This is a genomic window from Trichocoleus sp. DQ-U1 (genome assembly GCF_039961925.1).
Classification (GTDB): Bacteria; Cyanobacteriota; Cyanobacteriia; order Cyanobacteriales; family FACHB-T130; genus FACHB-T130.
In genome coordinates this window covers 57,672-113,222 of record NZ_JAMPKB010000013.1, presented here as the reverse complement: position 1 = coordinate 113,222, position 55,551 = coordinate 57,672, and the positions used below count along the sequence as shown (strand labels likewise).

Genomic DNA, 55,551 nt, shown 5'->3' with positions numbered 1-55,551 from the left:
CCAGATTTACACTCCTATAGCTTCGAGTTTCGCAATGGCAAAGTCTATTTTCGCGTGAATCTCGATTGGGTTCCTGGCTATACCAAGATTGTTTCTAAAACCGTGGCATCTGGGCGTCCTTTCGTGCATTGGCAAGCCAGCGAATAAACTCCTGCAAAATCGCTCAAAATTGCTTTATCTATCAGCTTTTGAAATATCGATCGTTTTAGTGAAGTCGAGTAGTAAGTGCCAGTAGCGTGCCTTTGTCACTGGAGATTAAAAAGAAAGCGATCGCTTTCCATTCAAAAGCGATCGCTTTATTCCAGAACTTATTTATAAGAATTAGCTGCTCGTTGCTTAGCATAAGCTAAGTTACTTTGATACTCGACTGCTTTTTTCTGAGCTACCTGATAATTCGCACTTTCAAGCGGTACAGCTTTCATTAACGCGATCGCTTCTTGCCACTGACTCACAATCGCATCCCAGTCAGCTTTAAACTGAGCTGTTTGGGTGAGTTTGGCGGCCTTCATTGCTTTGTTAACTGCCTGCTGGAAAGGTTCTATCTGAGTTTCTGGAGTTTCAGCCGTAGTAACACTTGGTATAGCTTCTATTGGTTCAGATAGCACTGGCGATGGAGCTGTAGAGACAGCAGCAAGAGGTATATTTTCTCTTGATTCTGACCACTTCCCCAACCAAAAGCTTCCAGCTGCTACTAGGGGAATTAAAGAAATTATTAATAAATTTTTTAATGTTTTTTGGTGTTTTTGCCAGCCTTTTGAGCTACTTTGATTTTTGGGTTTGACCGTTCCTCTCATTTTGGTGATGCCTATATCTCCTCGAGAACGATCGACTTCTATTTCCGAGTTTAGATCAAGATTTGAGCTAACGCTACCAGCTTTATTATTAAAAGAATAAATAGAAATCAAGCGCTGTTTCATTAAAAAATCAATTTGGTATATAAATGCGGCACTAGAAATCCAAAAAACAGCTATTATTGCCTGTATTGTTTCAGACCAACGATTATTATTAACATATAGAGTATTGTAACTGAGGTTGAATAAAGGCAGAAAAAATATAAATAGAATTAGGGTTATTAAGGTAGCCAAAACAATCGCTAACCAACCATATAATCCTTCCCACCAACTGAGCAGTCCTGGTCTTAATCCTTGAATTTTGCCTACTTCTGGTGCCTGAATTGATGGGAAAAATTGATTGATAAACAAATGTAAGAAGTGATGAGCAAACGCAATCGCAGCAATTGGAGATAGCAGTGCCAGTATTCCAAAAACACTAAACAGCGATGGGCTATCTACAATTCTCGCTGTAACGTAGCCGACAGTGTTAGTCATCCTGACAATTGCGGTAAGTCCGCTCATTAACAGAATTAAAACAAAAGCTTTCAGCCAAGAACTGGGGTAAGGAAACCAAGCATACCAGCGAAGATTTGGAAGCTTTTTCTTGGTAAGTTTCAGAAGATTTGGTTGAGTCATAAGTAATGGGGGAGTAGAGGTGGGATGTAACCCTTGACTCAAAGGATATCCCCCTCTCAGCAAACAATGGCTCAGTGTTTTCACCTATGTTGCAAGCGATCGCGCAACTATTGTCAGTAAAAATAATCGCTTGGAAGCGTGAGCGCGTCAAAAAAAACCCGCTTTCTTCAAGAAAACGGGTTTTTAAAAATACCAACTTCTATCCTAATAACCAGTAGCTGCCAAATCCAACTCATGCGCGTAAGCAACCCGTTCCACCCTAGTTTCAATCCTGCCATCTGGATACAGATTAAATAAACGAAATCCTGGCGCTTCCTCATCTAAGGAAAACTGGTGGCTATGCGGTTCAAACTGAATTGACGTAGAGGGACTACCCAAGTAATGAACCTCACCGCGCCGCCGATAAAATTCTTGATGAATATGACCAAAAACAACCAACCGCACCTGAGAATGGCGATCGATGACAGCAAATAGTTCCTCTGAATTTTGTAATGAACTGCCATCCAGCCAATCGGAATCGACGACAAAAGGGGGATGGTGTAAAGCAATTAGGGTAGGACGTTTATCTGCACGCTGTAGCTGCTGGTCTAGCCAAACTAAGCTTTCTGAAGATAGTTTGCCATAGACGCAACCTGGTACGTGAGAATTGAGCAATAAAAACTGCCACCCTCCCGCTTCAAACGACTTCTCCGGACAAATCGGAGCCTCATTTAATACCTCTTGCATAACCAATGGTTGGTCATGGTTGCCCGGTAGCCAGTAAGTAGGAATTCCCAGAGGACTCAGCAGTTCTGCCAACCGCGTGTAAGATTGCGGCTTACCATCTTGGGACAAATCTCCTGTTAGCAATAGCAAATCCGGCTGAGGGCACATTCGGTGCAATTGCTCTAAAACTACATCAAAAGACTTGGCAGTAGGAAGCCCTAGCAATTCCTTTTTGGTATCTGCGAACAAGTGAATGTCTGTAATTTGAGCAATCAGAAGCGGGTTGGCTTGAGTCATAGTTTCTGTAATGAAAAGGTATTCTGGTCGCTGCTCAAAAAAATACTTAGCAAGTCAGTACACCCAGATGGCTGTTTTTGGTCAAACCAAGGCGATTCTCCGCTTAGAGATAACCAAAGCTGACGAACTTCCCCAGCAGTAGGCGAACGTCAACCATTCCGTAAATCCACTTACATTTGGAGATTCGTATTAGATTAGCGTTTCAGATCATCAAAGACTTGCGATCTAGGAACCCCGTTCCTGTGATCGTCATCACATCAGATAACCTGCATCAGCTTTGAATATAGCGACTAGTCTTCCAATTCGTACAGAGTCAATGCGTCCGGAAAAAATTTTGGTATACTAAGAATCTGCAATTGCGGCGGCATAGCCAAGTGGTAAGGCAGAGGTCTGCAAAACCTTTATCCCCCGGTTCAAATCCGGGTGCCGCCTTTTTAATCTGGGATTCCAATCAGACCCCCGCTACCAGCGATCGCTTTGCCGATGGCATAGGCGGGGATATTTTGGGATTCAAACCAGCTGATGGTTTGGTCGGCTTGGTTTGGGGGCACAAGGACTACAAAACCGATGCCCATATTGAAAGTATTAAACATATCGGCGGGTTTGACTTCACCAGCGTCAGCAAGCCAGTTAAAAATAGGTGGAATCTCCCACGATTGAAGATCGATCTGGATGGATAGATCGGCACCAATACAGCGAGGTAAGTTTTCTGGCAAGCCGCCACCCGTGATGTGAGCCATGCCATGAATGTCAAGCCCAGCCTTCCGTGCTGCTAAAACGGGTTTGACGTAAATCCGGGTGGGAGTTAATAAAACTTCCCCAAAATTCTTACCGTCTAAAAGCGCAAAGCCTTCCCCCCTGACATCGGTTGGGGAGGCGTGCAAGTCAACGCCGCTACGTTCAACAATCTTCCGCACTAGACTAAAGCCATTGCTGTGGATACCTTGGCTCGCAAGCGCGATCGCGACATCTCCCTCTTTCACCAGAGAACCATCCAATATCTGGCTCTTTTCTACAATCCCCACACAAAAACCCGCCAAGTCATACTCGCCCAGTTGGTAAAAACCCGGCATTTCTGCGGTTTCTCCTCCCAGGAGGGCACACCCCGACTCGCGACATCCCGCAGCGATGCCATCAACCACCTGAGTCAGCTGCTCTGGGTTTAGTTGCCCTGTGGCTAAATAATCCAGAAAAAATAACGGTTCTGCGCCACACGTCAACACATCGTTGACGCACATTGCTACAAGGTCAATTCCCACGGTGTGGTGAAAGTTGAGCTGATGGGCGAGTTTTAGCTTGGTGCCTACGCCATCCGTCCCTGAAACCAAAACCGGCTCTTTGTATCCAGTTGGCAACTGAAACCAACCACTAAAGCCGCCTAAACCACCCAATACTTCTGAGCGGTGCGTACTTTTCACCAAACTGCGGATTTTCTCTACAAAACTCCGCCCCGCCTCAACATCTACACCAGCGTCTCGATAATCCATGAATTCAAACCTGTTCAGCAGCGATCAAGAGACGTATTTTACTTGGCTAAGGCGACAGATAGGACAGCGATCGCAATTTTGTACCGTTGGGCAGCACTATGCCCCGATTGCTTCACCAATTATTCACAAACTGGCTTCCTCGTTTGTGAAGTTCTGATAAAGTTCCGGAAACCTGATTTTTGTCTCAAACCATATTGACTTCAACATCATAACCGCATTTTTTCGGAAATTACTGTGTGAAGGTTTCATAAAGTTGTTGCTTCCTAGAGGAAATCCCCGATCCCCTTTTCAAAAACTTCATGGTAGTCTGTTGCAGTTCCACAGACCAGGGTGAACACAGAACGAGTACGAGTTATCGATTGGGCAAATGAGCCGTCTGGCGCTACCACTGGCATTTGGCTCTAAGCTCGACCTCCCAGTACTTTTCACAAGGACTCTATGAACCAAAGATTTTGTTTCGGAATGTTTGCAACCCTTTTAACGACTGCCCTCCTGGGTACGACTACATCTAGTTATGCGGAGTCAATCAAGGGGGTTAACCAAGCTTCCGAATCCCGTGTTTCTCAGGCGCAACAGACAAGCAAATCGAGAGTAACTAAAAACGACCTTCGGCAAGCAGTCTCTTCGCCCTTACTCTCAACACCGTCAAACCTTCAGCCGACCAACGGTGTCAAATTGGGAGAATACCAGTCTCAATCCGCACTCCGTTGCTTAGTAAAACCTTGTCCAAGTGCAATGGATCGGGCGGTTGTTGCTAAAATTCTTCCCCATGAGTTAAACGGGTATCAGGCAGCAACACTCTATGTCCGCAGTATTCCAGTTTTAACCTTTCTCGGCTCCCGTCAAGCTCCCGCAGAAAGCACGAAAGTAGGGGAAGCCCTGAGAACTTCAGACGGGTCGCGTCAAGCGGATGCCAACACTTCTCAAGACAATCCGGTTTGGCGAGCCACTACTGTTGCTGCGAAGCTGAATCAGTTGAGCCGAGAGCAAGTGGATGCGAAAGCGATCGCAGTCGTTTGGAATGGTGACAAGAGCAACTACAGCATTAAAGTGAATGGCGAGGAACTGGTGGAAGTGAACGGGAAAACAAGATTGCCCGACACCACTCGTAACGTTGCCACCGATGCCTTACAAGCAACCAATCGGCTGAGACGCCTGATGGGGAACGCGCCGCCGCTACGGGCAATTGCAGGTATACCCGTATCTAAGCCCAAGCCGCGCCAGATTGCCAAGCGCCCTAGCTCTTCCAGAGTCGCGAACGAGCGATCGCGCGTCGTGCAACAACCATCGAACGCCATTGCCTACAGACCAGTCATCTCCGAGCTTAAGGGCATGGCATCCTGGTATGGTTACGCTGGCAATGGCACTCAAAGTGCCAGCGGTGAAAGATTCAATGAGAATGCAATGACCGCGGCTCACCGTACCTTACCTTTCGGAACCCAAGTGCGCGTGACTAACACAAACAACGGGCGTTCTGTCATTGTGCGAATCAACGATCGGGGGCCTTTTATCCGGGGTCGGATCATTGACGTGTCAGCCGGGGCTGCTAGAGTTCTAGGCATGATCAGCAGTGGTGTGGCACCCGTGCGTGTAGAAATTCTGGGCAAACCGCAGAAGGTAGCAGTTGATGACAACTAAACTTTTAGCCACAAAGGTGTTAAGCCCAGACTCTTGACATTGAACCTCCTGTTCACCTAAAACGCCCAATCCTCTTTTCTGGAGATAGACTACTGGGCAGAGAGTAGTGTTAGTGGTTAGTAGTTAGTTGCTCGAAAACCAATTACTAACCACTAACAACCAAAAAAGGGGGGTTTGGTGCGCCTGTTTACGACAACTGCTGGATTGCACTGCTACTTGGATTTATACCGGCATCCCTTGAAAATCGGTTTTGTACCGACAATGGGAGCATTGCACGCAGGGCATCTTAGCTTAATCCAACACGCTCGACGCGACAACGATCGGGTCATCGTCAGCATCTTCGTAAATCCGTTACAGTTTGGCCCGACAGAGGATTTTCAACAATATCCTCGTCGGCTAGAGCAGGATTGGCAATTGTGCGAACAAGCGGGGGTAGATGCGATTTTTGCCCCCGCTCCTGAAGAAATGTACGGAATGAGGAATGTGGGAAGGACGCTTGCGCCTGTTCCCGATTCCCAATTACCCATTCCCAATGACTTAACTCAGGTAGTTCCACCGGAGAGCATGACCTCATTGTTGTGCGGTCGCTCTCGTCCCGGACACTTTCAGGGAGTGGCGACAGTGGTGGCGAAGCTATTGAACCTGGTACAACCGACTCATGCTTATTTTGGCGAGAAAGATGCCCAGCAACTGGCGATTATCCGGCGTCTGGTGGCGGATCTCAATTTGCCGGTAGAGATTGTTGGGTGTCCAATCGTCAGGGAGGCGTCGGGACTGGCACTCTCATCCCGCAATCAGTATCTAAGTGCTGAACAGAAAGAGCAGGCGTCTGTCTTGTATCGCGGCTTACAGCAAGCGCAGAAGAAATTTAAATCGGGCGATCGCGATCGCATTGTTCTCATTGAGGCAGCTCAAAAGGAATTTGCACTCGTCCCAGAGGTACAGATCGAGTATATTGAACTGGTTCACCCAACAACTCTCATGCGATTGGAAAAAGTTGACGAGGCGGGACTGTTAAGCATCGCGGCGCGGCTAGGAACAACCCGTTTGATTGATAATGTAACTTTGCGCGATCGCCAGCCGATTCTGGCGATTGATGGCCCTGCCGGAGCAGGAAAATCGACCGTAGCCCGCACGGTTGCCCAGTCTTTAGGACTACTTTATTTAGACACGGGGGCGATGTACCGCGCCCTGACTTGGCTGGTTCTGGAATCAGGAACCAGCGTCAAAGATGAACCCGCGATCGCCGAATTAGCGAGTGGTTCTCAGATTCAGCTAAGCACCAGTGACGACCTCCAGACGCCAGTGCGGGTTTGGATTCACGATCGGGAAGTCACCCAGGCGATTCGCTCGCGAGAAGTCACAGCTCAAGTATCAGCGATCGCTGCTCAACCCTACGTCCGCCGAGAACTCGTAAAACAACAGCAGCGCTGGGGAGTAAAAGGAGGCGTCGTCGCCGAAGGACGCGACATCGGCACCCACGTTTTCCCGGATGCGGAACTCAAAATCTTCTTAACCGCCTCCGCTCAAGCACGGGCGCAACGCCGTCAGCAAGACCTGAAAAACCAAGCTCAGCCAGAAGTCAGTTTAGAGCAGTTAGAGCGGGACATTCAAGAACGCGATACCCGCGATAGTACCCGCGCCTTGGCACCCCTGCGAAAGGCAGCCGATGCCATCGAGATCCAAACCGACGGTCTGAGCATAGCCGAAGTCACTGCACAAATTGTCAGCCTTTATCATCAAAGGCTGTCTGTGCCTGTCTAGCGGCTGCTTTCTGAATGTACGGTTTAACAAAAATACAAGGTCAGTAAAAACTAACTTTAACCCGGATTAACTTCTGGTTGGTGAGTATTCTGCTGTAGCCTGCAACAGGGCAGACTTCACTGCCCTGTACAAAAAATAAGCAATTTAACGATAAATGATATAGTTTCTAGCTTTTAGCGCTCTAGACAGGGATTCTAGAGACGAACAAAGGACAGTAGACGCACGTCCTCTAGCTAGCAGTCTTGCTCGCGCAAGTTGCGCCGCTAGTTGTGAAAAAATTTTTGAGAAGCATGGTGTCTGGAAGTGGCGGCAGATGAATTGCCGCCCGGATGAAAGGAGGAGTGGAGGGGACTTAACGTGGCAAAGTATGACAGATTTCTCTGGCGGGAAAAAACAACATTAATTGCTCTGGCTGCGGCTGCTAGTAGTTTTATTGCTGGTCTCATGTTGCCAGTAAACCCACAAGGTAGCGATCCAGAAATTCTTCTATCCCCTACTGAAAAAATGGGGCATCACACCCCCGAAAAAAGTGGCATTGATATCCAAGCTTTAAAGGCACAGCGAGATGAGGCATTTGTAAAGGTATTCTCTCGATTGGAACAGGAGGCACAAGACAGACGCCTGATGGTTTCTGTACCTACGCAATTTCAGGGCAAAACCTTTCAGGAAGTAACACTCAGCAGCAAAGAGAAAGTTATCGCCCTGACATTTGATGACGGACCTTGGCCTAAAAGCACGTTGGAAGTGCTGGAAATCCTCAAGAAAAATAACATCAAGGCAACGTTCTTTATGGTGGGGAAGAACGTGAAAAATTTTCCCCATTTGGCGCGTCAAGTTTCCCTGGATGGTCACGCGATCGGCAATCACACTTGGAGCCACCTTTACCATCGCTTCAACGAAACTGGAGCTTCCAGTGAAATTGACCGTACATCCGACATGATTTATCAAACTACAGGCATCAAGACAACTCTATTTCGTCCACCCGGTGGTCATCTTAAAAACGGATTAGCCGCCTACGCCCATAAGAAGAACTACGCGGTTGTGATGTGGTCTTCTGATTCAAGAGACTATAGCCGTCCTTCGGTGCCATTATTCATCAAGCACGCGCTAACTGGAATCACACCAGGCGGAATTGTCCTGATGCACGATGGAGGTGGCAATCGAGACCACACGGTGCGGGCTTTACCCCAATTAATCACCGAATACAAAAAGCGTGGCTACAGGTTTGTCACGGTGCCAGAACTGATGGAGATGCAAGACAAAGAAGTTAAGTTGGCAGCCGCTGCTAAACGAGTTCCTCCGAAAGTTCAATCGGCTGTTCCAAAACCTGAATAAGGGAAGAGAATATTCCCTCTTTTCAGGCACGATACAGAGGTGGCTGGTGATTGGGAAAAAGTTTTGAGTTTTGAGTGGTGAGCCTTGAATTAAAGAAATTTATTTTCACTCATCAATCATCACTTTCATTACTGCTGACCTGTACGATGTAGCGGCATTTATAGAATTTATAGAGAAAATTTCTTCTCTATGATGCTGGTAAGGGGAACCCGATAGTTCCCCTTGACTTTTTAGTGCTTACTGCACCGAGCTAAGCACCTTTTCTGGTGTTGCTTCAGGATTGGCTTCTGGAGAATCAGCCTCGGAAGGAGGCACAACTTGCCAGAATTTGGCTAGAGACTCAGCCCAGTTGGCTAAAATATCTTTCGCTTTCTGGCTACCTGTACGTTCGGCGTGCAGCTCAATCAGCTCTTTGAGTTGTTGCTCACCGGCAGGTGTCCTGACTCGTTGCAGCTTGACAATTTCTGGGTTTACCTTCGATGTAAAGCTGCCATCCTCATCGAGGAAGTAAGCTAAACCCCCGGTCATCCCCGCGCCCACATTGCGTCCGACTCTGCCCAAGACGACAATCGCGCCGCCAGTCATGTATTCGCAACAGTGGTCGCCTGCACCTTCGATCACCGCCATGCCCTTGGAATTGCGAACGGCAAAGCGCTCACCAGCTTGACCATTGGCAAGCATGATGCCGCCCGTGGCACCGTAGAGACAGGTGTTGCCGACAATCACGTTTTGGGCTGGATCGTAGGTGGCTGACTGGGGCGGCTTGATGACAATTTCGCCACCATGCATCCCCTTGCCTACGTAGTCATTTGCCTCACCTTCCAGGTTGAGAGTGATGCCAGGGAGGTTGAAGGCACCAAAACTTTGACCCACACTGCCTTGGAAGTTGAGGGTAAGACTGCCACTCCAGCCGGTGTTTCCATATTGAGATGCGATCGCTCCGGCAATCCTTGCCCCAACTGTCCGGTCTGTATTTACCACGGTTACAGCTTTGGTCACGCTCGACTGATTTGCGATCGCATCCTTAACTTCCGGGTCGTTGAGCAGTTGATCGTCCAAAACCGAGCCATTGCTATGAACTGCCTCGTGAACCAGCCAGGAACGGTCTTCGCGGGTATCGGGAAGACGGGTCAGGCAATCTAGATTCAGCGCCTGTGTCTTGGTGAGTTTCGTTGGGCGCACCTTCAAGAGGTCGGCTCGACCAATGATGTCGTTGAGCGACCGATATCCCAACCGTGCCAAGAGACTCCGCACTTCTTCTGCCGCAAAGTAGAAGAAGTTGACGACGTGTTCTGGCATTCCGGGGAAGCGCTTCCGCAAGTTTTCTTGCTGAGAAGCTACGCCTACTGGGCAGTTATTGGTATGACAAATCCGCGCCATAATGCAGCCTTCGGCAATCATAGCAATTGAGCCGAAACCGTATTCTTCTCCGCCCATTAAAGCGGCAATAACGACATCCCAGCCACTCTTAAAGCCACCGTCTACTCGCAGAATCACGCGATCGCGCAAGCTGTTTTCCATGAGGACGCGATGCACTTCGGTTAACCCCAGTTCCCAAGGGCTTCCGGCGTGTTTAATCGACGACAGCGGAGAAGCGCCCGTACCCCCATCGTGACCGGATATCTGGATAATATCGGCATTTGCTTTGGCGACCCCAGCCGCGATGGTACCGATGCCAACTTCTGCTACCAGCTTCACCGATACTCCCGCTTTCGGGTTAATTTGGTGCAAGTCAAAAATTAACTGCGCCAAATCTTCAATGGAATAGATATCGTGGTGCGGCGGCGGCGAAATCAACGTCACCCCAGGCTTGGAACGGCGCAGCATGGCGATGTAAGGGCTAACTTTTGTCCCCGGTAGCTGACCGCCTTCTCCCGGCTTGGCACCTTGAGCGATTTTGATTTCAATTTGCTTGGCGCTCATCAGGTACTCAGGGGTGACGCCAAAGCGACCGCTAGCAACCTGCTTAATCGAAGAAGAAGCCGTATCCCCATTCCTTAATCCTTTCAGATGCGGTAAGACCTGGGAATGACCCATTTCATCGACATCATCGAGGACTTTGTAACGAACTGGGTCTTCGCCGCCTTCACCAGAGTTGGATTTACCGCCGATGCGGTTCATGGCGATCGCGAGGGTTTCGTGCGCTTCCCGCGACAATGCCCCTAGAGACATCCCACCTGTAGCGAAACGCTTGAAAATTTCCTCGACTGGCTCTACTTCTGCCAGTGGAATAGGGGCGCGATCGCTTTCTAGATCCAGCAAATCTCTGAGCGCCGTTACGGGTCGCCCTTGCAAGTGCTTTTGATAAACTTCGTAGTGGTCGTACTGCGGATTCTTCACCGCCTGATGCAGCGACTTGGCAACTTCCGGGCTGTTCATGTGGTACTCGCCCCCCGGACGGTACTGCACAAAGCCACAGTTTTCCAGCTTTTTGCGCGGCACTTCTGGGAACGCCGCCGAATGGAAGGACATCACTTCTTGGGCAAGTTCTGCTACGCTCAAGCCACCGAGGCGCGACGCCGTCCCCGCGAAGCCGAGCTTCAGCAAATCTCCTCCAATCCCAATAGCCTCAAAAATTTGTGCCCCTTGATAGCTAGACAGTAGAGAAATCCCCATTTTTGAGAGAATTTTCAACAATCCAGCTTCTACCGCTTTGCAGTAATTTTTTTGAGCCTGCTCTAAGCTAATACTCTTGATTCTGCCCCGCTGCATCATATTTTGCGTCTTGCTGTCGCTCCACCAATGACGCACGGTTTCCAGAGACAGATAAGGACAAACCGCAGAAGCACCGTAGCCAATTAGACAACCAAAGTGGTGCGTACTCCAACACTGAGCGGTATCGACAATTAGGGATGCCCTCGTCCGCAGACCCTGCTGGATCAAGTGATGGTGTACTGCCCCTACAGCTAGGAGCGGTGGAATATAGCTGGATTCGGCACTAATACCATTCGCTATGCGATCGCTTAGAATGATTATTTCTTTCCCAGCACGGACGGCTTGAGCCGCTGCTTCGCATAAGCTTCTAACCGCTGCCTCTAGCCCTTCTGGCCCTTTCTCAATTTCAAACAGCGTTGAGAACTGCTCTGTCTCGAAAGAAGAAGCGCAGATTTGCTCTAGTTGTGCTTCATTCAGAACCGGAGACTCTAACTTCAGCAACCGGGCATACTCTGGTTTCACTTCCAAGAGATTTCCCCGCTTACCCAGAGAAACCGATAGCGACATCACCATGCCTTCGCGCAGGGGGTCAATTGGCGGATTTGTCACCTGGGCGAAGCGCTGCTTGAAATAGTCATAAAGCAAATGCGGCTTTTCTGACAGCACTGCGAGGGGAATGTCATCTCCCATGCAAAATGTCGGTTCTTTTCCAGAAGACGCCATTTCCTCAATGATCATTTCCACATCTTCAGTGGTGTAGCCAAAGGCAATTTGCTGGCGCAGCAAGGTTTGATTATCCAGCTTTGGTTCTGGTGCAAAAGGCTCCGCTGCTAGATTTTGTCGGTGAGACGCTAGCCACTCTCCATAAGGATGGGTAGCCGCAATCCGTTCCTTAATCTCCCAATTTTTTTGAACTTCGTGGGTTTCCAGGTCAACGGCGATCATTTGACCTGGCCCCAAGCGACCTTTTTCCAGAATCTCTGCTTCGGGCAAATCGACTACACCGGCTTCGGAAGCGACGACGACGTAGCCATCCCGCGTGATGCTGTATCGAGCCGGTCGCAGACCGTTGCGGTCGAGGGTCGCCCCTACTTTTTTCCCGTCGCTGAATACTAGCAGTGCTGGGCCATCCCAAGGTTCCTGAAGCCCGTTGTAATATTCATAAAAATTAACAATTTCTGGACGCTCCAACAATTCCGGCTGATTTTGGTACGCCTCTGGCACCATAATCGTCAAGGCTTCTAGAGGACTCCGACCCGTGCGTACCAGTAACTCTAGTACGTTATCAAGAGTTGCCGAGTCGCTATTATCGAGATGAACGAGTGGCTTGAGGTCGTTGATGCGTTCTCCCCAAAGCGGATGCTTCAGCTCTGCCTCTCGTGCCATCATCCAGTTAATATTTCCCAACAGCGTATTAATTTCGCCGTTATGCCCCAAAAGCCGCATTGGTTGGGCTAGAGGCCATTTGGGCAGGGTGTTGGTGCTGAAGCGTCGGTGATAGACCGCAAAGGCGCTCTTATAAACTGGATTTTTTAAATCTGTATAAAATTCTCCCAGCACGGCGGAGCGCACCATGCCCTTATAAACGATGGTGCGGCTAGAGAACGAACAGACGTAAAAATCTTCCGACCATTCTAGATCGAGGTCGCTATTGGCCTTGAGTGCCTTGCTGATACGGCAGCGAGCCAAATACAACTTTCGTTCCAGTTCATCGCCCTGTAAATGGGTCGAGGTACAGATCAGCTGCTCGATTCGTGGCTGGTTCTCTTTTGCCTGTATCCCCAGCACCTGGGGCTGTACTGGCACCTCTCGCCATCCCAAGACAGTTAATTCTTCCTGTTCGAGAGTTTTCCGAACAATGTCCTTGGCTCTGCTGGCAGCTTCGGTATCTTGGGGTAAAAATACCATTGCCACCCCTGTCTGCTGAGTCGGGGGCATTTCTATGCTTTGAGTTGCCAACCATTCACCCAACAGTTCCCACGGAATGGCGGTCATCAAACCGGCTCCATCCCCAGAATCCTGGTCAGCACTACAACCGCCCCGGTGTTCCAGACAAGCCAGGGCAGATAAAGACTTCTCGACTAATTCATGCTCTGGCGTTCCCTGCGGATTGGCGATGAAGCCGACGCCGCAGGCATCGCGTTCCTCTACCAACCATCGCGGGCCAGGAGAGGTTTCTGCCCCCTTTAGCGTTCCCTGTAATTGATGATTATCATTCACACTCCTGTTCTCCATGAGCTGATCCACGTTTTTCCTTTACTTACTGATACAAATTTCCCGTTCTCAGGTTGCTAACCCTGTGGCAAGACTTTACTAAACAACAGGATTAAAAATTGTCAAACGATGACAAAACTCGTCGTCAATGTATTTAAACACTCATTTCAGTCTTCTCTCGCCGAGACTAGGTGATGCCTCCAAAGCCTGACTTATCTAGATACAGATGCCATTTGACCATGAAGGCTGCAACTGAATGACATTACTACTTTTTCTGCTTTTTTTGCGCTAGAGCCAAGGGTGACAAAACTGGTTGTCAGAGCGATCGCTTCCCGCAAGGTGCTGTTAAGAACCTCGTTCTAACCCGATTCCTATCCCGGCAGCCTGCAAGAGTGACGGATTAGACATCTTATCATTTTTTAATGACGCCTAATATAAATCCCCGACGCTGGTCAAGGGACTGGTAAGCGACCCCAAGACATAGAGCCAGAACAAACAAATTGTAGGGGCTATCGTCAACCCCCAGTCTAGACTGGGCTATGTTTTTAGCCGCTACTTTGAGAGCGAATGCTTCGCCCTATTGAGTTGTTAAATAAAGCGTCTTGCCGAACCCTGCGGTTATGCTTTTTATTATGAAGCTAAAAAAGCAGGCTTGAGAAGATAAAGTCATTGTTTTTTGATAGTTGTGCTGCTGACGCGCTGAGTTATTTTAGAAGTCGTGACTCTGTAGACACGCATCCAGCGCTATCCAGGTGTATGGCAAATACGCCCCTACAGAAGAGCCGCCCTATTTTTATTGATGTTGTCGAATGATCAGGAGAACGACGTCACAGAGTGAGACGTTCGATGGTGTGGCGGGCATAATTGCCCCCGGTCGCCTAATCGCTTTCTCGCTCCCGTCCATTATTGCCCTCTCAGTTTACATGGCGACTTCTTCCCCGGTCGGAAGCACTAAAGAGCCAGTGTTAAAGGCACGGGAGAGCGAAGAAAAGAGCCAGATAGCACCACCGACTGCCAAGCAGATACCTGTAGCCTCCCACAAGCTTCCCCCCAAAGGATTACAGTTTTATGCCGCTCTCAGCAAGCCCAACAAGTTGCCCAGTCAAGCGTTGCCTGTTGCAGCTCCCACTGGGAAGCTTCAAAAATTACCGGCACCGGAATTGCCCCTAACCACACAGGCGTTGGTGCCTTCAGCATCGCCTCAGATTTCTCGGTTGGGTTATCAAGTTTCTATCAACGGTCGCACCTTGCCAGCCACTTGGAGTCAGTGGCGGGTGGGAGAGTCTGTCCGTACCGGAATTAGCGACGCCGGAATGAGTCAAACATTGGGGGTAGAGCTTTTAAATACTGGAGATGTCACCAGACAGCCGGTACAGTGGTTTTCCCAACCGGCAACGGAGCCGCTAATGTTAGCGACGCAGGCAGTGGGGTCGTATCGCTATCTAGATATTACCGATTTCGCCCAGAGAGCCGGTTGGAAGATGGAGGTAAAGGGCACCAAGCTCTTGATTTCCTCTAAGCCAGCGCAAGTGGCAGATATTCAACCAGCACTGCAACCGAGGGGTTCGCGCATGACGATCGAGATCGATCGTCCGACGCCGTGGCAAGTGAGAAAAGAGGGTGAAGAATTAGTCGTCACAATGGATGCAGTGGCTACTCCCTCTCTCCTCCAGCGTTTTTCTTCCGCTCTACGAGTACCACTGCTACAGGCTCCGAAGCAAGGGAAGGTCGCAGAGAAGGACAGGGAAACAGAAGGAGAGATTCCCTTGATGGTTCCACTTCCCCATCGCTCGAAATTACCGACTCCAGTGGTGGAATCAATTCAGAACCAAACTCAAATCCGTATCAACATTCCAGCCGGTCTGTCTCCTCGCTTTTCCTCCCTACCCAACCCGAATCGATTGGTTATCAATTTTCTACCAGAGGCGATGGTAGAGCGAGATATTCTTTGGGCGAAAGGAATCCGCTGGCGACAGCAGTATGTGAGTTTGGGTTCTTCCCGATTTCCGGTAGTTGGGCTGATATTGAATCCCCGTATTCAGGGGGATGTCAACTTGCCCTTTTTTAAGATGAAACCGATCTGGAGCCATCCTTCCAAGATGGTGGGAGTCGCTCCCCTGAGCGAGACAGCCCAGATGTGGCACGCCTCGGCGGCAGTCAACGGGGGCTTTTTTAATCGCAAGAACCAGCTGCCTTTAGGCGCAATTCGGCGGGATGGGCGCTGGTTATCCGGGCCGATTCTGAATCGAGGCGCGATCGCCTGGAATGATACGGGAGCAGTAAAAATTGGGCGTCTGGCGCTCCAAGAAACTTTAATGACCGCAACGGGTGCGCGGTTGCCAATTCTTTTCCTCAACAGTGGCTACGTCAAGGCAGGCATTTCCCGCTATACCCCGGAGTGGGGAGCAACCTACACGCCGCTCATTGATGATGAAATCATTGTCGTTGTCCAGAACAACCAAGTCACGAGCCTGCTACCCGGAGGGATTGCGGGTAAAACTGCCTTTCCCATTCCCCGCAATGGTTTCTTACTCACCCTCCGCGCCAACCGAGGGCCAGCCGCTTCTCTCCCGCTTGGTACGAAAGTATGGGTAGAGGGTGCTACTGTCCCTGGTGACTTTAACCGCTACCCGCACATTGTTGGTGCTGGTCCCCTTTTGTTGCAAAATCGGCAAATTGTGCTGAATGCCAAAGGCGAGCAATTTAGCGACGCTTTTGATAAGCAAGCCGCAATTCGCAGTGCAATTGGAACGACCGCAGACGGCAACCTAATGATTGTTGCCGTTCACAATCGCGTTGGTGGAACTGGGCCTACCTTGAGAGAAATGGCTGCCCTGATGCAAAAAATGGGCGTGATTGACGCCCTCAACCTCGACGGTGGCAGCTCTACCAGCCTCTACTTAGGGGGGCAGCTCCTAGATCGCCCTCCCTCCAGTGCCGCCCGCGTTCACAACGGTCTTGGTATCTTCTTCCAGCCCACCCGGTAGTCGCTGATTTAGGATTTTTTTACGATTTAGCCAATTTGTCAACCGTTAAAACTTCTATGAAGACTTGATGTAGATTGCGAGGATTCAGTAGTTTACGGTTACAACAGCCTGGTTTGATTTGCTATGTTTGGCAAAGATTCCCTCAATGTGTCAGCGATCGCTCACTACAATTGTCCATTCTCAAAATGTATTCACCATGCTGACAAAGCAACGGTTTTAAGGAGAAACATCAATGGCTCAGGCGCAAGAAATTTCTCAAACTTCTGCCTTCCCTTTACCCAGTTCGATAGCCACCAACGGAATTGCTGCAACGGAATTGCGCCCTTGGGGTTCTTTCACGATTCTGGAAGAAGGGCGAGGCTACAAAATCAAGCGCATTGAAGTAAAGCCTGGTCACCGGCTCAGCCTGCAAATGCACTACCACCGTAGCGAACACTGGATCGTGGTTTCAGGCACAGCGAAGGTTGTTTGTGGCGAGCAAGAACTGACCCTTAGCAGCAATCAATCGACCTATGTTCCTCAATGCCATACTCATCGCCTAGAGAATCCTGGTGTCATTCCTTTGGTATTAATCGAGGTTCAGAATGGGGAATATTTAGGAGAAGATGACATTGTTCGTTTTCAAGATGACTACTCCCGCAGTCAGCAAAAAAAGTAGGCTAGGGTTCAAAGTTGGGTAGCTCGACGAGCGACTACCCGATTTCAGTATTTTTTTGAAATCAAATTTTCTAGGGCGTTCTTCCATAATCAGGTGGGAGTCGCCCTAAATTGTTTCCAAAGGGTATGCGATCGCGCCGTAGTCCAATTCTATCTTTCATTCATCTATTGCATTCCCACGGCTCTTGTCATTCCCGGACGAGCCAGGAGTCATCTAAAGCGAGACGAGTGTTTCTACTGAGTGAGACCTGTGAAACTGGACAAGTTTCCTGATTTCTCTTGCAGGGGTAGCGGTTGGGCGTTAAAACATCTAAGGCTGGCAAGCAAAACCAGAGCCTTGGGGACTAATCTAGAATAACTGCCAGAACACTGCATCTACCTCATGCTGGGAAAAACGCTCAGTGGTCGCTACCAAATCATCAAACACTTGGGAGGCGGGGGGTTTGGTCAAACTTACCTTGCCGAAGATCAGCAGCTACCGGGCAATCCACAATGTGTCGTTAAGCAACTCAAACCCAAGGCTAACGATTCATTAACGTTGGAGGTAGCTAGACGTTTATTCGATCGGGAAGTTCAAGTCCTCTATCGCTTAGGTAATCACCATCAAATTCCTCAACTTTTAGCTCATTTTGAGGAGGAGCAAGAGTTTTATTTAGTACAAGAATTCATCGAAGGGCACGAACTCAAGCAAGAATTACCTGTTGGGAAGCAACTTAGAGAGGACTTCGTCATTGTTCTTTTACAAGACCTCTTAGAAGTCTTAGCGTTTGTCCATCAGCAAGATGTCATCCACCGGGATATTAAACCGTCAAACTTAATTAGGCGCAAGCAGGATGGCAAATTAGTCTTGATTGATTTTGGAGCCGTTAAAGAAGTTGGCACTGAGACAGTCAGTTCTTCAGGAGAGACAACTTTAACAGTGGTGATTGGTTCGCCTGGTTATATGGCAAACGAACAACTCAGCGGTAAACCCCGATTCAGCAGCGATATTTATGCTGTAGGGATGCTGGGAATTCAAGCCCTTACCGGATTACCGCCATCTCAACTGCCAGAAGACTCCAAAAACAGTGAAATTTTATGGCGCGATCGCCTGCCAGTAGGGACGCGGTATTCTGTGCCCCTACTAGATGTTTTAGACAAGATGGTGCGCTATGACTACCGCCAACGCTACCAAACAGCAATAGAAGCGTTGCAGGCGCTCCAGCAGCTCAATACTGACTTAGTAACACAGTCGATGACACCCCCTCCTTATAACGTCAAGTCATCACCTACGGCTTCTTTGCTACCCGTCACGCAGACTCTGTCGATTCAAATCTCATCTGCAAGGCAACCGACAAGCCAAAATTCTTCTGTGGCGACATCGGTTATTCAGGAAGCACCACCAAAGTCTGAAGAAGAAGGGATTTCTACTATCCAAAACAAGGCTCCTGTACTCATCAGAATTGGTGCAGGTATTGCTACGGCTCTATTTCTGACAGTCGGAATTTTCTATTTTCAAAGACCTCATACCATTGGAGAAAAACCACAAGAAATTGCTTTAGTCAACACCCTCCCCGGTCATGCAGGCGGCGTTACATCGATTGCAATTAGCCCGGATGGTCAGTTCCTTGTCAGTAGCAGTCTCGACCAGACGATTAAGATTAGAAACGTCCGCAGCAAAGAAATCATTCACACGCTGACCGGGCATTCAGGATATGTTTATTCTGTTGCCATCAGTTCGGATGGTCAGACCCTCGTGAGCGGGAGTGCCGATAAAACAATTAAGGTGTGGAACCTGCAAACAGGGGAACTGCTTCGCACCCTAAGGGGGCATTTAGGAAATGTGTATTCCGTTGCGATTAGCCGAGATGGACGAACCCTTGTTAGCGGGAGTCAGGACAAGACCATCAAGGTGTGGAACTTGCAAACAGGTGAATTGGTGCGATCGCTGATCGGGATCAAAGAAGGGCTAGATGAGGGCGTTCGGAATGTTGCCATTAGTCCAGATGGACAAACGCTGGTCAGTAGTAACGTTTATGACATCAATGTGTGGAATTTGGAAACGGGCGAACTGCGCCGCACCTTTGGGGGACATATCGAGGCAGTGAGGGCGATCGCGATTAGCTCGAATGGTGAAACCCTAGCCAGTGGCAGTCCAGATGGAACTACAAAATTATGGAATTTACAAACAGGCAAACTGCTGAATACGTTTCCTCATGGATCTCGATTGCCAAATGGCTCTTTTTCTGGAGGAGTGTATGCGGTTGCCCTCAGTCCAGATGGTCAGATGCTCTTTAGTGGCAGTGGTACTAAGGAAAACAGCCTAAAATTGTGGAATCGGCGGACTGGAGAATTGATTCGCACCCTGACGGGACATTCCAACACGATTTTCGCAATTGCGATTAGTCCGGATGGGCAGACGATTTATAGTAGTAGCCTGGATGGAACCATTAAGGTTTGGAGCGTGCCTTAAAGCTAGAAGCTTGGGGAAATAAGGGTAGAGAATCAAGGCTGAGGAAACAAGAGGGCGAAAAGCGATCGCGCTCATGCGAAGCGAGGGGTTAGCCTAGCGCTGACTTGTCAGTTCGCGCACTCTGTGGATTTCCCGATTCCCAAGGCTAAACTATCAGACAACTACACGGTACAAATGTCATGCTGGGAAAAACGCTCAGTGGTCGCTATTACATCGTCAAACACTTGGGAGGCGGGGGTTTTGGGCAAACTTACCTGGCTGAAGATCGGCAGCTACCCGGCAATCCACTGTGTGTTGTTAAGCAACTTAAACCCCAAGCTACCGACCCCTTAACTTTACAAGTATCACAGCGTTTATTCGATCGAGAAGCCCAAGTCCTTTACAAGCTGGGAAAACACGATCAAATTCCTCAACTTTTGGCTCATTTTGAACAAGAGCAAGAGTTCTATTTAGTACAAGAATTTATCGAAGGGCATGAACTCAAGCAAGAGTTACCTATTGGCAAGCAGCTGAGTGAAAATCAGGTAATGGCCCTCTGTAGAGACATTTTAAAAATATTAGAATTTGTTCATCAGCAAGAGGTCATTCACCGCGATATCAAACCTTCAAATTTAATTAGGCGCAAACCAGATGGAAAGATAGTTTTAATTGACTTTGGGGCAGTTAAACAAGTTAGCGCTCAAAAAACTAACTCTGAAAGGAATACTACTTTAACGGTTGCGATTGGTTCGCCCGGTTACATGGCGAACGAACAACTCGGTGGCAAACCGCGATTTTGCAGCGATATCTATGCAGTGGGAATGATTGGTATCCAAGCAATTACAGGAATACCACCCAGCCAGTTACCAGAAGATCCGACAACCAGCGAGATGATTTGGCGGGATAAGGTACAAGTCAGCCAGCCGTTCGCCGATGTTTTAGACAAAATGGTGCGCTATGACCACCGTCAACGCTACCAAACAGCAACAGAAGCTTTGCAAGCACTTCAATGGGTTAATTCCCAAATGTCAACCGGGGCTTATCATGTGCCGCCCACACAAACCCTAACGCCTCCAGCCGCCACGACTCAACCAATTGTCACTTCTACACTATTACCTCAAACCGACCCATCTCAGCCACAAACAATCCAGGATGCTGTTGCTGAGTTATCAACATCCTCGGTCGATACACCCATTAGCAATGCTGGTGTTGCGACTCCTCGAAATAAACCTCATTGGCTGATCGGAATTGGAGTTGGTCTTGCCACTGCTTTCGCGCTAACAGCGGGAATTTACTACTTTCCGAAACAAAATAATTCATCACCCTTATTACAAATTGCAAATAGTCCATCACAGTCGTTGCAAAAACTTAATAATTCTTGGGATCGGGTAGAAAATATTGCTTTAGCCAATACTTTTATTGGAAATTCAAAAAATGTTTATTCGGTTGCGATTAGCCCGGATGGTCAAACCCTCGCAAGCGGTGGTGATGACAACACTATCAAGCTGTGGAATTTAGGGACGAGACAACAACTGCAAACCCTCAAAGGTCATTCAGACTGGGTTTATTCCATTGCCTTCAGCCCTGATGGGCAGAAGATAGCAAGTAGTAGTGGTGACGGAACCATTAAAGTGTGGAATTTGCACTCTGGGCAACTACTGCAAACCCTCAAATCAGGGCCTGAAGACCGGGTTTTTTCGATTGCGATTAGCCCAGATGGACAAACTCTCGCCAGTGGGAGTAAGGACAAGACAATCAAGCTGTGGAATCTGGGCACGGGGCAACTGAAAAATACTCTCAAGGGGCATTCAGGCTTTATTTTATCGGTTGCGATCGCTCAAAATGGACAAACCCTTGTCAGTGGCAGCGATGATAAAACAATCAAACTGTGGAATCTGTCCACAGGTACCCTAATTAGCACTATCTCTGAGCCTTCAGACAATGGTGTTCCTGCTGTCGCCATTAGCCCAGATGGTCGGATTCTCGCCACTAGCAACATTTCCGACAAAATTTATCTATGGAATCTACAAGAGCTTTTGAAGGGTTGTAAAGGCGCACAGCCATGTAGCCCTACACGCACTATCTTTGCCCATAAAGACTATGTTAATTCGGTTGCTTTTAGTCCCGATGGGCAGACTCTCGCGAGTGGAAGTCGGGACAAGACAATCAAGCTGTGGAATCCACAAACAGGAGAGCTAAAAAGCCCGATTTCTAACCATTCAGGCGCTGTTAATTCTGTTACTTTTAGTCCTGATGGGAAAACCCTGGTCAGCAATGGTGAGGAGGGGAAAATCGAGGTTTGGCAATCGTCGCCCTAAAATATTGAGGATATTGGGGTAATCTTTCTTTAAGGCGATCTCGCCTTACCTGAAAGTATGCCACCATAACCTCAACCTCAAATAGGTATTTTTTGTGCGCTAACGTTAGGCTATTAAAAGTTAATTGCCTGTACCACACGAATGAGCCTCTGCATCAATCCTCACTGTCAAAACCCCCAAAATCCTGACAGTCTCATGCGCTGCCAAAGTTGTGACTCTTACTTGTTGCTAGAAGGGCAATATCGAGTAACCAATCTGCTAAGTGATAAAGGCGGCTTTGGCGACACTTATGAGGTCAGCGATCCCAGCGGAACCCCCAAACTTCTCAAAGTCCTTAAAAAAAATCAACCTAAGGCTGTAGAGCAATTCCAGCGAGAAGCCCAAGTCTTAAGTCGGCTGAATCATCCAGGCATTCCGCAAGGAGAGCAATACTTTACCTTTTACCCTCACAATACCCAACAGCCAGTGCATTGTCTAGTCATGGAGAAAATTGAGGGAGAAAATTTGCAGGAATGGCTAGAAAAACGGAGTAATCGCCCAATTAATGAAAATTTAGCAATCGATTGGCTAACTCAGCTGACAAACACACTGCACACATTGCATCAACAGCAGCCGCCGCTTATTCACCGAGATATTAAGCCCTCGAACATCATGCTAAAGCCAGATGGGAAGCTGGTGTTGATCGACTTTGGCATAGCACGAGAAATGACTGGAACATACGAACAACAAAAGGCGGCAGGACAGGTCACAAAAGTCGTTTCTGATGGCTACTCTCCATTAGAGCAAGTTAATGGGTGTGCTGTTTTGCCGTCAGATTTCTTTGCTTTGGGTCGTACCTTTGTCCATCTTCTTACAGGAATGCACCCTACTGATATTGCTGATTCATTTAACCATGATCTCTACACCGATGAGTTAAAAAGTTGGCGTGACAAAGCCCCTCAAATTTCTCCTCTAGTAGGAGATTTTATCGACAAACTCATGGCGCGTTCAATTCAAAATCGCCCCCCCCGTACTGAAACAATATTAGAACAGCTAGCAGCGATTGACCAAGCTTTGCATCCAACCAGACAACTGAAGCCCAAGCCCTTTAATTCAGAAGCTTCAATAAATTGGCAAAAGCTAACACTAGAGCGTACTGTCGGCGATTTGTCTTCTTGGCATTCAGCCCCAGTTACCTCTGTAGCAATTAGCCCAGATGGAGAAATTTTGGTTAGTGGTAGCGTAGACACAACAATCAAAGTGTGGAACCTGAACAATGGGGAAGAAATTTACACTACTGGTCATTCAGCCCCTGTTACCTGCCTAGCCATTAGTCCAGATGGAGAAACTCTAGTTAGTGGTAGCCAGGATAGGACAGTCAGAATTTGGAACTTAAAAACTGGCCAAGCAACTCATTCTCTGCAAGGGCATTCAAACCATGTCATGTCGGTTGCAGTTCACCCAAATGGACAGAGTGTTTTCAGTGGCAGTGGGGACAAAACAATCAAAATCTGGAACCTCAAAACTGGTAAAGCCACTCACACACATAATAGGCATTTAAGTACTGTTAGCTGCATAGCGGTTAGTCCTAATGGACAGACCCTAGTTAGTGGTAGTTTTGACAAGACAATCATAGTGTGGACAGATCACATTCTTTCTGGGCATTCAGATATTATTCGGTGTGTAGCAATTAGCCCAGATGGACAGACTCTGGTTAGTGGTAGTGAAGATAAGGAAATTAATATATGGAACTTGATTAGCGGGGAACGACTCGGCACCCTTACTGGTCATTCAGCTCCTGTCTTGTCCTTAGCTATTAGCCCAGATGGACAGTTCCTAGTCAGTGGTAGTGTAGACAAAACAATCAAAGTGTGGAACCTCAGTACTAGACAAGAAATTCACGAGCTAAGCAGGCATTTAGACAGTGTTAATTCCGTAGCAATCAGCCCCGATGGACAAACCCTGGTCAGTGGTAGCAGTGACTGTACGATCAAGGTGTGGCGAATACAGTAGAACGCCCATTGCTCAACAGGAAATCTCTGGAGGCAAAATTTGACTCACTGCCCCATCTATCTCGATTGCCACGCGACGACACCTCTTGATGAGCGGGTGTTAGCGGCAATGCTGCCTTACTTTACCGAGCATTTTGGCAACCCTGCCAGTATTACCCATGTCTACGGCTGGGAAGCGGAAGCTGCTGTCAAACAAGCTAGAGCAATTTTGGCAGACGCGATCAATGCCACACCGGAAGAAATTGTCTTTACTAGCGGTGCGACGGAGGCGAATAATTTAGCGATTAAAGGTGTCGCGGAAGCTTATTTTCAAAAAGGACGCCACATTATTACTGTAGAGACGGAACATAATGCGGTTCTCGATCCTTGTGATTATTTGCGATCGCTTGGTTTTGAGGTGATTTTCCTCCCCGTCCAAAGCGATGGACTTATTGATTTAACCCAGTTAGAGAAAGCGATTCGTCCGGACACGATTTTAGTTTCGGTGATGGCGGCGAATAACGAAATTGGGACTATACAGCCGTTGGCAGAAATTGGAGCAATTTGTCGCCAGCATCAGGTACTTTTCCATACGGATGCAGCCCAAGCAATTGCCAAAATTCCCCTAGATGTAGCGGCGATGAACATCGATCTGATGTCAATGACTGCCCATAAAGTCTATGGTCCTAAAGGAATTGGCGCTCTTTACGTCCGACGCCGCAACCCTAGAGTCCAAATGGCACCCCAAATGCATGGAGGCGGACATGAGCGGGGGATGCGCTCTGGTACTCTTTATACACCACAAATTGTTGGGTTTGCCAAGGCCGTAGAACTCGGACTCACGGAAATGGAATCGCACACGCAACGCCTCGTCCAGCTACGGGAACGCCTATGGCAGCAACTGAGTGCTTTGACAGGGATTCATTTAAATGGACATCCTACCCAGCGACTACCAGGAAACCTTAATATCAGTGTCGAGGGTGTAGATGGAGCGGCGCTATTGCTGGGATTGCAACCAGTGGTGGCAGTATCTTCTGGATCGGCTTGTACCTCTGTCAAAGTGTCTCCCTCTCATGTCCTGACAGCGCTAGGACGCTCGGAGCTGCTGGCTTATGCGTCGGTGCGGTTTGGGATTGGAAGGCAGAATACAGCGGAGGAGATCGATCGAGTCGCACAGCACGCGATCGCGACGATTTCCAGTCTGCGTAGGCAAGCTTCGATTGTCGGTTAAGCAACCAAATCTGCAAACTTAGGTTGAGAAAGTTCTGGCTAACGCCACTGCCAATCTAAGTTACGTCCGATCGGCGTAACAGCGCGATATAATACATCACAATAGAAGCAATTGCGGATCGAGGCTCCATCGGGTTGCCCCTCGTGTGAACCTGTCATGGTGGCGCTCGCGCAGCTAGCTTTTCTTTGAGACTTTCTGTTCATTCTTGGCAAAGTCCAGCGTTCAACCTTTTTGAAAAAGGATGGCACTGGCAACTTAAATTCATCGGGGAAGAGTTGACCCAGCTTGTCGGTTACTGATTCCAGTGACTATGGGCGATCGCACCTTTATTCTCTCTAGGTAGGGGCGGGTTTAGAATCTATCCCTGCTGTCATTGAACCAGAAGGTAAAACAAAACCGGCCCGTACAGAGTTGTTTCAGGCTGACACTGTTATTTTTTTTGAGCAAAAGTGAGAGTCACCTCGAAAGGATGAAGGATGTGGGGCGTAGACCGAAGGTCTTCTCGAAGAGCCGCTCTTCGTTGTACCTCGAAGGGTACGGAAGGATAAATGAATACATTCCATTCCGCCTTCTGCCAGTGAGCAACTTCCGCCTGTCTGTTGTGCTATCAGCTTGCTGCAAATTTTGAGGAAATTGAATGCCAAAGCAAATTATCATCGCAGAGCAGCATCGAATCGCTGCCGTATTTTGGGAAGATCAAATTCAAGAACTCGTCGTTGCGACTGGCAACCATCAAGTTGGAGACATTTATCTGGGCGTTGTCGAAAATGTCTTACCTGGGATAGATGCTGCCTTTGTAAACATTGGAGATACAGAGCGAAATGGCTTTATTCATGTTACTGACTTGGGTCCGTTGCGGCTAAAACGCTCTGCGGGTGCGATAACAGAACTGCTGACACCCCAGCAGAAAGTATTGGTACAAGTGATGAAAGAGCCGACGGGCAACAAAGGCCCCCGGCTTACCGGAAACGTCAGCTTACCCGGACGCTATGTAGTGTTGATGCCCTTCGGACGGGGTGTAAGTCTGTCTCGGCAAATCAAGAGTGAGAGCGAACGCAACCGCCTAAGAGCGTTAGCGGTTCTGATTAAACCCGCAGGTATGGGGCTGATCGTGCGGACAGAAGCAGAAGGACGCTCGGAAGAAGCCATCATTGAAGATTTAGAGTCTCTGCAAAAACAGTGGGAGGCAATTCAGCAAGAGGTAAACTCCACCAGGGCACCAGCGCTGTTGAATCGAGACGATGATTTCATTCAGCGCGTCCTGCGAGATATGTACAGTGCGGAAGTCAATCGCATTGTGGTAGATTCCCACACGGGAGTCAAACGAGTTAAGCAATACTTACTTAGCTGGAGCGGAGGGCGATCGCCTGAAGGGGTTTTGATCGACCATCACCGCGAGCGTCTCCCGATTTTAGAATACTTCCGCGTCAATGCTGCCATTCGAGAAGCCCTCAAGCCTAGAGTTGATCTTCCTTCCGGTGGCTACATTATCATTCAGCCGACGGAAGCATTGACGGTCATAGATGTCAACTCCGGTTCCTTTACCCGCTCCGCAACAGCCCGCGAAACCGTCCTCTGGACTAACAGCGAGGCAGCAACGGAAATTGCCCGCCAACTGCGGCTTCGGAATATCGCCGGTGTGATTATTGTTGACTTTATTGACATGGATCAGCGGCGAGACCAGCTGCAAGTACTGGAACATTTTAACAAAGCACTGAAAGTAGATAAAGCAAGACCGCAGATTGCTCAACTCTCAGAACTCGGCTTAGTAGAACTGACCCGGAAGCGTCAAGGTCAAAATATTTACGAATTGTTTAGTCAGGCGTGCCCGACCTGCGGCGGCTTGGGGCATCAAGTTCGCCTTCCGGGTGAGCCTGCCCGAAATGGCGGGGAAATTGCCGAGCATTCTATGCCAGTGCCTGTAAGGGAAGTCCGGACGGCACCTTATCGAAACGAACGAAACGAACTTGGCGTCCGGGAAATGCCCCTCCCAGACATCCGTGAAAGTCGCAGCGAAGCCTTAGATTTAGCTGTTGATGATGATGATGATGATGACGCAATGGATTTGATGCATCATCCCAGTTATCAGGAACGGGGAGGAGTCAATAACAATAATCGCCGTCGTCGTCGCCGCCGTATTGGCGAACCTCCTGCAAGAGAGGAAATCACTAAAAATCCCGTTCGAGTCTCGACTTCTCCGCCACTGGTGAATCATTTCAGACAGAGTCCGGTGGCAGAACCAGAAGTATCCAGAGATACCGAGGTATTTACAGCAGCGCCATTGCCCGTTTTACCCGCTGTGGAAGAAGGTCGTCGGGCGTCAAGACCGGAGCGTCCTAAGCCTTCCAGGCAGGAAGTTGAACCGCCGGAGATTGTTTCGATTGAAATGACCCCAGAGCAACAAGATATCTATGCTTTAATGGGAATTTCTCCGTTGGTACTCCTGAATCGGCAGGTCAAAAATCCTAAATCAGCGATTGTTTCTGTCACCTTACCCGGAGAGTCTGCCCAAACTGCACCTGCACCGTCTGTAGAACCAAACAGAGAAGCTGTCAGCGTCATAGATAACATCATAGATAGGGATATTCCTGGCGTAGAGTCCGCGCTTGACGAGAAATTCTCTTATATATCCTCCGCCTACGAGGAAGATGAGATGAGAGATGGGGGAGATGAGACAACGGACGAGGAACCACCAACTCAGTTGGTGATGCCTGTGGTAATGCCCGAACCCGAAGCTCCTAGGGAAGAAGACACTGTGGAGAGTGCTTCTTCTGCATCCTCTAATGAAGCCGAAAGTAGCCCCGTGATAAACCGGCGGCGTCGTCGTCGGTCTTCTGCAACGGAGGCTTCTGAAGGCTGAAGGATGTTAGCGAAGCGGCGCTAATGCGCCGGATGAAGGATGAAACGAGAAAGACTGTAGGTATTTACCTAAAAATTCAGTTCCATACTGTTATGATTCATCCTTCATTCGTCAGAAGCTAAATTCTCAAGGAGTCAAAGATCGTGTCGCCGGAAGTGCAAAATGCCCCCGCCGTCGTAAAGCGAATCCGTAAACCGAATTTCAACCTAGCAGATCTGCCAGAGTTAGCTGGCGATTGGGAACTGGTTGCCGGTGTGGATGAAGTGGGGCGCGGAGCCTTATTTGGGCCGGTGGTAGCGGCGGCTGTAATTCTACCCAAGTCTGCTTTTGAGGAACTTGCAGCCGCTGGGGTTAGAGACAGCAAACAGCTGTCTAGCTATCGGCGCAGCAAACTGGCAGAACACATTCAAGCGATCGCGCTTGACTGGAAAATCGGCTATGCCAACAATCAGGAAATTGACCAGATCAACATCTTGCAGGCGTCGTTATTGGCGATGAAGCGGGCTGTCACTAAGCTAAAGGTGCAGCCGCAGATGTGTCTGGTTGATGGGAAGTGGTCGCTGCCAGACTTGGCGGTACCGCAACAGAATCTTGTGAAGGGTGATGAGCGATCGCTGGTCATTGCTGCGGCCAGCATTGTTGCCAAAGTGTGGCGCGACGACTTAATCATGCGTTTCGCCACCCAGTATCCTGCCTATCATTTAGCAGCGAATAAAGGTTACGGTACTGCTCCGCATCTCTTAGCTCTGCAACAATACGGTCCTTCGCGCTTGCATCGAATGTCTTTTAGTCCCTGTCGGGTGGGTAATCAATAAAAACAATTTACTGATGCCCTACTCCTGAGCAATTGAGTACAAGCGGGTTTATCCAAACATATTGCTGAGACAACAGATAAAACGAGCAAAACCGCTCTAATAATTTCAAAACTCAAAACTTTCGGAAGGCTGATTGCTAATTGCAGAGGACTGAGAATTAGTAGCGTTTGCCCACAGACGATAGTCTAAAAGTAACTGATGCATCAATCGTTGTTTGATAGTTAACAGTACACTTTTGAGTAGAGCATTTCCAGTCGCTTCTAAAAACGGCTTAGGGGTAAACAAAAAAGGCGGCGGCAGCTCTACTTTGACCTCTAAATCTGCTTTTCCTTTGAGATGAGTTGTTCCATTCAATTCGCACGGAGAAAGCTTACCAATTAAATTGAGAGCAAAGCGTTGGTTGATATATTCAACACCACGCAGTTCGCAATTTGTAGATGTTAAATGAACTGTTCCATCCGACTCTGCCCATACTCTTAAATCCACAATTGGTTGAATGCTCAGGGTCATAAAGCTTAAGGGACGCATTTTCAAACGAAAAAGCTCGTCACTGAGTTGTTCAATTCGAGTCGGATCGACTAGAGCCTGCACAAGACGTTGGGGCTGGCGCAAATAATGCTGAATGGGAACAGGTTGTTCCGGAACAGCAATTTGAACAGATTGGGAGGCAACAAATTGAGTTTGCATGAGAGGATGGTAACAGAATGTAATTCTGTACGCTAAATTAAATTAATTTTACTTTACAGTTCTTAAAAAAGCGGACAGAATTTTTTCTGGAGCTAAAATCCGTCCTAGTAAAGAAGGCATCAACTAAAGCATTCTGTAATTATAAAAATTTATGAAGCAGGTCTCCTCTTTCGGAGGCATAAGAAATAGACACTGGGATAGGGCGTAAAGTACCTCCACTCTATCCCTTGCGAGGGACAGCCTCGTTAGCACCGACTTTCTGAGAAAGGTAAAAAAGGTGTCAGAATGACTATCACGGAAAAATAAAGGGCTAGCTTTAATGGTCGTATCCGTTGCACACTTAGGACCTCCTGGCACTTACGCAGAAGCCGCTGCTTTGGCTTATGTTAGCTGGCTAACCCAGATGGGAAAGGAAGCGTTGTTATGTCCCTATCCCAGCATTGCTCAGACACTCCGAGCCGCAGCGCAGGGACAAGTGGATCTAGCTGTGGTGCCGGTAGAAAATTCGGTTGAGGGCAGTGTTACGACAACGTTGGATACCCTGTGGCAGTTAGATACGCTGCAAATTCAACAAGCTTTGGTACTGCCAATTTCTCATGCTCTGATGTCACGAGCGCCGAATTTAGAGGCAATTCAGACCGTTTATTCTCACCCACAGGCTTTGGCTCAGTGCCAGGGGTGGCTGGAGCGGTTTCTGCCGCAGGTGCAGCTGGTACCGACAAATGCGACGACGGAAGCTCTCAAGTATCTGGATGAGGACAAAACAGCGGGGGCGATCGCTTCCTCTAGAGCTGCTCAACTCTACAATCTACCGATTCTGGTTTGCCCGATTAATGATTATGTTGACAACTACACGCGGTTCTGGGTGCTGAGTTTACAACCCGCTACTGGAGGCAATTGTACTTCTTTGGCGTTCAGCGTTCCTGCCAATGTACCTGGGGCACTCGCCAAACTGCTTCAAGTGTTTGCCAGTCGTGACATTAACTTGAGTCGAATTGAATCTCGCCCGACGAAGCGGAGTCTTGGCGACTATCTGTTCTTTATTGACTTGGAAGCGAACACTACAGAGGCATCGGTTCAATCCGCGTTAGAAGAATTATCCACTTATACCGAAACGCTCAAAATCTTTGGTAGCTATTCAATTCTGCCGGTAGGGAAACTCTAGTCTTGGGACTGTAGTCTTTAAAACTCAAACCAGACGCTATATCGAGCGTCTCTACAAAATCCCAAACTTTTATGTTTCAATCTGCTCAAGGCATTCCCGGATTGCCCGATTTAACGCATCCGGCTGAGCTAATGAAATTTGGGGGGCAGGTACTGAGTACCTTCCTCATCATTGTGTTTCTAGTTGGTGCGTTGGGAATTGCGATCGCGCTGCTAAATTTCTCTCTCCGTCGAGATCAACCAGAACAAGCGATTTTCATGGGTGAGTGGGTTGTTCGCTACTCCCGATTACTGCGAAGTCTACCCCACGCTGCCTTGGTTTTAATTCTCATGGTAGGAGGATTTTTTCTTAGCTCAACTTTAGGCAATCGGTACCACCACTGGGAACAAGCACGGGTCGCTCAGGTAGCTGCCAGTGTTGCCGGTGACAGGCTAGAGCAACCTGCACCCCAAGTGCGCTATGTCCTCAAAGAGCCTTACACTTATACCACTCAAGTTGAGGGTAAAATCGTCAAAGTCAACGATACGCGAGAAGTTAGCCGTTTGCTAACTCTGAGCGAATCGCAAGTTCAGGTAAAAATTGACCAAAGCACAGATGCCCAAGATCGTCGCGCAATTTATCGCGTTGACTACAGTGCCGATTATAAAGTTACCAACCCGCTGACCGATGTTAGCAATTTTTTCTTTGAAGTCCCGCCGCCTGCCGGTTACTCACTGCTGCAAAGCTATAAGGTAGAGCGGGACGGGACTCGCCTCCAGCAAGCAAATCCCGGTGACTATGGTTTTCCATTCCGTCTCGAACCTGGACAAGTAGCTAGTTTTAAAGTCAGCTATAAAGCTCAAGGCGGGCCGCGCTGGGTTTATAGTGCCACCGGGCAATTACTCTCCAATTTCCGCCTCACCGCGCTGGCGAACTTCCCTGGAGCGGATTTTGCTAGTGGGATTATCCCCACAGAAAGTAAGGTTGAGGGACAAGGCACTCGATTCACCTGGGTATTTGACGACAACGTTTCAGTCCAAAATCCATTTGGTGTCTTTACTTCGACTGGCCCAATTCGCAACACAGGTATCCTTCCCCGGTTGCTGTTACTCGCACCAGCCGTATTCTTGTGGTGGATATTATTGCTTTATATGTCGCTACCCATGAGCCTCAGAAATGTAGCGATCGCTGGCGGTATTTTCTTCGCTTGTCTGCTAACTTTGACTTATCTTAGCCGCCTGATTGATGTCAAGCTGGCTTGGACTCTCATCTCTATCGTCTTGCTAGCCTTAGCGTGGGGATTGGGGTCAAACCGCCGTGCGTCTCTTGCCGCCGTCATTTGCACGATTGCTGGTGCGGTTGTGCCAGTCTTAGGACTCGTCGTTCCTTACACGGGACTCACTCTCAGCGTAGCCGCTCTCTTGGGCGCTGTATGGCTTGCAGTTCGTCACTGGTATGGCTGGTATGACTTGCGAGCAGATGCTCGTGTTTAGTCCTTAGTCATTAGTTCTGAATCAGTGATTAGTTAAGGTTTTTGCACTGAACTAATCCTTGAAGACTAATGACTAACAACTAATGAAACTTACTGGAGCGCATCTTTGAGGACGGTACGAGCCGCGAGATGATTGCGAGTAGAAGTGAGAATTTCGGCTTCTCGCTCTAGGCGGGTTGTCGTATCTTGCATTTCCAGAAGGGCTTGCTGTTCAGATGCCACCCCGTAAAGATTGCTGGCAACCCAGTAGGATAATTCTCTGGGGAGGGTGGGCAAGTCTTCTGGTAGCTCCATGTCTTGGTCGGTCAACTTGGATGAGAGCCGTACCACATCTCTGAGCAGTTGTTCAACCTCAGAGGCTAAGGTTCTGAGGTCTTTTTCTGGTGGATGGTCTTCAATCCATTCCACCAAACCGACGCGATAAGGCTTTTCGCGGACGTACTCTAAGACCCTAAACCGCTGCTGTCCCAAGGTCAAGATTTTCATTCGGTCATCGGGAAGACGCTGGAAGTGGATAATTTCAGCGCAGCATCCCACGGCAGCTGGTTTACTTTGAACTGGGTCCCACATCAAAACCCCAAAACGGCGATCGCTCTCCAGAATCGTGTTCATCATGATTCGGTAGCGAAATTCAAAAATATGTAGCGGTAAAGGTCTCCCTGGAAATAGCACCACTTCGGGCAGTGGAAACAGGGGGAGTTCTCGAACTGCGATTGAGGAAGAGGATGCCATTGTCCCTATACTTGCTGTACGTGCGATTCTTTACTTACTTTAACCGATCTCTTTCCTAGAATCCCAACGACGAAGCCCTTTAGAGGTATCTCTAAAGGGCTTCGTCAAATGCAGACTCACAAGAGCGTGTATTTAAAGTTTGACTTCAATATCAACGCCTGCTGGCAAATCCAGTTTCATCAAAGCGTCAATTGTCTTGGAGGTAGGCTGATAAATGTCAATGATGCGGCGGTGAGTCCGAGTTTCAAAATGTTCCCGCGAATCCTTATCAACGTGAGGAGAGCGCAAAAGACAGTAAATTTTCTTCCGGGTTGGTAAGGGAATGGGGCCAATAGCTGTTGCCTGTGTCCGGTTTGCCGTATCGACAATCTTTTCGCAAGAGGTGTCAAGCAAACGCCGGTCAAAAGCCTTCAAGCGAATGCGAATTTTTTGCTGCTGGATAGTTGCCATTTTCAGTTGTCCAGGTTCTAATTAGTGGTTATTTGTTAGGTTTTAGTTGTTACTAGGACGGCGGTTTTTTGCCGTACACGTACAGCTCTTGGAGTTTAGCATCTGATTTCAAGGACACAGATAAGGAGCAGAAAAGCATATGCTTCTCTGCTCCTTATTTGTTGGTCAAAATCCTACTTTAGGATCTTGGAGACGACGCCAGCACCAATGGTGCGACCGCCTTCACGAATCGCGAAGCGCATCCCTTGCTCAATTGCGATCGCGTTGATCAACTCAACGGTCATTTTGATCCGGTCTCCTGGCATCACCATCTCGGCGTTAGAGCCATCATCCGAGGTGAAAGCTTTGATGGTTCCAGTTACGTCGGTTGTCCGCACGTAGAACTGAGGACGATAGCCAGCAAAAAACGGTGTTTTCCGACCGCCTTCTTTTTCCTGAAGGATGTACACTTCAGACTCAAACTGAGTGTGAGGAGTAATTGTACCAGGCTTGGCTAGCACCATACCTCGCTCAATATCTTCCTTCTTCAAACCCCGAAGTAGAACGCCGACGTTATCGCCAGCCATCCCTTCATCCAAGGTCTTCTGGAACATTTCCACGCCAGTTACTGTTGTGCTGCGAGTGTCTCGAATTCCCACCAGCTCAACAGTTTCCCCAACTTTGACTTTGCCCCGCTCAATCCGACCAGTCGCAACGGTACCGCGCCCTGAGATGGAGAATACGTCTTCCACAGCCATCAGGAAGGGCTTATCAATATCCCGCTCTGGAGTAGGAATGTAAGCATCGACCTCATCCATCAACTTGTAGATTTTATCTACCCACTCATTCTCACCCCGTGGGGTCTTGGGATTGGCAGCCATCGCTTCCAACGCTTGTAGCGCCGAGCCGGCGACGATGGGAATATTGTCACCGTCGAATTCATAAGAACTTAGCAGTTCCCGGACTTCCAGTTCTACCAGTTCCAACAATTCTTCATCGTCCACCATGTCTTGCTTGTTCAAGAAGACAACTAGCCGGGGAACGCCAACTTGCTTAGCCAGGAGGATGTGTTCCCGCGTCTGAGGCATGGGGCCATCTGCCGCCGACACCACCAGAATGGCACCATCCATTTGAGCTGCACCCGTGATCATGTTCTTCACATAGTCCGCGTGACCTGGGCAGTCCACGTGGGCATAGTGGCGAGATTCGGTTTCATACTCAACGTGGGCGGTATTGATGGTAATACCGCGAGCCTTTTCCTCCGGCGCTGCATCAATGTCGGCATAACCCTTTGCTTTCGCCCGACCCATTGCTGCCAGAGTCATCGTAATGGCAGCGGTTAAGGTCGTTTTACCGTGGTCAACGTGACCAATCGTGCCGATATTGACGTGGGGTTTAGTGCGTTCAAACTTTGCGCGTGCCATGTATTACCTGTTCCTTTTTCCTTTTTCCTTTGCCAGTTGTCAGTTGTCAGTTGTCAGTTGGCTTTTCTACTGACAACTGACCAAAGACTACAGACCGATTTATGTGTTCCCTTTGCTCTTGGCGATGATGGTTTCAGCCACGTTGCGAGGAACTTCTTCGTAATGGCTAAACTCCATTGAGAAGATACCCCGCCCTTGGGTCATCGACCGGATATCCGTCGCATAGCCAAACATCTCTGCAAGCGGAACTTTGGCTGTTACTCTTGTAATGCCTTGTTCCGAGTTCATGCCTTCAATCTGACCGCGACGGGAGTTGAGGTTTCCCATCACATCCCCAAGGAAGTTTTCTGGAGCTTCCACCTCAACTTTCATCATAGGCTCCAATAGCACTGGTGAAGCCTTCATTACAGCTTCTTTAATCGCCATTGAGCCTGCGATTTTGAAAGCCATTTCTGAGGAATCTACCTCGTGGTAAGAGCCATCCACCATCGTCGCCTTGAGGTCAATCACCGGATATCCAGCTACAATACCCGATTCGCAGGCTTCTTTCATCCCTTGCTCTGCTGGGTTTATGTACTCTTTAGGTACTATACCCCCAACAATTTTGGAGACAAACTCGAAACCAGTCCCCGGCTCTCCTGGCTCGACTTGAATCACAACGTGACCGTACTGACCTTTACCACCGCTCTGACGGATAAATTTCCCTTCAGCTTTGACAGCCTTGCGAATGGTTTCGCGGTAGGCAACTTGCGGCGCACCAACGTTGGCTTCTACTTTGAATTCTCGCATCATCCGATCTACGAGAATCTCTAGGTGCAGTTCGCCCATCCCCGCAATTACTGTCTGGTTGGTTTCTGGGTCAATATGAACTCGGAACGTCGGGTCTTCTTCTGAGAGCGATTGCAGAGCCTTGGAGAGCTTCTCCATATCCTGCTTAGTTTTGGGTTCCACTGCTACGGATATTACAGGTTCTGGTATAAACAGAGACTCCAGAATCACTGGTGAGTTTTCGTCACAGATGGTATCGCCCGTATAGGTTTCTTTCAGACCTAAAGCTGCACCTAAGTCACCAGCCCGCATTTCATCTACTTCGATTCGTTCGTCAGCTTTGAGAACGATCAAGCGGGAGATGCGTTCCTTTTTATCCTTGGTTGAGTTGAGGATGTAACTGCCTTTTTTGATCACGCCAGAATATACCCGAATGAATGTCAAGCGTCCATAGGGGTCTGCCATAATCTTGAAAGCTAAAGCAGCCGCTGGTTCGTCATCGCTAGCGTGCCTTACTACCTCAGTGCCATCTGGCAATAGTCCTTGAATTGGAGGAACGTCAATAGGAGCGGGTAGATAATCTACCACGGCATCCAACAGCAGCTGGACACCCTTATTTTTAAAGGCAGAACCACACAACAGCGGGACAATTGTGCCAGCAATTGTGCCTTTACGCAACGCCTTTTGAATCTCTGGTTCGGTCAGTTCTTCGCCTTCCAAATATTTTTCCGTCAGGGCATCATCGGTTTCTGCTACAGATTCGATGAGCTTAGTGCGGTACTCTTGGGCTACCTCCTGAAGGTTTGCAGGAATGTCTATTTCCTCAATTTCTTTGCCCTGATCGTCTTTGTAGAGGTAGGCTCGCATCCGAACTAGGTCTACAATTCCCTCAAAGTTGCTTTCAGCACCAATAGGAATTTGAATGGGGACAGCATTTGCCCGCATGCGATCGCGTATCTGGTTATAAACTTTGTAAAAGTTCGCCCCAGTCCGATCCATTTTGTTAATAAAAGCGATCCGAGGCACCTTATACCGATCTGCCTGTCGCCATACAGTCTCAGATTGAGGCTGCACGCCTCCCACCGAGCAGAACACAGCAATCACGCCATCCAACACCCGCATTGAACGTTCCACTTCAATCGTGAAGTCTACGTGACCAGGGGTATCAATGATGTTGATTTGGTGATTCCGCCAGCTCGTGCTAATCGCAGCGGCGGTAATGGTAATACCTCTTTCCCGCTCTTGCTCCATCCAGTCAGTCGTTGCTGTGCCTTCGTGGACTTCGCCAATTTTATGAACGATACCGGAATAGAACAGAATCCTTTCTGTTGTTGTTGTCTTGCCCGCATCAATATGGGCAGCAATTCCGATGTTGCGTGTTCTCTCTAGCGGGACGGTACGTGCCACAGCTACCTCCTTCCTCTGTGCCGCATAGCTAGTAATGTGCTATGCGTTCTATCTCGTTTAAAATTGTATACTTTATTTAAAATTTTCAGCTCGTACAGACGCGAGTAAAACAGTCGCAATAACCGATCTCGCGTCTGTAGTAGTGCTTAGTATCGATAGTGAGCAAACGCCTTATTCGCTTCAGCCATTCGGTGAGTTTCTTCGCGTTTGCGAATCGCATTCCCTGTCTCATTAGCGGCATCAAGCAGCTCATTTGCGAGCTTCCCAGCCATTGTGCGGCCTGGGCGAGAACGAGCAAACTGAATTAGCCAACGCAGCGCTAGCGCAGTTCCACGGTCAGGGCGGACTTCCATTGGCACCTGGTAGGTGGCACCACCCACTCGACGAGCCTTGACTTCCACCAAAGGGGTCGCATTCCGAACTGCTTTCTCAAAAGTCTCTAGGGGATCTGCTCCAATCCGTTCTTCGATGGTTTTTAGCGCATCATAGATAATCCCAGTCGCAATAGATTTCTTGCCACTATGCATAATCCGCCGCACCATCATACTGACAAGACGGCTGTTATACATCGAATCAGGGGGAACAGGACGCTTTTTAACAACGGTACGACGAGACATACTAAGCCTTCAATGAATAAAATACAGAATTTTTACGATCCCTCCCAATGTTCGTGCCTGAGATGGGATTTTTTTCAACAAGTCTTTGCGGGTTCTAGAGAGCCGCCTTCTACTAAGGTAGAGATTTCGCCCGACTGTGAAACTCTTCCCTACCTACATTGAGGACATTGAGGTTTTCCCTAAATGCCAGCAACGGTTGTCTCCCTGGCGCATTAATTTCCCAATTTTTTGGTTTGAGGAACTGAAGCAACCTTCTACGGATTTGGATACATCCTACTGGATTCGCATACACTCGCTTTAACGGGTGCTTATCTACGTGTTTACAACATCTCTGATGCGTCTTCCCGCACGGAATCCAGTAAAAACATCCTCAATCCAACTCTACCACCGATACCGGGGGTTCATCGGCATCCGCTCGTAAGCGGATATCTTCACACATTTCCTGTGCAATTGGCACGAGATTCGGGAGCTTTCGAGCCGTATGAGCGTTTTGTCTTTTCTGCAAAACGGAAGCCATCAATTGTGACTGTACCAATGCAGATAGACACTCCGCTTACTTTGCCTTGGGACGTTTTGTACCGTACTTAGAACGACCCTGACGGCGATCCTTAACCCCAGCGGTATCTAAGGTTCCGCGAATAATATGGTAACGGACTCCGGGCAAGTCCTTAACCCGTCCCCCCCGAATCATCACAACCGAGTGTTCTTGCAAATTGTGACCGATACCAGGAATATATGCCGTTACTTCAAAACCTGAAGTCAAACGGACTCTTGCCACTTTCCGCAGGGCTGAGTTTGGCTTTTTAGGCGTCGTTGTATATACTCTGGTGCAGACACCACGACGTTGCGGGCAGCTTTTTAGGGCTGGTGACTTAGTTTTCTTCTGTGTACTTAGGCGCTCGTTACGAATGAGCTGCTGGATTGTGGGCATGAGTTACTGGGGTTACTGAATCCTTGCTAGTTCCAAATGCAGACAAATTCTGAGTTTATCATCTGTCAGGGGTTCTGTCAATTTAAAGGAGCTGGAGATTAAGCTTCTGGGATGGCAGAGTCGGCAAGCGGCTCATCAATAGAGAAAGAATTACCGCAACCACAACTTTCTTTAGCGTTTGGGTTGTGGAAGCGAAACCCGCCGCCCATGAGATCCTCTGAGTAATCTAAGGTGAGACCATTGAGGTAGGCTAGGCTTTGAGCATCAACCAATACTCTAATGCCATTGCATTCATACAGTCTATCGTCTGCCTTCACAGCTTCATCAAAGCTGAAAGTATAGGAAATGCCAGAACAACCACCTGATTGAACTGCTAGACGAAATAATAGAGCGTTGGCGTTTTGACGCTTGGATTGCAAACGCTTAATTTCACTAGCTGCTGCTTGAGTGAGATCGATAGTGGACTGAGTAAGTTTCACAGAGCTTTCTATAGAGTGCTGAACCAATGCTACAGCCGGTTGCGGGAAAGCTTGTCAATTTTTAAAGGAGAAAACGAGCGTTCGGTGTTCCAGCTTGGTAGTTTTGCTACTTGTACCTCAGGATGCTTGATTTTTATCACCCCAATAGATAATAACTTGGTAGCAGAGTCTGTTCTTCACTTCTTGATTAGAAAAAGCAGAACTAGAAGAAACACTCCCATAACCAACCAAGACATCAAGTTGTTGTCATTCCCAAAAATTGATATGAATCCTGAAACTCCCTCTTCTGAAAGTAGGCTTGAATCTGAAAATCCTTCAGTAGAAGTCAATGTACAAAACGTAGAAGCAACACCTTCGGAGTTACAAGTGTCGTCTACTCAAGCCTATACTGGGCAAGTGCAGCAGGTGTGGGCACAAATCGCTAGGTTTTTAGAAAAGATGCCAAGTTATGCGGGCAACTTTTTTTCCTCCTACCAGCGATCGCTCATTACCCTTGGACTACTCTTAGCAGTGTTAGTCACATTAAGGATAACAGTGGCTTTGCTAACGGCGATTCATAGCTTGCCGTTGATAGCGCCAACCCTACAGCTGATTGGCATCGGATATACGGCTTGGTTCGTTTATCGTTACTTACTTACTGCTGAAAGCCGCAAAGAACTATCTCAAGACTTCCAGACCTTAAAACAGCAAGTTTTGGGCAGAGGAGCTTCAAACACCTAAGCGTCCTAATCTTCGATTCGACTGAATTTGTTTAGCCTGTGTAGGCAGGCTAAGTTTCTTTATAGCCGCACCTGAAGGGGTCAGGCTGGAATCATGACATACGCAAAAACTGCGTTAGCAAAGGGTGGGCGAAGCGCAGTTGCTCTTGGTAGCAACCTCGGCGACTCCCGCGCCACTCTAGAGGCTGCTCTAGAAAGGCTGAACCGAACTCCTGGAATTACTCTGCAAGCCCAGTCTAGTTGGTATCAAACGAAGGCTGTAGGGCCACCTCAACCAGATTATTTGAATGGTTGTGCCCTGCTGCACGTTCAGATGAAGCCTCAGCAATTATTAGAGGCGCTGTTGGAAATTGAAAATCGCTTTGGTCGCGTCCGTCAAGAGCGCTGGGGGGCGAGAACACTTGACCTTGATTTATTGCTCTTTGATGATGTGATTTTGGACACTCAAGGTGGGGAGGTTCCGCCTCTCCAGTTGCCTCACCCTCGGATGAGAGAAAGAGCGTTTGTGCTGGTGCCTTTAGCGGAAATTGCACCAGATTGGCTCGATCCAGTTTCTGGATGTGCGATCGCGCAACTCGTTCAGGCTGTAGACTGTTCAGAAGTCCGTCGTTTGTAGTTTCCTATGGCACTGGGTCAAGAACCCCCTGAAGTCCTCAAACAACGCTTGTTCTACCAGGGGCGTAAATTTAATTTTGAAGTCAGCCGTCTGCGCCTCCCGAACCAAGTAGAGGGAGACTGGGAATGCATTCGGCATCCTGGTGGTGCGCTGGCTGTTCCTGTAACCTCAGAAGGGAAGTTGATCCTATTGAGGCAGTATCGTTTTGCTGTACAGGGGCGTCTTTTGGAGTTCCCGGCTGGAACGATAGAACCGAATGAAGCTCCAGAGGAGACTATTAAGCGCGAAATTGAAGAAGAAACCGGATATCGCGCTCACAAATGGCAAAATTTAGGTAAGTTTTCCCTTGCTCCCGGTTATTCAGATGAATTTATCTACGCTTTTTTAGCGCAAGATTTAGAACGTTTGGAGATACCTCCCAGTCAAGATGTTGACGAAGATATTGAAACGATTTTGATGACTCCCCAGGAATTAGAGCAAGCAATTCTGGCGGGTGAACCAGTAGATGCTAAATCGATTTCTAGTTTTTTCTTAGCTCGTCCTTTTTTACAATAGTTCGTTAGGTTAAAGTCTGCGACTACACAAAATTAGCCAGCTTAAACTGGCTAATTTTTTATATTTTAATAGTCAGATATAAGATTATTTCAATTCTCAATTAGGTGCGATACATCAGTAGGGGCATGATATGTCATGTCTCTACCGAGCATTAGACCTGCAATATATTCCACCCACCTGAGAAACGCTATATAGGAATCTTGTTTGATTTGTAAGATACCAGCGGTTCAGATCCGCGACTTTAAAGAAGTCGCGGATCTCGCCTTCACGAATCAGTGAGGATTGCTATAGCCGTTTAGTTTGCAGTCACTCGCAGGAGTGATACACACGGTGTTGTCACCTTTTAAACTGTCAAACATAAGCGAGTTATTTGAAAAGCAAGGATTGAATGTCTGACCTGATTTTGTTTTGGCACCGCCGCGATTTACGCATTTCGGACAATCTAGGATTGGCTGCTGCACGGCAGCAAAGTCCAAAGGTGGTAGGAGTTTTCTGCTTAGATCCGAATATTTTGAACAGGGATGATGTGGCACCGGCAAGAGTGACTTATATGATTGGCAGTTTGCAGTCACTCCAAGAACGCTACGTAAAGGCTGGTAGTCAATTGTTGATCCTTCATGACAATCCGACTCAAGCAATCCCAGCTTTGGCGGCGGCGCTAAATGCGAAGGCTGTATTCTGGAATTGGGATGTCGAGCCTTATTCAAAAGAACGCGATCGCACTATTAGCGAAGTCCTGAAAGAAAAGGGTATTTTTGTCCAAAATCACTGGGATCAGCTATTACACGCACCAGAGGAGATTCGCTCAGGTTCTAATCAGCCGTACACGGTTTATACTCCGTTCTGGAGAAATTGGAGTAGTAAACCCAAGGCTAAACCCGCACCAGAACTCCAAAATGCCGAGGGACTTACCCCAGAAGAACAGCAGAAAGCACAACAAGCGGGTGCGGGTGAACTGCCTACAGCTCAGGATTTAGGATTTATTTGGGAAAATGAACTGGTGAGTGCCCCAGGGGAGAAGGCGGCGCAAGAAAAGCTGGCAGCATTTTGCGATCAAGCGATCGCAGAATATAAAGAACAGCGGAATTTTCCAGCGGTTAGCGGCACCTCTCAACTCAGCGCTGCTTTGAAATTTGGTGTAATCGGTATTCGTACTGTTTGGGATGCCACGCTGAAGGTATTAGAACACAGTCACAGCGAGTCAGAAGACACCCATATCCGCACATGGCAACAAGAACTAGCATGGCGAGAATTCTATCAACACGCGATGTATTGGTTCCCAGAATTAGCCGAGGGTGCCTTCCGGGAAACGCTCAAAAATTTCCCTTATGACAACCATCCAGAACATTTCCAAGCTTGGTGCGAGGGGAGAACCGGCTACCCGATTGTCGATGCAGCAATGCGCCAGATGAATCAAACAGCCTGGATGCACAACCGCTGTCGGATGATTGTTGCCAGTTTTCTCACTAAAGACTTGCTGATCGATCCGCGCTTGGGGGAAAAATACTTCATGCAAAAGCTTTATGACTGGGATCTTTCTGCGAACAATGGCGGCTGGCAGTGGAGTGCTTCTAGCGGGATGGACCCCAAGCCAGTCCGAATTTTTAACCCAGCTTCTCAATCGCAGAAATTCGATCCAGACGGGGAATATATCCGGAAATGGGTGCCAGAACTCAGGTCTGTAAATACAGAATATCTCGTCAGTGGGAAGATACCGGCGAATGAACGCGATCGCTGTAATTATCCCGCCCCGATTGTGGAACACCAGCTACAGCAGCGTCTGTTTAAACAGCGCTATCAGCAGCAAAAAGAAGCACTAGGGGATAAAGATAAAGAGTAAGCGTCTGGTGGACAGTGCCCGCCGGACAAGCGTGCTTTCAATACCCTAAAGTGTCACAATAACCACAGCTAATCCTTCAATCAAGAAGATGATTTGAGTATTCATCTTTAGGGTGGCTGCTGATGTCATCTTCACATGACCGCTCCATCAACATTAAAGTAACGATTAGCAATTCGCAGCCTCAGTTATTGGAAGGACTAGATGTTTGGCTGCGCTTGGGTTTGATTTCTGAGGCTCAGGTTAGCGATTTAAGTCAAAAATACTTAGTCTGTGCGTTGCCACCAGTTGCAGTAACGCCCAAACCAACGCCTCAAGTAACGCCTCAAATTACGATATCTTCTGATTCGCAGTTACTACCAGCAGCAACTGGTAAGAATGCTTCTCGTCAACATCCCAAAGCGATCCCAGGGATATGGCAGTCGCTGATGGCAGAACTCAGCATCCGGTGGCTGCTGTTTTTAGGAGTGTTCATGGTGGTGGTGTCCTCCGGGGTGCTAGCCGCCACTCAATGGGAAAGATTTCCTGCTGCTGGGCAGTATGGGGTTTTATTAGCGTATACCTTGATTTTTTGGCGGGTAAGCGCTTGGGCGAATCGCCAACCCAGTTTGCAATTGACGGCGCAGACGTTGCAAATTGTCACCCTACTGTTAATGCCCGTGAATTTTTGGGCAATGGATAGCTTTGGGTTGTGGCAGAATCCCGTCAATCTGATAGTAGTTGCGATCGCATCCGTTGTCCTGACGGGGATTACTTTCCAAGTATTGAAAAATTGGCGATTGGCGGCTTCTGGACGGCTGGGGCTACTGGAAGCGTTGCCAGCATTGAATCTTCTGGGACTCAGTTACCTGCATTGGGGCTGGAATTTGTCAGGATTTCCCGTCATCGCCGTTTATCTGGGAATGGTGGGAACGTCCCTCCTCGCGTTCTATCAAGTTCGTCACCGACAGGCTGCGGCGACTATCGAAAAAAAGGGAATCGGGATTGAGTTGCCAGCCGGGGTAGTGATTTATGCCTTGGTGGTGCTGCTGGTACGAACAATTTTTATTGTCCAAGTACCTGTAACGCAGTTGGGATTAGCCCTTGGCATCTGTGGCTGGCTGGTGGCGTGGTTATCGCAACAGCAACCCGAAACATCCACCGAATCACCCCAATTGCAGTGGGAGAAAGTGGGCATTAGTTTGTTGTGCCTCGGTTGGCTGGTTTCGGTAGGAACAACGGTTCCCTGGCAAGCAACAGCGGTTAGCGGATTGGGTTTGTGGTTTTTCTTCAGCCGATTGCAGCGTTTTTGGCTACAGGTTGATCTGGCAGCATTTTTAGGGATTGGCTTACAGACGATTTGGCTGGTTTGGCGGTTAGTTCCTGCTTCCGTGCAAGAATGGGCGATCGCAACTGGCACACAACTGACGGGTTCGGAAACGGTTCCTTGGGCTTTGCTGAGCCTGGTTTTATTTCCCTACGTTGTTTTTATCGTCGGGGTCAGCGATTGGCTGCATCGAGCTGCTAAGACCGATTTAGCTACTTTTGGCGAACAACTGGCACTCACTTTGGGGGTGGTACTGAGTCTAATTAGTTTACTAAATCCCACATTGCGATCGCTCAATCTGTTGTTTTCGACTGTGACACTGGCAATTGTGACACAGCGCCGACTTCCGACCAGGGTCAGTCTGGTGTATTCCACTCACTTGGTGGGGTTGCTGACGCTGTTCTCTACTATTGACCGCTTTTTTCCCAATCTGCACCCAGAAGTTTGGGCAAGCATTTTGTTGGCGGTGATGGTTGCCGAATGGACGCTTCACGTCCTATTACCCTCCTCCGCACTTCTGTGGAAGCAAAGTGCTTGGCACATCGGTTTAGGACTGGCGGGACTCAGTTATCAATTATTGTTAGCAAATGTTTCCTTATTCGGGAACGATGCCTTTAGCCGTCAGCAGTGGGGCATTTTCTGGCTGATTACACCTTTGGCTTTGACGGGAGTTGCCAGCCAAACTGTTAGAAAGCAACGCACATTGGCGAGTTGGTTGAGTGTCGTCAGTTTGGGAATGGCACAAATTCTCACATTCGTGCTACCTGGAGGCAGATTCATTAGCTTAGGAATGGCAACTGGGCTGATGTTGGTGAATACGCGCTATTTACGGCATCTGGCGGCAGCCGTCATTACCGTCGGGTTTAGCCTGAGTTTTCTCGGTGTGCTGCTGGGGGATGGTGTGCCTGGAGTGCCGCCCCTTTCGGTACCGGGTTGGTTTTTAGCTGGAGCGATCGCGGTGGTGGGTTTATGGCTTGCCAGAACCTGGCTGATGCGTGGTCATGGGACGTTAGCGGCACTTTATGCACAAGCGGTTGAGGGTTGGGCGATCGCGTTATGTAGTTTTGAGCTGTTGATGCTAACGGTGCATTCGCTTTTTGTCTACCAAGGGGTTGCTTCTCCCGATGGGGAATATTTACTTGCGGTTACGTTGATAATTGGGGCGATCGCTTATCGCAGTTGGCAACAACCGAATCATTGGGCATTTTACGGACTGGGTTGGGGTTTAGAACTGTTAACAGCCGAGACGTTGGGCTTCTTTGAACACTCAGTGATAAATTTAGCGATCGCAAATATCGTCTTAGGTTTAAGCACGCAGCTTTTGGGAGAAGCATGGCGGCGGCGATCGCAAATCGAAAGTGTTCCGAACAGGTGGCATATCCTGCCGCTACTATACGGCGTGTTGGGGGCACTTCTGCGGTGGGATACTTTTACCAGTTGGACGGGATTGTGTACGCTTGCGATCGCGTTCATTGCGATTGGAGTTGGCAGACGACGGCAGGAACTTAAACCCATCCTCTATTTGGGACTTCTGGGAGTATCCATTTCTGCCTACGAACTTTTGTTCTATCAACTTTTACAAGCATCAGGTGGAGCTTTGGGCGATGGATTCATTGTCATGTCCGCCCTCGGCACCAGCATCATGTATGCCTATCGCCTGCTATTCCCCTGGCTTCTAAATTACTTACACCTTACTGCTGAAGAACTGAAAGTAATTGCCCATCTTCATTGGGCTTGGAGCAGTTGCTTACTCATCGCGGCGATTGGTAATCCCATTGCAGCTAGCCGAATTCTCGGATTAGGAACTGGCTTGTTTTTAATCCGATACGCGATTTTTCAAGGTCGCAGATTTGCCCTTTCTTCCCTCTCAAAAAACAGGGAAAGTTCCCAAGTCCCTTTAAAGACAGAGGAAAATTCAGCACCTTCCTTATTCAGTGAAAGCTGGAGGATTACCATTGCAGAAGTCTGGGTTTACCTAGGTTTATTAGAAGTAGGTGTCATCAGAATATTTTGGCTTTATACAGCCATTGGGCAGTTCTGGGCTGGCCCGTTAGTTCCTTGGAAAGCCCCCATTTCTTGTGTTTGGGCTTATTTTCTGTATATTTTGCCTTGGGAAAAGTGGAGATGGCCTAAAAGACCTTGGCAGCACGCGGCATATATTCTGCCACTGGTGATGATTTGGGAAACTAGAGTAGAAATTCACCCGATTAGCTTGCTGATAACAGCGGCATTTTATATTTTTATTGCCAAATTATCCAATCAAATTCGCTTTACTTATATCAGCCTAGCACTGATTAATTGGGCACTTTTTCGGTGGTTTTTGGAATTACAATTTTTCGATTACTTGTGGTACGTTATGCCGATTGGCTTATCCTGGCTGTATATTGCCCAAGTCGATTCTGGGTTGACGCTACCAAATCGCAAACAGACTCGCCACCTATTTCGTTGCGTAGGTGCTGGGGTAATTTGTGGAGCGGCATTTTTGCTACACCAAGAAACTGGATTGATACCGGGAATTTTGAGTATTTTATTCATTTTTGCTGGATTGGCTTTCCGAGTCCGGGCATTTCTCTACGTCGGTACCGCCACCTTTTTACTGACTGCTTTTTACCAGTTAGTAATTTTTGTTTTCCGTTACTCCTTTTTTAAGTGGGTAATCGGGTTGATAGTCGGTATCAGTTTTATCTCGATTGCCGCTAATTTTGAAACTCGGCGCGATCGCTTTATCGCTTTGGTTCGGCACTGGCTGTCGGAATTGGAACAATGGCAATAATTTCCTTTCGTTCAATCCTACTCATCTAATCCCAAAACAATTAAATCTAGACTTGCTTGCTTCCATCCATCAGGTATCTCTTGGCTAACTGAGACATTTGGTAATTGCGTGGCATAATGAAGTATTTGCTTGCCTTATACGATTTGCCCTGTAAATTTACTTGGTTTCAGATGTGAAATCGTCCCTGAGGATAAGCCGCTGGATTGAGGCGCTGTCCCTAGTCTGGGCGGGCGTACAGCCTGCAATTTAGCAAAATTCAAGAAAACAAAAACAGGAGCGCGAGGCGAACGTGAAGGTTTTGGTTGTTGGCAATGGGGCACGCGAACACGCCCTGGTATGGAAACTGCTGCAATCTCAACGCATTCGGCAGATAGTCTGTGTTCCTGGAAACGGCGGCACAGCTTCTCTAGAGCGTTGTCAGAATCTCCCTTTAAGTGTTGATGATTTTGAGGGAATAGCACGATTTGCTCAAGTGAATAACATCTCGCTGGTGGTCGTCGGGCCTGAAGCCCCCCTGGCTTTGGGGATCGCAGATTACTTGCAACGCCAAAATCTCAAGGTATTTGGTCCCACCAAAGCGGGAGCGCAAATTGAGGCGAGTAAGTCTTGGGCAAAGGATTTGATGCGGGAAGCGGGTATCCCAACCGCCAACTCAGAGGTGTTTACAGAGCCAGAAGCTGCAAAAGCTTATGTAGCAGCGCAAGGGGCACCGATTGTTGTTAAAGCCGATGGTTTGGCAGCGGGTAAGGGTGTTACGGTAGCGGCAACGGTGGAAGAGGCATACTCTGCGATCGCAGATTTATTCTCCAGTCGAGTCAAGACTGTAGTAATTGAAGAATACTTAGCGGGTCAGGAAGTCTCGGTTTTGGCGCTGTCGGATGGCTTGACCGTTCGCCAGTTGTTACCGGCTCAAGATCACAAACGCATCGGTGAGGGCGATACCGGGGCAAATACGGGCGGAATGGGAGCCTATTGTCCTGCTCCCATCCTGACACCTGCCTTGAGTGCGCGGGTTCAGAAAGAAATTCTGGAGCCGACTGTTGCCGCTTTAAAAGCGAGGGGCATCGACTACCGGGGTGTCCTTTACGCTGGGTTAATGATTACCCCCCAAGGCGATCCGAAAGTTTTGGAATTTAACTGTCGCTTTGGCGATCCGGAAACACAGGCGATCTTGCCTTTACTCGAAACCCCTCTAGAAGACTTACTGGTTGCCTGCGTTGGACAAAAACTCGCCCAACAGCCTCCTATTGCCTGGAAATCAGGCGCTTCCGCCTGTGTCGTTGTAGCGGCGGGGGGTTATCCAGAAAGCTTTAAAAAGGGTCATGTCATTACCGGCATTGAGCAAGCCGAGACAGCGGGAGCGCATGTGTTTCATGCGGGCACTCAGAAGAAGCAGCAACAAGTGGTGACAGAAGGCGGTCGGGTGTTGGGAGTCACCGCCATTGGAGAGGATTTTGATGCAGCGATCGCTCAAGCATACGCGGCGATTAATTGCATTGAGTTTGAGGGGATGTACTACCGACGGGATATTGGTTATCGCGTCCGCACGGCAGGGAAACTTTAGCGTTTAAAGTCATGTGCAACTGCAATCCAATCGCTCCTCGTTTCCAAAGCTCTGTAGCCTAAGCTAGAGAGTTTTGGAAAGTTGCACATCACGTAAATCTTTAAATTTCTTCAAAATCTTAGCCGAGCTGCATCCAAAGATACATGAGAGTTCCAGGGGGAACTTGAGAAAATAGAAGTGGATAAATATAATTGAGAAACGTTCAAAAATCCACCTATCCCTGGGAAGAATCCTCTACAATTTTTGATAAATCTCTAATTTTTACCATTTTTAGTGGCAAATTTACCTTGCTGGCTCTATTAAAAACCCTTCGAGAAGTTATTGCCCATTGGTGGTCTGAGTTTACTCTCCAGACGCGCCTGATGGCGGCTGCTACCTTAGTCGTCTCCTTGGTGATGAGCGGTCTGACCTTCTGGGCAGTGAATACAATTCAGCAGGATGCTCGGCTGAATGATACTCGCTTCGGGCGCGACCTGGGTTTGTTGTTGGCGGCGAATGTCGCGCCTCAGATTGCTGAAAAGAATCTGACGGAGGTGGCACGTTTTTCTCACCGCTTCTACAGCAGCACCTCCAGCGTGCGCTATATGCTCTACGCCGACGAAACTGGCAAAATCTATTTTGGAATTCCTTTCTCTGAGTCCGAGGTACAAAACTCGCTGACAATTCAGCGTCGGATTCAATTGCCAGAGGATTACGCTGATAATTCCGACTTACCAATGGTGCGGCAGCACCTAAGTCCGGATGGGGAAGTTACGGATGTCTTTGTTCCCCTGTCGCACGATGGCAAAAATTTAGGGGTTTTGGCAATTGGGATTAACGCCAATCCGACCGTGGTGGCGTCGTCCCATCTGACACGAGATGTCACGATTGCGGTATTTATTTCCATCTGGGTGATGGTGATTTTGGGCGCTGTTTTTAATGCCTTAACCATTACTCAGCCAATTAAAGAACTTCTCGTCGGGGTCAAAAATATTGCCGCTGGCAACTTCAAGCAACGAGTTGACCTGCCACTCGGAGGAGAACTGGGCGAACTGATTTACAGTTTCAACGAGATGGCAGAACGGCTGGAGAGTTATGAAGAGCAAAATATCGAGGAACTGACAGCAGAGAAAGCCAAGCTAGAGACGTTGGTTTCTACGATTGCTGATGGAGCGGTGCTGATAGACACCAACTTTCAGGTGATATTGGTCAATCCGACAGCGCGACGAATTTTTGGGTGGGATGGCGTTGATGTAGTGGGATCTAACGCTCTTCATTGCTTGCCTTCTCCAGTCAACTTGGAGCTAGCGCGACCCCTGCATCAAATTGTTGCTGGAGAATGTGAAGGGGCAGAGTTTCGGGTAACGCTATTCCAACCGGCGAATCGCACCGTCCGCATTCTCCTAACGACCGTTCTTGACCAGTACCGGGAAACCATCAAGGGAATTGCGATGACGGTACAGGACATTACTCGTGAGGTAGAGCTGAACGAGGCGAAAAGCCACTTTATTAGCAATGTTTCCCACGAATTGAGAACGCCGCTTTTCAACATCAAGTCGTTTATTGAAACGCTCCACGAATACGGCGAAGATTTGACAGAAGAGGAACGTCGGGAATTTTTAGACACTGCGAATCGAGAAACAGACCGCCTGACTCGCCTAGTAAATGACGTTTTGGATTTATCTAGGCTTGAGTCGCACAAGCGCTATCACTTTGAGCCTGTAGATATTGCCCAACCTGTGGAGCAAACGCTGCGGACTTACCAGCTAAACGCCCGCGATAAAGGAATTGAACTCATCCAGGAGATTGAACCGAATTTGCCAGCAGTCTGGGGCAACTATGATTTGTTGCTCCAGGTGTTTGCTAACCTGGTCGGTAATGGGCTGAAGTTTACTGAGACGGGTGGAAGGGTGGCAATTCGCGCCTATTTGCTGGAGTCGAGGGATGAGCGGAGTCAAGGCGGAGTCTTCCCTTCCGGAGCAGAGGAACGCGGGAAAATTCCTGCAACGAACAATCCCAAATTAGTGCGGATTGAAATTTCTGATACGGGAATTGGCATCGATACAGAAGACCAAGAGGCAATCTTCGATCGTTTTTTCCGAGTAGAAAACCGAGTTCACACCCTTGAAGGGACGGGTTTGGGTTTGTCAATTGTTAGAAATATCATTGAGAAGCATCACACCAGGGTTCACTTGGTTAGCGAGGTCGGGGTGGGTACGACTTTCTGGTTTGACTTGACGGTTTTTCAAGAAGCAGCACCCGTTGAGGAGTTGCCTCTAAAAGAAGCAAAAGAAGCTTCAGGAACCAGTTCGGTTACGGCGAAGGTTGTCTAGATTATTTGCTTGCATAGAAAGCGATCGCTAAACTTACGACGATGAGACCGAATAGCAGCAGCAAAGGCTGGTTTCGCTGACACCAAAGTTGAAGCGAGTGACGCCAGCCGAGACTATAGCGAGTTGCAGTCATCGGGTGAGATTCTTGAGAGCGATCGCTATACATCGTACATTCTTTGGCGTAAGGACGCTTGGAAAACGTACAGGTATCATCTTCGTGGTAAGTACAGGTATCGCACAGAAATTTCTCCCCCGTTGCTCGATGTAGGGGAATGCCAGGATGACCGTAGGCTTTTAGCTCGGTTCGGCAATAAGGGCAGGTCGTTACCTGGGCATTGACGGGTTGATGGCACTTTGGACAGTTCGGCATGGATAGCAGCACGGTAATTCTAGGTTTCTATCCAGTCAGCAAGTCGCAATCTAAAAAGACCTCTAGATCCAGTTTAAGCTTGGGGAAACTTTCGGATTTGATATTCTGCTAACTGAACGATGGGAAAAGCCTCTCCCATCGCTTGGACAAACTGCTGCTCGATTTCTTCCAGGCGTTCTGATGGAACAGACTTCCACTGTTCCCGCTTCGCCCAGCGAATGACTAAAATGACCTCTGTTGGCTCGTTCGGGTTGAGCCAGACTTCTTTACCCAAAAAACCCGGACAGGTAGTAAGGAAAGCTGTCCAGATTTCGCCATCCTTCTGAATGTATTTTTCCCGCAGTTCGGGGGCGACTCTTACCTGAAGCCACTCAATTACCATGAGCTGGAGTATAAGCTGCTTTGAAGCTGTAAATAGACTCTTCAATCATCCATCAGACAGATTGATTTTGCCACGAGCAAAGTCTGGAAGATAGGCGGCAGTTGTTGAGAGAATGTCACAAAATAGAACTGTAGGCGAAAAATCGGTAAGATTTTAGCACCGCTTTATGATACGTGTTTAGCCGCTCAAAGTCGCGGCGGAGTGACAGGAAGGGAAAATGGATAATAACAACTGGCTTAAGCAGCTACTAATGATGGGTGTGGGGACTACGTCTTTGGTAGCCGACAAAATCCGCGAAGTGAGCGATGAATGGGTCAAGGAAGGCAAAATCAACCCCGAGCAAGCTAAGGGGATGGTAGATGATTTGATGCAGCAGCTCAAGTCAGATCAGGGGAACTTGGAGATCCAGATGCAACGGCAAATGCGGAATATGTTGCAGGATCTGGGGGTTCCTCGCCAGTCGGAAATGGATGAATTGCGGGGACGCATTGACCGGCTCGAACGTCAGGTGCGTGATATGGAAAATAAGCTCTGGCGGTAAGTAAAGCTGATAGGATTGAAAATCTAGTGGGACAATCAATTTTGGATTTTGGATGGGGAATTTTGGATTAAATCGAAAATTCTCTCAATCTAAAATCTAAAGTTTTGAGGTCTAAGAGGTACGGAGAACGGATGAATGAGAGAAATTCTAATCAGCGTTGGGGTAATGTTTACCTGTGTAGTACTCTTGATTTTTGCTCAAGTTACGAGCAGCAATCAAGGAGATGCAAAAGCAGCTGAACTAACCAAAACTGAAACCACAGTTGTTGCAAAAACTCCCAGTAACGATCCTACTGCTGATACTACAAGGCTTATAACGATGAATACCAACCCAGGAAGTGATGAAACTGCCAGTGGCGAAGTGAAGACAACGCCTTCTGGTCTTAAGTACACTGAGTTAAAGGAAGGCGACGGAGCAACTCCTAAAACAGGTCAAACGGTGGTAGTGCATTACACCGGCACTCTAAAGGATGGCACGAAGTTTGATAGTTCGCGCGATCGCAATCAACCCTTCCAGTTCAAACTCGGTGTTGGACAAGTCATCAAAGGCTGGGACGAAGGACTCAGCACCATGAAAGTTGGCGGACGTCGCCAGTTAATTATCCCTCCTGAATTGGGATATGGCCCTCGTGGTGCGGGTGGAGTCATTCCTCCCAACGCAACTCTAATTTTCGACGTGGAATTGTTGGACATTAAATAACTAAATCCTCAATTTTTAGAACCCCGATTTCTTCAAGAAATCGGGTTTTTTTTCGGATAATCAACAAGAGTATACGTTGAACTTCTTCTTGGTAGGAGAATATACAATTACTTGCTAGGCAAAAATGTAGTATTTAAACAACATCCAGCGTAAATTCAGCGAGCACGATCGGCATTTACGTGACAAAATTCATTAGGAATGCCAAAAAGTGTGAGGAGAGACCGTCTTGAAACTGTTTCGTGCCCCTCTAAAATTTTGCCTCGCGGTTCTAGTTAACGCTTTAGCGAGCGCTAGCATTGCCCAAGCAGCAGAATTTCCAACTGTGTCAGAGGAAACCCATCCCTTTGCCCAGGATACTGACGCTCTAGTTGGGGCAGATACCGTGTCTCAGGGAACTGAAGAGACTGATGCGATGGATCGAGTCAGCAACGTGTCGCAGTTGCGAGATGTAGAACCGACGGATTGGGCGTATGAAGCCCTGCGATCGCTTGTTGAACGTTATGGCTGTATTGCAGGATATCCGGATGGCACCTTTCGTGGCAATCGGGCGCTGAGTCGTTATGAATTTGCGGCTGGGTTAAATACCTGCTTGCAGCAAATTGAGAAATTGATTGCTGCTAGTTCAGCAGATTTTGTCACCAAAGACGATTTAGGAACCTTACAACGGCTGATTAATGAGTTTGGAACGGAACTGACGGCGCTGCGAGGTCGAGTGGATACTTTGGAAGCTCGAACAACCCAACTGGAAGCTCACCAATTTTCTACAACCACTAAATTAGGCGGTGAGGTTATCACCTATGCAGGCGATGCTTTTGGTGAGAATGCTAGCGATGTAAATAACGCTACTCTCGGTCATCGGACTCGCATTGATTTTAACACTAGCTTCACTGGAAAAGACCGCTTAAGGACTCGTTTTCAAATCACTAATTTGAGGCAGTTTGACACTGGGGCAACATTTGGTGGCGGGCCAGATCCAGGCTTAACAGGTGAAACTCGATTTACTCCCAGTAGCGTATCTCAAAATAACGAAGCCAGAATTAGCCAGTTAGAGTATCGCTTTCCAGTCGGAGACAAACTCAAAATTTATATTGAAGCGGGTTCAATCGATCCGTCGTATGTAACAGATACAATTGCTCCTTTTATCGACACCTCTACGGGTGCTATTTCTAATTTTGGTCAAGTCAATCCTGTGTATTTTCCCTTGGGAAATCGAGCGGGGATTGCAGCAAATTATGCCCTTAGCGAAGCCCTCAGTTTAGATGTTGGTTACTTTGGTGAAGACGCCCCTAACGGTCCTAGTAACCCAGGCAGAGATTCAGGTATATTTAATGGTGGTTACAGTGCTTTTGCCCAGTTGGTTTATAGTGGCGATCGCTTGAAACTTGGCTTGCTTTACCTGAACTCTTTTTCTCAAGCTTTTGGTGTCGATACTCTCGCAGGTAGCAACGCTGCCAAAGTCATCGATCTCACCGATCCTGATGGAAATCCTGTGGTCGGTAATGGTTACGGCGCGCAAGTTAATTACCGATTTAGTCCCCGCTTTGAACTCGGTGGGTGGGTGGGCTACACTGCCGCCCGCGCTCTTGGTAATATCAAGGGGGATGCAGATGTCTGGAATTATGCGGTAACGCTGGCTTTCCCTGATTTGGGCAAAAAGGGAAATTTAGGTGGCATTGTGTTAGGGATGCAACCAAAGTTAACAGGGACTAGCAATCGTGCTTTAGCAGAGGCGATTGGTTTACCTCCCGGACAAAGAAGCGATCGCGATACCGGATATCACATCGAAGCTTTCTACAAATATCAATTAACCGAAAATATTTCGATTACTCCTGGTTTCTTTTGGCTAACAGCACCTAACCATGATGAGCGAAATCCCGATGCTGTGATTGGTGTGGTGAGAACGAGTTTCGTCTTTTAGAATCAAACAAACCTAACCTGCTGACTTTCTCCTCTTAGGAGAGGGTTAGAGGGAGGTAAAGAGGGTTTGGAGTAAGGTTAACAAACCTATGTTTTTTTATGAGCTTATTTATCATAAAAATTTTGAAAATGTAACTTTATGTAAGCAAAATATCATCCTTAAGATAGTAGAAATGGTCTTGTGGTTTGAGTGTTAAATATTTATACATCAAGACATTAAGGACTTACTAGCCATGCCAAAAAGGAAATGGCTTTTTGCCATCCTATTTTCTATTACATTATCGATAAGTTTACTTTTTGGGGGTTGGAGAAGCGATCGCGTATTAGCCCAATCACCTCCCTATCAAGGTAAAAAATTTGTGATGGTCACGTCAGCGGACTATCCACCTTATGAATTTCGAGATACGGCTAGCGGTAGCGCTGATATTGTAGGTTTCGACGTAGACATTGCCAACTATATTGCCAAAGAGCTAGGGTTTCAACTTGATATTAAAGATACAGATTTTAGTGGCATAATTCCGGCTGTGCAATCCGGTCGGGCTGACTTTGCGATGGCTGGGATGACACCGACAGCAGAACGGAGAAAAAATGTTGATTTTTCCGATATTTACTATGAAGCTAAAAATACAATTGTCGCTAGAAAAGGTAGTAACCTAACTACACCTAAAAGTTTAGCAGGAAAAAAAGTCGGCGTTCAGTTGGGTTCAACTCAAGAAAAAGCTGCTAAAGAAATAAAGGGCACAAATTTGGTAGCCCTTAATAAGACTGGTGAAATTATCCAAGAAGTTAAATCAAATCGTATCGATGCTGCAATTATCGAAGATACCATCGCTAAAGGTTTTATTGCCAATAACCCAGATTTAGAATTTAATACGGTTCCGAATACTGGGGAAGCAGGGAGTGCGATCGCTTTCGCCAAAGGTTCGCCTCTAGTCAATGACTTCAACCGCGTTCTGGGAGAAATGAAACAGAACGGGAAAATAGAAAGTTTGGTGACAAAGTGGTTTGAAAATAATG

The 55,551-nt window shown here is 48.1% G+C and carries 40 protein-coding genes and 1 tRNA gene (1 of these 41 cut by a window edge); 26 read left to right on the top strand and 15 right to left on the bottom strand.

The window, feature by feature from the left end; translation table 11 throughout:
* Positions 1-308: 308 nt before the first annotated feature.
* Together NDI34_RS08080 and cpdA are read right to left on the bottom strand one after the other, a co-directional pair.
* On the bottom strand, positions 309-1,511 hold the full coding sequence (locus NDI34_RS08080; protein ID WP_348232370.1) for a hypothetical protein: 1,203 nt from the start codon (positions 1,509-1,511) through the stop codon (positions 309-311).
* Positions 1,512-1,673: 162 nt separating this feature from the next.
* A complete protein-coding gene (gene cpdA, locus NDI34_RS08075; protein WP_190415375.1) occupies positions 1,674-2,471 on the bottom strand; it encodes a 3',5'-cyclic-AMP phosphodiesterase in 798 nt (265 codons plus the stop codon).
* Positions 2,472-2,831: 360 nt separating this feature from the next.
* Between cpdA and NDI34_RS08070 the strand changes: the two genes are divergently transcribed.
* Positions 2,832-2,903: transfer RNA gene (locus NDI34_RS08070), tRNA-Cys, on the top strand.
* Positions 2,904-2,905: 2 nt separating this feature from the next.
* Here NDI34_RS08070 and purM read toward each other — a convergent pair.
* Positions 2,906-3,958, bottom strand: coding sequence for a phosphoribosylformylglycinamidine cyclo-ligase (gene purM, locus NDI34_RS08065; protein ID WP_190984629.1), 1,053 nt, complete (start codon positions 3,956-3,958; stop codon positions 2,906-2,908).
* Here purM and NDI34_RS08060 point away from each other — a divergent pair.
* From NDI34_RS08060 to NDI34_RS08045, 4 genes are all read left to right on the top strand, one after another.
* Complete coding sequence (locus tag NDI34_RS08060) at positions 3,957-4,115, top strand: hypothetical protein (RefSeq protein WP_190536997.1); 159 nt, start codon at positions 3,957-3,959, stop codon at positions 4,113-4,115. The two genes, purM and NDI34_RS08060, sit on opposite strands and share 2 nt — an antisense overlap.
* 305 nt (positions 4,116-4,420) lie before the next feature.
* Positions 4,421-5,596, top strand: a complete 1,176-nt coding sequence (locus NDI34_RS08055; protein ID WP_242034048.1) for a septal ring lytic transglycosylase RlpA family protein — start codon at positions 4,421-4,423, stop codon at positions 5,594-5,596.
* Positions 5,597-5,773: 177 nt separating this feature from the next.
* Positions 5,774-7,360 carry a bifunctional pantoate--beta-alanine ligase/(d)CMP kinase gene (locus NDI34_RS08050; RefSeq protein ID WP_190536995.1) on the top strand — a complete coding sequence of 529 codons (1,587 nt, stop codon included), beginning with the start codon at positions 5,774-5,776 and terminating at the stop codon, positions 7,358-7,360.
* 357 nt (positions 7,361-7,717) lie between these two features.
* Complete coding sequence (locus NDI34_RS08045; protein ID WP_339380555.1) at positions 7,718-8,695, top strand: polysaccharide deacetylase family protein; 978 nt, start codon at positions 7,718-7,720, stop codon at positions 8,693-8,695.
* A gap of 237 nt (positions 8,696-8,932) precedes the next feature.
* Here NDI34_RS08045 and NDI34_RS08040 read toward each other — a convergent pair whose 3' ends face one another.
* Complete coding sequence (locus NDI34_RS08040; protein WP_348232369.1) at positions 8,933-13,585, bottom strand: glutamate synthase-related protein; 4,653 nt, start codon at positions 13,583-13,585, stop codon at positions 8,933-8,935.
* 788 nt (positions 13,586-14,373) lie between these two features.
* Here NDI34_RS08040 and NDI34_RS08035 point away from each other — a divergent pair.
* From NDI34_RS08035 to NDI34_RS08000, 8 genes are all read left to right on the top strand, one after another.
* Positions 14,374-16,551, top strand: coding sequence for a phosphodiester glycosidase family protein (locus NDI34_RS08035; protein ID WP_348232368.1), 2,178 nt, complete (start codon positions 14,374-14,376; stop codon positions 16,549-16,551).
* Between the two features lie 232 nt (positions 16,552-16,783).
* A complete protein-coding gene (locus tag NDI34_RS08030; protein WP_190415385.1) occupies positions 16,784-17,209 on the top strand; it encodes a phosphomannose isomerase type II C-terminal cupin domain in 426 nt (141 codons plus the stop codon).
* Between the two features lie 381 nt (positions 17,210-17,590).
* The gene (locus NDI34_RS08025) at positions 17,591-19,660 is read left to right on the top strand and encodes a serine/threonine-protein kinase (RefSeq protein WP_348232367.1); all 2,070 of its coding nucleotides are present in this window, start codon (positions 17,591-17,593) and stop codon (positions 19,658-19,660) included.
* Between the two features lie 179 nt (positions 19,661-19,839).
* Positions 19,840-21,957: a serine/threonine-protein kinase gene (locus NDI34_RS08020; RefSeq protein WP_348232366.1), complete on the top strand. Its 2,118-nt coding sequence runs from the start codon at positions 19,840-19,842 to the stop codon at positions 21,955-21,957.
* A 141-nt stretch (positions 21,958-22,098) separates the two neighbouring features.
* The gene (locus NDI34_RS08015) at positions 22,099-23,949 is read left to right on the top strand and encodes a serine/threonine-protein kinase (RefSeq protein WP_348232365.1); all 1,851 of its coding nucleotides are present in this window, start codon (positions 22,099-22,101) and stop codon (positions 23,947-23,949) included.
* A gap of 39 nt (positions 23,950-23,988) precedes the next feature.
* On the top strand, positions 23,989-25,158 hold the full coding sequence (locus NDI34_RS08010) for an IscS subfamily cysteine desulfurase (protein WP_348232364.1): 1,170 nt from the start codon (positions 23,989-23,991) through the stop codon (positions 25,156-25,158).
* A gap of 637 nt (positions 25,159-25,795) precedes the next feature.
* The gene (locus NDI34_RS08005; protein ID WP_348232363.1) at positions 25,796-28,018 is read left to right on the top strand and encodes an Rne/Rng family ribonuclease; all 2,223 of its coding nucleotides are present in this window, start codon (positions 25,796-25,798) and stop codon (positions 28,016-28,018) included.
* Positions 28,019-28,233: 215 nt separating this feature from the next.
* Positions 28,234-28,833, top strand: a complete 600-nt coding sequence (locus tag NDI34_RS08000) for a ribonuclease HII (RefSeq protein WP_199299825.1) — start codon at positions 28,234-28,236, stop codon at positions 28,831-28,833.
* A 105-nt stretch (positions 28,834-28,938) separates the two neighbouring features.
* On the opposite strand, the gene NDI34_RS07995 is transcribed toward NDI34_RS08000, so the two are convergent.
* The gene (locus NDI34_RS07995) at positions 28,939-29,520 is read right to left on the bottom strand and encodes a DUF1997 domain-containing protein (RefSeq protein ID WP_348232362.1); all 582 of its coding nucleotides are present in this window, start codon (positions 29,518-29,520) and stop codon (positions 28,939-28,941) included.
* A gap of 319 nt (positions 29,521-29,839) precedes the next feature.
* On the opposite strand from NDI34_RS07995, the gene pheA reads away from it, so the two are divergent.
* Both pheA and NDI34_RS07985 read left to right on the top strand, forming a co-directional pair.
* Entirely contained in the window at positions 29,840-30,685 is an 846-nt protein-coding gene (gene pheA, locus NDI34_RS07990) for a prephenate dehydratase (protein WP_348232361.1), read from the top strand.
* A gap of 71 nt (positions 30,686-30,756) precedes the next feature.
* Positions 30,757-32,157: a hypothetical protein gene (locus NDI34_RS07985; RefSeq protein WP_190984624.1), complete on the top strand. Its 1,401-nt coding sequence runs from the start codon at positions 30,757-30,759 to the stop codon at positions 32,155-32,157.
* A gap of 89 nt (positions 32,158-32,246) precedes the next feature.
* On the opposite strand, the gene NDI34_RS07980 is transcribed toward NDI34_RS07985, so the two are convergent.
* The 8 genes from NDI34_RS07980 to NDI34_RS07945 form a co-directional block, all read right to left on the bottom strand.
* Positions 32,247-32,888 (bottom strand): LON peptidase substrate-binding domain-containing protein, encoded by a 642-nt coding sequence (locus tag NDI34_RS07980; protein ID WP_190415401.1) that lies wholly within the window; start codon positions 32,886-32,888, stop codon positions 32,247-32,249.
* Between the two features lie 132 nt (positions 32,889-33,020).
* Positions 33,021-33,338, bottom strand: coding sequence for a 30S ribosomal protein S10 (gene rpsJ, locus NDI34_RS07975; protein WP_190415403.1), 318 nt, complete (start codon positions 33,336-33,338; stop codon positions 33,021-33,023).
* A 173-nt stretch (positions 33,339-33,511) separates the two neighbouring features.
* A complete protein-coding gene (gene tuf / locus NDI34_RS07970; protein WP_190415405.1) occupies positions 33,512-34,741 on the bottom strand; it encodes an elongation factor Tu in 1,230 nt (409 codons plus the stop codon).
* Between the two features lie 99 nt (positions 34,742-34,840).
* Entirely contained in the window at positions 34,841-36,916 is a 2,076-nt protein-coding gene (gene fusA / locus NDI34_RS07965) for an elongation factor G (protein WP_190441036.1), read from the bottom strand.
* A gap of 146 nt (positions 36,917-37,062) precedes the next feature.
* The gene (gene rpsG, locus NDI34_RS07960; RefSeq protein WP_190415409.1) at positions 37,063-37,533 is read right to left on the bottom strand and encodes a 30S ribosomal protein S7; all 471 of its coding nucleotides are present in this window, start codon (positions 37,531-37,533) and stop codon (positions 37,063-37,065) included.
* A 370-nt stretch (positions 37,534-37,903) separates the two neighbouring features.
* Complete coding sequence (locus tag NDI34_RS07955) at positions 37,904-38,050, bottom strand: hypothetical protein (RefSeq protein ID WP_348232360.1); 147 nt, start codon at positions 38,048-38,050, stop codon at positions 37,904-37,906.
* 36 nt (positions 38,051-38,086) lie between these two features.
* Positions 38,087-38,464 (bottom strand): 30S ribosomal protein S12, encoded by a 378-nt coding sequence (gene rpsL / locus NDI34_RS07950; protein WP_190415413.1) that lies wholly within the window; start codon positions 38,462-38,464, stop codon positions 38,087-38,089.
* Positions 38,465-38,562: 98 nt separating this feature from the next.
* Positions 38,563-38,943 carry an iron-sulfur cluster assembly accessory protein gene (locus tag NDI34_RS07945; RefSeq protein ID WP_348232359.1) on the bottom strand — a complete coding sequence of 127 codons (381 nt, stop codon included), beginning with the start codon at positions 38,941-38,943 and terminating at the stop codon, positions 38,563-38,565.
* Positions 38,944-39,207: 264 nt separating this feature from the next.
* Between NDI34_RS07945 and NDI34_RS07940 the strand changes: the two genes are divergently transcribed.
* The 7 genes from NDI34_RS07940 to nblS all read left to right on the top strand — a co-directional run bounded on the left by NDI34_RS07940 (position 39,208) and on the right by nblS (position 50,625).
* Positions 39,208-39,663, top strand: a complete 456-nt coding sequence (locus NDI34_RS07940) for a CAAD domain-containing protein (protein ID WP_190525670.1) — start codon at positions 39,208-39,210, stop codon at positions 39,661-39,663.
* A 93-nt stretch (positions 39,664-39,756) separates the two neighbouring features.
* The gene (gene folK, locus NDI34_RS07935) at positions 39,757-40,278 is read left to right on the top strand and encodes a 2-amino-4-hydroxy-6-hydroxymethyldihydropteridine diphosphokinase (RefSeq protein WP_348232358.1); all 522 of its coding nucleotides are present in this window, start codon (positions 39,757-39,759) and stop codon (positions 40,276-40,278) included.
* A gap of 6 nt (positions 40,279-40,284) precedes the next feature.
* Positions 40,285-40,833, top strand: a complete 549-nt coding sequence (locus tag NDI34_RS07930) for an NUDIX hydrolase (protein ID WP_190441028.1) — start codon at positions 40,285-40,287, stop codon at positions 40,831-40,833.
* Positions 40,834-41,221: 388 nt separating this feature from the next.
* Positions 41,222-42,673 carry a deoxyribodipyrimidine photo-lyase gene (locus NDI34_RS07925; RefSeq protein WP_348232357.1) on the top strand — a complete coding sequence of 484 codons (1,452 nt, stop codon included), beginning with the start codon at positions 41,222-41,224 and terminating at the stop codon, positions 42,671-42,673.
* 122 nt (positions 42,674-42,795) lie between these two features.
* Entirely contained in the window at positions 42,796-46,749 is a 3,954-nt protein-coding gene (locus NDI34_RS07920) for a DUF2157 domain-containing protein (RefSeq protein WP_348232356.1), read from the top strand.
* Positions 46,750-47,038: 289 nt separating this feature from the next.
* Entirely contained in the window at positions 47,039-48,313 is a 1,275-nt protein-coding gene (gene purD, locus NDI34_RS07915) for a phosphoribosylamine--glycine ligase (protein WP_348232355.1), read from the top strand.
* Positions 48,314-48,600: 287 nt separating this feature from the next.
* Positions 48,601-50,625 carry a two-component system sensor histidine kinase NblS gene (gene nblS / locus NDI34_RS07910; protein WP_190415723.1) on the top strand — a complete coding sequence of 675 codons (2,025 nt, stop codon included), beginning with the start codon at positions 48,601-48,603 and terminating at the stop codon, positions 50,623-50,625.
* A 1-nt stretch (position 50,626) separates the two neighbouring features.
* On the opposite strand, the gene NDI34_RS07905 is transcribed toward nblS, so the two are convergent.
* Positions 50,627-50,995: a zinc ribbon domain-containing protein gene (locus tag NDI34_RS07905; protein WP_190429496.1), complete on the bottom strand. Its 369-nt coding sequence runs from the start codon at positions 50,993-50,995 to the stop codon at positions 50,627-50,629.
* 73 nt (positions 50,996-51,068) lie between these two features.
* Positions 51,069-51,377 carry a TIGR03792 family protein gene (locus NDI34_RS07900; RefSeq protein WP_348232354.1) on the bottom strand — a complete coding sequence of 103 codons (309 nt, stop codon included), beginning with the start codon at positions 51,375-51,377 and terminating at the stop codon, positions 51,069-51,071.
* Between the two features lie 217 nt (positions 51,378-51,594).
* On the opposite strand from NDI34_RS07900, the gene NDI34_RS07895 reads away from it, so the two are divergent.
* From NDI34_RS07895 to NDI34_RS07880, 4 genes are all read left to right on the top strand, one after another.
* Positions 51,595-51,918: a phasin family protein gene (locus tag NDI34_RS07895; RefSeq protein ID WP_190415431.1), complete on the top strand. Its 324-nt coding sequence runs from the start codon at positions 51,595-51,597 to the stop codon at positions 51,916-51,918.
* Positions 51,919-52,053: 135 nt separating this feature from the next.
* Positions 52,054-52,617: an FKBP-type peptidyl-prolyl cis-trans isomerase gene (locus NDI34_RS07890; RefSeq protein WP_348232353.1), complete on the top strand. Its 564-nt coding sequence runs from the start codon at positions 52,054-52,056 to the stop codon at positions 52,615-52,617.
* A 226-nt stretch (positions 52,618-52,843) separates the two neighbouring features.
* Positions 52,844-54,535, top strand: a complete 1,692-nt coding sequence (locus NDI34_RS07885; protein WP_348232352.1) for an iron uptake porin — start codon at positions 52,844-52,846, stop codon at positions 54,533-54,535.
* 232 nt (positions 54,536-54,767) lie between these two features.
* On the top strand, positions 54,768-55,551 hold the 5' portion of the coding sequence (locus NDI34_RS07880; RefSeq protein ID WP_348232351.1) for an ABC transporter substrate-binding protein/permease. Its footprint extends 686 nt past the window's final position; the window shows 784 of its 1,470 coding nt (coding positions 1-784); the start codon lies at positions 54,768-54,770; the stop codon falls past the right edge of the window.

Bases quoted from the DNA above. Each gene is read 5' to 3' on its own strand.
- NDI34_RS08015 (WP_348232365.1), top strand. From the start codon at position 22,099: ATGAGCCTCTGCATCAATCCTCACTGTCAAAACCCCCAAAATCCTGAC.
- NDI34_RS07900 (WP_348232354.1), bottom strand. From the start codon at position 51,377: ATGGTAATTGAGTGGCTTCAGGTAAGAGTCGCCCCCGAACTGCGGGAA.
- NDI34_RS07905 (WP_190429496.1), bottom strand. From the start codon at position 50,995: ATGCCGAACTGTCCAAAGTGCCATCAACCCGTCAATGCCCAGGTAACG.
- rpsJ (WP_190415403.1), bottom strand. From the start codon at position 33,338: ATGGCAACTATCCAGCAGCAAAAAATTCGCATTCGCTTGAAGGCTTTT.
- NDI34_RS07930 (WP_190441028.1), top strand. From the start codon at position 40,285: ATGGCACTGGGTCAAGAACCCCCTGAAGTCCTCAAACAACGCTTGTTC.
- NDI34_RS08025 (WP_348232367.1), top strand. From the start codon at position 17,591: ATGCTGGGAAAAACGCTCAGTGGTCGCTACCAAATCATCAAACACTTG.
- NDI34_RS08020 (WP_348232366.1), top strand. From the start codon at position 19,840: ATGCTGGGAAAAACGCTCAGTGGTCGCTATTACATCGTCAAACACTTG.
- folK (WP_348232358.1), top strand. From the start codon at position 39,757: ATGACATACGCAAAAACTGCGTTAGCAAAGGGTGGGCGAAGCGCAGTT.
- NDI34_RS08030 (WP_190415385.1), top strand. From the start codon at position 16,784: ATGGCTCAGGCGCAAGAAATTTCTCAAACTTCTGCCTTCCCTTTACCC.
- pheA (WP_348232361.1), top strand. From the start codon at position 29,840: ATGGTCGTATCCGTTGCACACTTAGGACCTCCTGGCACTTACGCAGAA.
- NDI34_RS07995 (WP_348232362.1), bottom strand. From the start codon at position 29,520: ATGCAAACTCAATTTGTTGCCTCCCAATCTGTTCAAATTGCTGTTCCG.
- NDI34_RS07940 (WP_190525670.1), top strand. From the start codon at position 39,208: ATGAATCCTGAAACTCCCTCTTCTGAAAGTAGGCTTGAATCTGAAAAT.
- NDI34_RS08055 (WP_242034048.1), top strand. From the start codon at position 4,421: ATGTTTGCAACCCTTTTAACGACTGCCCTCCTGGGTACGACTACATCT.
- NDI34_RS08040 (WP_348232369.1), bottom strand. From the start codon at position 13,585: ATGGAGAACAGGAGTGTGAATGATAATCATCAATTACAGGGAACGCTA.
- NDI34_RS07985 (WP_190984624.1), top strand. From the start codon at position 30,757: ATGTTTCAATCTGCTCAAGGCATTCCCGGATTGCCCGATTTAACGCAT.
- NDI34_RS08035 (WP_348232368.1), top strand. From the start codon at position 14,374: ATGATCAGGAGAACGACGTCACAGAGTGAGACGTTCGATGGTGTGGCG.
- NDI34_RS08060 (WP_190536997.1), top strand. From the start codon at position 3,957: ATGAATTCAAACCTGTTCAGCAGCGATCAAGAGACGTATTTTACTTGG.
- tuf (WP_190415405.1), bottom strand. From the start codon at position 34,741: ATGGCACGCGCAAAGTTTGAACGCACTAAACCCCACGTCAATATCGGC.
- NDI34_RS08005 (WP_348232363.1), top strand. From the start codon at position 25,796: ATGCCAAAGCAAATTATCATCGCAGAGCAGCATCGAATCGCTGCCGTA.
- NDI34_RS07895 (WP_190415431.1), top strand. From the start codon at position 51,595: ATGGATAATAACAACTGGCTTAAGCAGCTACTAATGATGGGTGTGGGG.
- NDI34_RS07925 (WP_348232357.1), top strand. From the start codon at position 41,222: ATGTCTGACCTGATTTTGTTTTGGCACCGCCGCGATTTACGCATTTCG.
- NDI34_RS07890 (WP_348232353.1), top strand. From the start codon at position 52,054: ATGAGAGAAATTCTAATCAGCGTTGGGGTAATGTTTACCTGTGTAGTA.
- rpsL (WP_190415413.1), bottom strand. From the start codon at position 38,464: ATGCCCACAATCCAGCAGCTCATTCGTAACGAGCGCCTAAGTACACAG.
- purM (WP_190984629.1), bottom strand. From the start codon at position 3,958: ATGGATTATCGAGACGCTGGTGTAGATGTTGAGGCGGGGCGGAGTTTT.
- NDI34_RS07955 (WP_348232360.1), bottom strand. From the start codon at position 38,050: ATGGCTTCCGTTTTGCAGAAAAGACAAAACGCTCATACGGCTCGAAAG.
- NDI34_RS07920 (WP_348232356.1), top strand. From the start codon at position 42,796: ATGTCATCTTCACATGACCGCTCCATCAACATTAAAGTAACGATTAGC.
- NDI34_RS07980 (WP_190415401.1), bottom strand. From the start codon at position 32,888: ATGGCATCCTCTTCCTCAATCGCAGTTCGAGAACTCCCCCTGTTTCCA.
- cpdA (WP_190415375.1), bottom strand. From the start codon at position 2,471: ATGACTCAAGCCAACCCGCTTCTGATTGCTCAAATTACAGACATTCAC.
- rpsG (WP_190415409.1), bottom strand. From the start codon at position 37,533: ATGTCTCGTCGTACCGTTGTTAAAAAGCGTCCTGTTCCCCCTGATTCG.